The organism is Crossiella sp. SN42 (genome assembly GCF_023897065.1).
Classification (GTDB): Bacteria; Actinomycetota; Actinomycetes; order Mycobacteriales; family Pseudonocardiaceae; genus Crossiella.
In genome coordinates this window covers 113,810-169,774 of record NZ_JAMHIV010000017.1, presented here as the reverse complement: position 1 = coordinate 169,774, position 55,965 = coordinate 113,810, and the positions used below count along the sequence as shown (strand labels likewise).

Sequence of the window (55,965 nt, the reverse complement as noted above, 5' to 3'; positions counted from 1 at the left end):
AAGGCCGAGCTCAGCATCACCACCTCGGTGCCCGAGGGCTGGCACACGGTGGCCAACGGCACCAGGTCCAAGCCGGTCACCCAGAACGGCCGGACCACCACCACCTGGACCGCCGAGGCGGTGGCCCCGCACCTGATCGCGCTGGGCATCGACCGGTACACCTTCCAGGAGTCCACTGTGGACAGCACGTCGGTGCTCTCCGCGTTCGCGCCGGGCAGCAACGGGAAACCGTTGGCGGACAAGCTGCCCGAGGTACTGAAGTTCCTGAACGCCAAGCTCGGCGACTACCACTTCGGCACCGTCGGCACGATCCACCTGGCTGACAGCCAGCCCTACCAGGTCGGCGCGCAGACCCGCCCGGTGCTGGGCCGCAACGCCGACCTCAAGGCGCTGGTGCGCACCCTGGCCGCGCAGTGGTGGGGCGCGTCGATGTCGGTGGAGAACTGGTCGGACACCTGCACGCACGAGTGCTTCGCCAACTACCTGGGCTGGATGTGGGCCGAGGCCAAGGAGGGCAAGGACCTCGACGCCGAGTACCGCAAGGCCGTGGACGCGGTGCGCGGCAACGCCGCCTTCTGGGCCCGCAAGCTGGCCGATCCGGGCAAGGGCAAGGAGTTCAGCGCCATCTACGACAAGGGCGCGCTGTTCACCCATGCCCTGCGCCGCAAGATCGGCGAACGCGCGTTCAACACCGTCCTGTCGAACTTCCCGACCATAAACCAGGGCTGGAACCAGGGCTGGCACGACCTGGAGCTGTACCTGGAGGCCGAGGCGCAGATGGACCTCAAGGAGTTCCTGGACGCCTGGAGCCACAGCACCACCATCCCCGCGGACAAGCACCTCTTCCCCGCCTGATGTCCCACCATTGATCGAAAGGAACCACCATGCGCAAGACCCGTTTCGCCGCCGCACTGGCCGCGGCCGCGCTGGCCACGGCCGCCCTGGCCGGCACCGCCTCCGCCGCGCCCAGCAGCCTGGAGTCCGCCAGCGTCCGGGCGGAGGAGAACATCGTCCACGTCACCGACGCCAACTACAACCAGGTCATGGAGACCTCCAAGCAGAAGCTGGTCATCATGGACTTCGGCGCCACCTGGTGTCCGCCGTGCCAGAAGATGAAGCCGGTCATCGAGAAGATGGCCAGGGAGAGCGGTGGCAAGTGGCTGCTGGCCGAGGTCGACGCGGATGAGTCCAAGGCGATCCTGACCAAGCACAACGTCAAGTACCTGCCCACCCTGCAGGGCATCCGCAACGCCGCGGACCTGCCCGACTCCCGCAGGATCGGCTACGGCGGCGCCAACGCCGAGCGCGACCTGAAGAACTGGATCAACGCCCAGCTCGCCAAGGGCTGAGCCCAGGCCGCCCGGAGGGGAACCGTGGGTGCGATCTCCACCACCCCCTCCGGGCAAGGCCCGAGCCGCCGAGGACAAGCAGCCGCGCACCCGCTAGGCTGACGGTGCTTGTCCCGGCCTCGTAGCTCAGGGGATAGAGCACCGCTCTCCTAAAGCGGGTGTCGCAGGTTCGAATCCTGCCGGGGCCACCATCTCTCACCAGCGGAAACGCCGACCAGCAAGATCACAACCCAGTCTGCGTGACATCACTTGTGACGCGAGTCGTTCGTAGTCTGGCCTCGTGACGCGATCCGGTCGCGTTCCATCCGCAGCGCGAGGTAGCGGACGTTCCACAAGGTCCAGTGCTGACTCTGCGGGCCGCGCACGTTCCGGCAGACCGCCAGGCACTGCTCGTGCAGCCGGCCGAGCAGCCGGCCCGAGTCCGCGTGCCGGAGCAGCGCGGTCAGCTCCGCGTGTTCGGCTTCGGCCCTGACGATGTGCACCGGGTGACTCAGCTCGGGCGAGGTCCCCAGGTCGGTGGCGGCGCACAGTTGCCGGAAGTCCGCGAACGAGGTCAGCCTGGTCACCAGCTCGGCGACCGGGACGTCGTCGAGGACGGTCATGTCCCTGGTGGTGCGACCCAGGTCGCTCGCCAGCCGGAGCAGCAGGCGGCCCAGGATCGCGAAGATCAGCTGAGTGTCCTGGTGGCGGATGTCGACGGTGCCGGGATGCCGCTCGTTGGCCAGGAACACCAGCGATATTCCCCATTCACTGCCGAACAGCCATGGGCACCGGTGGGTCACCTGGTCCTCGGACATCGGTGCACCGTACTCGGCCGTCGCGCCGCCGGGCACCGGTTTCGCCCAGCCGGTCGAGGTCAAGAATGTTTGACATCGTGTCGGGTCTTCTTTACATTGGCCCATGTCAAGTTTTCTTTACATGGGGGCGGCATGGCGATTGAAGAGAAGCGGGCGTGGATCTTGCTGGTGGTCGCGATCTGCGGCTACGGCACCTATCTCGTCCTGGTGTTCGGCCTGGCGGCGTCCTATGTGCCGACGATGTTGTGGACCATCGGCGGCGGGATCGTGGCGGGGATCGTGCTGCACATCGTGGCCTCGGTCCTGACGCCGGGCGCGGACGGCCGGGTGGACCAGCGGGACCGGGAGATCGGGCGGTTCGGGGAGCACGTCGGGCAGTCGTTCGTGGTGCTCGGCGGGGTGGGCGCGCTGGGGCTGGCGCTGGCGGGGGCGGCGCACTTCTGGATCGCCAACGCGATCTACCTGGCGTTTGTGCTCTCCGCGGTGCTCGGCTCGACGGCCAAGGTGGTCGCCTACCGGCGGGGGTTCCAGCCGTGGTGAAGCCGACCAGGGTGACCAACTCGATCCGGGCGCTGCGGTTCGAGCACGGGCAGCTGACGCAGGCGGAGCTGGCCGAGCGGATCGGGGTGACGCGGCAGACGGTCATCGCCATCGAGGCCGGGCGGTACTCGCCCTCGTTGGAGATGGCGTTCCAGATCGCACGGGTGTTCAACGTGCCGCTCGAGCAGGTTTTCCAGTACCCGGGAGATGCGGAGGAGCGGCCGTGAAGGCGATCACGCAGGACCGGTACGGCTCGACGGATGTGTTGGCGTTCAAGGACATTCCCATTCCGGAGCCGGGTGCGGACGAGGTGTTGCTGCGGGTGCGCGCGGCCGGGGTGGGGCCGGATGTGTGGCACCTGATGACCGGGTTGCCGTACCTGGTGCGGCTGGCCGGGTTCGGTCTGCGCAGGCCGAAGGTGGCGGTGCGCGGGCGGGACGTGGCGGGGGTGGTGGAGTCGGTCGGGGCCGGGGTGACCGGGTTCCGGGCCGGGGACGCGGTGTTCGGGACCAGTGCTGGGTCCTTCGCCGAGTACGCGTGTGCCAGGGCGGACCAGCTGGCGGTCAAACCGGCGAACCTCAGCTTCGAGCAGGCCGCGGCCATGCCCGTCTCCGGTGGGACCGCGTTGCAGGGGTTGCGGGATCTCGGGCAGGTGCGGGCGGGGCAGCAGGTGCTGGTCACCGGGGCCGGTGGGGGTGTGGGCAGCTTCGCGGTGCAACTGGCCAAGGAGTTCGGCGCGCGGGTGACCGGGGTGTGCGGGCCGAGCCGGACGGAGCTGGTGCGCTCGCTCGGCGCGGACCGGGTGATCGACCGGAGCACGGCCGACTTCGTGGACGGCACCCGGTACGACCTGGTCCTGGACACCGCGGGTGGTCAGCCGCTGGCCCAGCTGCGGCGGGCGCTGACCCCGGGCGGCACGCTGGTGATCGTCGGCAGTGAGGGGGCCGGGCGCTGGTTCGGCGGCACCGACCGGGTGCTGCGGGCAGCGCTGCTGTCACCGCTGATCGGTCAGCGCTTGCGCGGGCTGTTCAGCAGCGAGCGCGGGGCGGACTTCGCGTTCCTGGCCGGACTGGCCGGGGAGGGCAAGCTCACACCGGTGCTCGACCGGGTGTTTCCGCTGGCCGAGGCGGCGAAGGCGATCCAGTACGTGCACGAGGGCCATCCGCTCGGCAAGGTGGTCATTTCCATCTGACTAGATCAGTGGACTCAGCTACACTGGAGACGCGGCCCGCTCAGTTCTGCCTCGGGCTGCCCTCTAGGTCGATCCACCTTTGCGCTGCGGATCATCCGCGCCGGGCAGGACGACCCCTCAGACGTTCGGAGACTGCATGGCGGCCCGCCGCCCCAACACCACGCTTTCCTTCGCCGAGCTCGGCGTTCCCCAGGCCCTCACCGCGGTGCTCGCGGACCAGGGCATCAGCACCCCGTTCCCGATCCAGACGGCGACCCTGCCGGACTCGCTGGCCGGGCGGGACGTGCTCGGCCGTGGCCGCACCGGCTCCGGCAAGACCTACGCCTTCCTGCTGCCGGTGCTGTCCAGGCTGGCCGCCAGCGGCACGCCCCGGCGGCCGGGCAGGCCGCGCGCGCTCATCCTCGCGCCGACCCGCGAGCTCGCGGGTCAGATCACCGAGTCCCTCGCCCCGCTGGCCAAGGCGTTGCGGCTGCGCACGCTGACCGTCTTCGGCGGGGTGGCCGCGCGCCCGCAGATCAACGCGCTGCGCGCCGGCGTGGACATCCTGGTGGCCTGCCCCGGCAGGCTCGCCGACCACATGGGCGAGGGCCACGCCAACCTGGACGCGGTGGAGGTCACCGTGCTGGACGAGGCCGACCACATGGCCGACCTCGGCTTCCTGCCGGTGGTGCGCAAGCTGCTGGACACCACGCCCAAGGGCGGTCAGCGGCTGCTGTTCTCCGCCACCCTGGACAGCGGGGTGGACACCCTGGTCCGCCGCTACCTCAGCAACCCGGTCACGCACAGCGTCGACTCGGCGCAGTCGCCGGTGGACGCGATGACCCACCACGTGCTGCAGGTCCGCGCCGAGCACCGGCTGCCGGTGCTGGCCGACCTGACCGCGGCTCCCGGCCGCACCGTGGTGTTCACCCGCACCAAGCGCGGGGCGACCAAGCTGACCAAGCAGCTCATCGCCTCGGGCGTGCCCGCGGTCGAGCTGCACGGCAACCTGGGCCAGTCCGCGCGCACCCGCAACCTGGGCGCCTTCGCCGAGGGCCGGGTGCGCACCCTGGTGGCCACCGACATCGCCGCCCGCGGCATCCACGTGGACGACGTCACGCTGGTCGTGCACGCCGATCCGCCCATGGAGCACAAGGCTTACCTGCACCGCTCGGGCCGCACCGCCCGCGCCGGCGCCGCGGGCACGGTGGTCACGCTGATGACCGCCGACCAGGCCGCCGACGTGCGCGACCTGACCCGCAAGGCCGGCATCAAGCCGCGGCTGACCCACGTGACGCCGGAGCATTCGCTGCTGGCTGAGCTGGCCGTCGGCGAGCGCAGCTACGTCACGCCGCCGGTGCCCTCCGCGATCACCGACACCGCGCGGAACCCCGGGCGCCGCAACGGTTCCGGCCAGCGTGCCGGTGCCGGTCGCGGTGGCTCGGGTTCGCGCGCCGGTGCCGGCGAGCGCGGGGTTTCCGGTGAGCGCGCCGGTGCCGAGCGCGGTGGTTCCCGGCGCGGTGGTTCCGGCCAGCGCTCCGGTGCGGCGGCCAAGCCGCGCACGCGGGCCGGCAAGGAAGCCGACACCGCCGCGCGGCCGCCCGCGCCCACTGGGAGCGCGGCGACGTTCTCCTCGCGCAGCAGGGCAGGCAGCCGCCGCGGCGGTCGCTGAGCCCACCGCCGTTGAGTCCTTTGTGGACAGCTAGATCCGGTTGAGGACGTCCAGGATGCCCTGGACGACCTCTTCCGGCTGGTCCATGGTCAGCCAGCTGTGGCCGGCCTCGGCCAGCACGCGGTGCTCGCCGCGCGGTGCGGCGGCGGCCAGCGCCTGGTACATCGCCAGTTTGCGCTCGCCCTGCACCCGCAGCAGCTCCTCGGACAGGAACAGCCGCTGGCCGGGGTCGATGCCGTTGGCGGTGAACAGCAGGTACGGCACGTCCGGGATCGGCCCGCCGCGGCGCAGCTCGGCGAACACCGCTACCAGGTTGGACCGCTCGGCCGCGCCGATTCGCATCCAGTCCAGGCTCAGCTGTGCTTCGATCATCGGCTCGCGGACCGCCTCGGGCCAGCCGGCCAGCTTCGCGGTGATCAGCTCGCGGAACCGTTGGACGGTCTCCGCGGGCAACTCGGGCATGGGCGCGTCCGCGGCCCCGTGCTGGACGCGCAGCTCGGGCGGCATGTAGTCGTCCCAGTCCTCGTGCGCGCCCTCCAGCGACACCAGCGCGGCCACCTGGTCCGGGTAGCGCTGGGCGAACCGGCGCGCGTAGACCCCGCCGAGGGAGTGCGCGACCAGGACGTACGGCCCGCGCACATCGGTGGCCCACAACAGCCCGCGCAGCTCGTCGGCGACCTCGGCCGCGCTGCGCGGCAACGGGATCCGCTCGCTGTAGCCGGTGCCCGCCCGGTCGTAGAGCACGCTGGTGGTGTGCTCGGCGATCCGGTCGTGGATGTTGAGGTAGTGCAGGCCGACCATGCTCGCGCCGGGCAGGAACACCACCGGCGGACCCCCGTTGCCGGACCGGTGCGTGTACAGCGTCCGCCCGCCCACCCGCACGTGCTCGCCCAGCGGCGGCGCGACTGCCTGGGTCATCTCGATTTCCCCTCTCCTGAGTGCTTGATGTGCTTGTCTCAGCTGAACTGCTCGGCCAGCGTCTCGAGGTCCAGCGGCGTCGGCTTCAGGCGATAGCGGGCCGGTGGCTGGACGCCGAGCAGGTGCCGGACGAAGTGGTCCCACAGCCGCCGGGCCAGGTAGTGCTCGTAGCCGAGGAACATGTGCTCGGCGCCCGGCACGATCACCAGCTCGAAGTCCTTGTCCTCGGCGATCAGCCGGTCGACCAGGCGCAGGGTGTGGTGCGGGTGCACGTTGTCGTCGGAGCCGCCGTGGATCAGCAGCAGCTCGCCGGTCAGCCGGTCGGCGATCTCCACGTTGGAGCTGCGGGCGTAGGTCTGCTCGTCGTAGGGCCCGTCGAAGCTCTCGCCCCAGACCTGCAGGTAGTAGCGGTTGTCCTGCATGCCGTTGATCGCCACCCCGGCGCGGTAGAACTCGGGGTACGCGCACATCGCCCGGACCGTGGCGTACCCGCCGCCGGAGATGCCGCAGACCCCGACCCGGTCCAGGTCCAGCCACGGCCGGGTCACCGCCAGCTCGCGGATCGCGGTCAGGTGGTCGGCCAGCCCGCCCGCGTCGCCGAGCCTGCCGTAGGAGTGGTCGTGGAAGGCCCTGCCCCGGCCCGGGGTGCCCCGCCCGTCCACCGCGACCACGACAAACCCGAGCGCGGTCAGCGAGGCCACGTGCGTGTCGAGGGCACCCGGACCGAAGGACGGCTCAACCCTGGTGGCCTGCGGCCCCGGGTACACGCTGTCGATCACCGGGTACCGCTTGGCCGGGTCGAAGTCGCGCGGCCGGTACAGCACGCCGTAGATCGGGGTGTGCCCGTCCGCGGCCGTGGTCCGGAACCGCTCCGGCGGCGTCCACCCGGCCGCCCAGGACGTGGGGAGGTCGCCCCGCTCCAGCTCGACGAGCACCCGCCCGGACCAGTCGCGCACGGTGGTCACCGGCGGCAGCTCCACCGTGGAGGCCGAGTCGAGGAAGTACCCGCCGTGCTCCGGCACGGTGACCACGTGGTCCAGCTCATCCTCGGTGACCAGAGCGAACCCGGTCCCGTCCAGCCCGGCCCGGCACACCGACCGCCGGTACGGATCGGCCTCGACGAGCCCCGCGGCGAGGAAGTACACCACCGCGGCGTCCTCGTCGACGTGCAGGATCCGCCGCACCTCCCAGTCCCCCGAGGTCACCCGGCCCAGCAACCGCCCGGCCCGGTCGTAGCGGTACAGGTGTCCCCTGCCGTCCCGCTCGGAGTACCAGAGCAGCTCCGCCCCGTCCCGGACCAGCCGAACCAGCGGCGGATCGAAGGGCAGCGGCGCGACCTGCACCCGGGTCTCCCCCGTCTCGCTGACCACGGTCTGCACCTCCCCGGTCGCCGGGTCGAGCCGGTGCAGGGACAAGGTCCGCAGGTCCCTCGGCTGGCTGAGGTAGTAGACCGCCCCGTCCACCGCCCACCAGGCCGCCCCGGAGGCCACCGGCGAGATCAACGGCATCGGCAGCGGCGCGCCCCGCCCTCGCACCACCGCGCCGGTGGCCACCTCCAGCACCACCAGTTCCGCCATCGGGATGTGCTCGTCCCCCGGATAGGCGGACCGCTGGCTGAACAACCGCGGCGCGCCACCGTCGGCCGGCATCGCCTGGACCAGGTGCGTCTGCCGGACCTCGCGCACGTCGACCCGGCTGGTCAGCACCCTGGTGGAGTCCGGCGACCAGGCCACCGTGGGCGGCGGCGTCACCCCGAACCTGGCCAGCAGCGTGCCGGGCCCGAATCCGGAGCCGCCGTAGTCGTGGTCGGCCGCTCCGTCGGTGGTCAGCGGCCACTCCCGGCCGTCGGTCATCGACCGCGCCCACAGGTCGTGCCCACGCCGGAAGACGGCGAGCTTGCCGTCCGGCGACGGCACTGCGGGCTCGGCGGTGGCCGCGGGGTCGGCCGCGGGCTCGGGCTCGGGCTCGGGCACCGTCCCGAGTGCCGGGGCGGGTTCGGGCAGGCAGGTGTAGTCGCCCAGGTCGCAGCGCCAGCGCTGTCCGAAGGCCACGAACGCCACCGTGCCCGCGCCCGGCTCGATCGCCCGGAACGGCAGTTCCCCGGCGTCGACCTGCTGTCCGGCCGCCTCGGCGAGTGCCGCCGCCAGCCGGGCGTGGTCGAAGGCCGGTTCCCTGGTGCCGGCCACCGGGTCGACGAGCACGAACCGCCCGTCGACCCGGTACCAGAACCGGGCCCCGTCATCGAGCCAGCGCGGCCGGACCCTGGCCTCGCCCATCAGCGCGGATCTGGTGTGCGACAACAGGTTCTCCGCCGCCGCGTACACGGTGGCAGGAAGCCGGTCAGCCATGTGCGCTCTCCCCCGTCTTGGCGTTGTACGTATGAATATACGCATAGCCCGGGACCGGGTTCAACCATGGCTGGCGGCGCTGGTGTCAGTTCCAGGTCTGGCCCGCGGGCTGGCGGATGGTGCCGTTGAGGCGGTTCCAGACGTTGATCAGGGCGATCGAGGTGATCAGGGCGGCCAGGGCGGGTTCGTCGTAGTGCTTGGCGGCCTCGTGCCAGACCTCGTCCGGGACCTGGTCGGCGCGGTCGCTGAAGCGGGTCATGCACTCGGCCAGGTCCAGGGCGGCGCGTTCGGCGTCGGTGAAGTACGGCGTGTCGCGCCAGGCGGCTACCGCGAAGAGGCGTTCGTCGGTCTCTCCTTCCTTCTTCATCATGCGGGAGTGCATGTCCACGCACACGCCGCAGCCGTTGATCTGGCTGGCGCGCAGCTGCACCAGTTGGTGGGTCTTGCTGGGCACTCCGTCGTGCTCGGTCGCCTTGCCCAGGGCCTGCAGGCTCTTCATCACCTCGGGCAGCAGGTAGACCGGGTGGGCCATGCGAGCGGACATGGTGTTCTCCTTGTTGTCACATCCAGGGGTGCTGCTCCGTCAGCGATATGACGGACCCCGGCGAAGGAATGTGACCGATGGACGAACACGATCTGCTCGCGGCCCGGTTCGAGGAGAACCGGAACCACCTGCTCGCGGTGGCCTTCCGCGTGCTCGGCTCGCGCGCCGAAGCCGAGGACGCGGTGCAGGAGACCTGGTTCCGGCTCAGCCGGGCCGATTCCGGGCAGGTGGACAACCTCACCGGCTGGCTGACCACCGTGGTGGGCCGGGTGTGCCTGGACATGCTGCGGTCCAAGCGGTCCCGGCGCGAGGAGCTGCACGGGTCGTACGCGCCCGAGCAGCCCGACGGGACCGATGGGCCGGAGCAGGAAGCGGTGCTCGCGGACTCCGTTGGTGTTGCCCTCCTTGTCGTGTTGGAGACGCTCGCGCCTGCTGAGCGGCTCGCCTTCGTGTTGCACGACCTCTTCGGTGTCGCCTTCGACGAGATCGCGCCCATCGTCGGTCGCTCGGTCACGGCCACCCGGCAGCTGGCCAGCCGCGCCCGCCGCCGGGTGCGGGGCGCGCCTGCCGAGCCGGAACCGGACCAGCACCGGCAGCGCGCCGTGGTGGAGGCGTTCCTGGCCGCCTCCCGTGGCGGTGACCTGGCGGCACTGCTCGCGGTGCTCGATCCCGACGTCGAGCTCCGCGCCGACCAGCTGGCCGTCGCCGGGGCCACGGCCAACGCGGGCATCGGCGCACCGCCACTGGCAGCCGAGCTGCGGGGCGCCGAGGTGATCGCGCGGACCTTCGCCGGACGGGCCACCGTGGTCCGGCCGGCACTGCTCGACGGCGTGGTGGGCGCGGTGCTGCCCAGGGGCGATCAGGCCCTGGTGGCGTTCGCGTTCACCGTTGTCGACGATCGGATCGTCGGCATCGACGTCGTGGCCGACCCGGAGCGACTCGGGCGGCTGGAAGTGACGCTACTCGGGTGATGGGGGTGCGGGAGGCCGCCAAGGGGGACCTGTTCGTCCCTGGGACGGGGAGGTCCTGGCTGGGGTGCGCGGGGCGGGGTTGGCGGGGCGGGGTTGGGGCCAGGGCCGGGCGAGCTGGGCCGGAGGCCGGGCCACTGTGGGGCGAGCGGGATGAGCGGGCCGGACGAGCGGGCCGGGGCGAGACTCACCGGACCGGACCGAGGCAGGGCGGAACGGGGCGGACCGGAGCGAGGCAGGGCGAGGCCAGGCGAGGCCAGGCGGAGCGGGACGAAGCGGGACCAGGCGAGGCGGGGCGGGGCGGAGCAGGGCGAGGCTCGCCGGGCCGGGTGGAGAGGGGCTGGGCGGAGCAGGGCGAGGCTCGCCGGGCCGGGTGGAGAGGGGCTGGGCGGAGCGAGCGTGGCTGGGCGGGCCGGGTGGCTGGGGTGAGCTGGGTGGGGCTGACCGGCCCCCGGGTCTCGGGGCCGAGGGAAATCGGGGGCCGGTCGCGCGCGGTCCGGGCGACTCCCTGGTGAGGGGTTCCGGGCGCCCGGGGCAGCGGCGTCAACGCTAGTTCGCGTGCCAATACCGCCACTAACGCCGATCCGGGGTCGCTACCTGCGACGACGACTCCTGTTTACCGCTGACCGGCAAGGCCGCGCCGGTGTGTCCGCGGGGCCTGGACGGCTGCCTGTGCTTGACAGCGAATAGGTCTAGACCACAAGCTCGGAGCGCTCGCCGCCATCGCACGAGCTGCTGGAGGACTTCCGGTGTCCCATCCGCGTACCCGTCTGCTGGCCATGTCGTCCGGACTGCTCATGCTCTCCGGTCTCCTGATACCTCCCTCGGCGAGTGCGGCCGCTCAGCTGTCCGCGAGCTTCGCCACGACCGGGACCTGGGACTCCGGGTTCGGCGCGCAGTACACCATCCGCAACACCGGTGACGCCGCCGCCAGTGGCTGGGAGCTGGTGTTCGACCTGCCCGCCAACGTCCGGGTGACCAGTCTGTGGAACGGGCAGCATTCGGTGTCCGGCAACCGAAACACCGTGCGGGCGTTGTCCTGGAACGGCGTCATCGGGGCGGGGCAGAGTGTGACCGTGGGCTTCAACGGCAGCTTCACCGGCGTGTTCGGCGGACCGGTCGGCTGCACGATCAACGGCGCGCCCTGTGCTGGCGGGCCAGCGGACACCCAGGCGCCGAGTGTGCCGGGTGGGGTGCGGGTGGCGGCGAGCAGTGCGAGGAGTCTGACGCTGGCGTGGGCGGCGGCCACGGACAACGTGGGGGTGACCGGGTACCGGGTGTACGAGGGCTCGGCCGTGGTCGCGACCAGCAGTGGCGCGGAGGCCGTGATTTCGGGGCTGGCGCCGGAAAGCACGCACACCTATGCGGTGACCGCGGTGGACGCGGCGGGCAATGAGTCCGCGCGCAGCCAGGCGGTCACCGGCAGCACGCAGGCCGACGGGAGTGCGCCCAAGGGCGGCATCGTCGGCGCCTACTACGCGGGCTGGACCGGGTTCCCGGTGGCGCGGATCCCGGCGCAGAAGCTGACCCACCTCTACTACGCCTTCGGGTCGGTGCAGGGCGGGCGGTGCCAGGCGCCCAGCGCGGCGGCGCTGAACCACTTCGCCGAGCTGCGTGTGTTGCGGCAGCGGCACCCGCACCTCAACGTGATCATCTCGCTGGGTGGCTGGGGCGCGGACGGGTTCTCCGACGGGGCGCTGACCGCGGTCTCCCGCGCCGCGTTCGTCAGCTCCTGCGTCGAGCTCTACGTCAAGCAGCACAAGGACGTCTTCGACGGCATCGACATCGACTGGGAGTTCCCGGTCTCCGGCGGCATCATCACCAAGCGGCCGGAGGACAAGCGCAACGCCACCCTGCTGTTCCAGGAGTTCCGCAGGCAGCTCGACGCCACCGGGACCGCGCAGGGCCGCAGGCTCGCGCTGATCGCGGCCACGCCGGTCGGGCGGTTCCAGGACGACGGGCCCTACGACGTGGCGGAGAGCTTCGAACTGGCTGAAGTGGCCTCCTCACTCGACTTCTACAACGTGATGACCTACGACATGGGCACCGGCTACTCGCCGATCTCGATGTTCAACGCGCCGATGCGGGCCGCCGCCGAGGACCCGACCGCGCAGCCGATGAAGGGCGGCAACAACGTCGTCGGCGGCATCGAGCACTACCTGCGGCACAGGGTGCCCAAGGACAAGATGGTGCTGGGCACGCCGTTCTACTCGCGCGGCTTCACCAGCAACGACCCGCAGGCCGATGCCAAGAAGGGGCTTTTTGTGCCCTACACCGGCACCATCAACGCGCCGCAGTGGAAGACGATCAAGGCCGAGTACCTGGACAACCCGGCCTGGCAACAGCTCCGGCACGCCACCGCGCAGGCGCCCTACCTGTACAACACCGCCACCAACACCTTCATCAGCTACGAGGACCCGGCCTCCATCGCGGTGAAGGCGGCCTACGCCAAGCAGGCCGGGCTGCGCGGCACGTTCATGTGGGAGCTCTCCGACGACGACGCCCAGCACAGCCTGCTCAACGCGATGGCCGGTCCCTTCCTCGGCTAGGGGCGGTCGAGCACGCGGTAGTGGTAGCTGCTGACCGTGCTGAACCCGGCGCTGGCGTACAGCCGCTGGGCGACGGTGTTGTCCACCATCACCTGGAGGAACGCGTGGGTCGCTCCCCGGTCCGCTGCCCAGCGCAGCAGGCCGGCGAGCACCGCGCGGGCCAGGCCCTTGCCGCGGGCCGCCGGATCGACCCACATGCCGAAGATGCCCACCCAGTCCCGCACCAGCGCGCCCCGGACCAGGGCCTGGCCGTCCAGTTCGGCGTACCCGCCCGGCACCGCGGCCAGGATCTGCTGGGTGATGAACCGGCTCGCCGGGTCCTTCCGGCCGTCCTGCGCCCAGTACAGGTCCAGCCAGGACTCGGTGGGCTGCTCGGTGACCACCGGGTGCCGGGTCTGCTCGCCGAGGGCGGCCAGCGCCTCGGGGATGGCCGCGGTCTGGCCGTAGACCGGGGTGACCACCCGGTAGCCGCGGGCGGCGAGCAGCTCGTCCAGGTTGGTCGGCCTGCTGTCCGGGCCGACCTGGAACACGCTGGGCTGGCCGAGGCGGGCGTAGTGCCGTTCGACCTCGGTCAGCGCGGCCTGGACATCGGCCGGTTCGCCCTCGGCCAGCACCGAGTTGGCGCGGTTGGTCACGCCGCCCGCGCTGCGCAGCAGCCAGCCGTCCACCTCACGGACGTGCAGGCCCGGCCACGCCGCCGAAGCGAGCTGCCCGAACGAGATCGACTGAGTATGCATAGTGATGTATCTTTATTCATTGGCAACTCGGATGCAACCGACTTTCCCCGGCCTTCCGTCCTTGCGGTTGGGACGAGGAGACGAGGAGTTCGGATGGGTTCGCTCTGCCGGGTCGGCGCCGGGGTGTTCGCGGTCACGGCCGCCCTGGTTCTCGGCTCATGCGGCGCGCGGCCCCAAGCCGGTTCCCCGCCCTCGGCCACGCCAAGTGGTTCGCCCAGCACGCAGGTCAGTAGCGAGTCGCCAGTGCGCAAGCTCGATGAGGCGCAACGCCAGCAGGTGGCCAAGGCCCGTCAGGAGGGCCGGAAGACCATGCTGCTCATGGTGTTCACCGAACCCGGGGCGACCGACAAGGTCACCAAGGGGCTACGCGAACTCGGAGCGACTGTGGAGGTCAGTGACGGTGCGGTCGGATATCTGCGGGTCGATGTGCCCCTCGACGCCGTGGAACGAGCCGCCGCGCTGCCCTCCGTCACCTCGGTGGAACTGGATCGGCTGATCCCGCGAGACGACCCCACACCGGGAGTGCAGCCCGGTGTGGGGCCGTCGTGATCAGCCGGTTCAGCCGCTGACGGCGCGCACCTCCACACCGCTGACCGCGGCCACGCCCTCGGCGGTGGTGCGCACCCGCAGCTCCCCGCGCAGCGTCCTGCCCTCGGTGAGGCCGGTCCGCGCGATCACCTGCCCCGGCGCCGTCCACCGGCTGCCGCTCTCCCGCAGCCGGTCCTCATCGGTCACCTCGACCACGCCCAGCGAGGGCGCGGCGTAGAAGTCCAGGTAGTCGTATTCCGTGCGGCCGCTGGGAATCGCGAAGCCGTCGACCACGGCCCGCCAGCGCCCGGCCCTGGGGTTGGCGATGGTCACCTCCTCCGCCGCGCTGGCTCCGGCGCTGACCCCGGCCTGCACGCAGTCGCCGCTGGAGCAGTCGAAGAGCACCAGGTCCAGGTCCGCGCCGGAGTCGGCCGGGTTGCCGGTGCGCACGGTCAGCGAGGTGGCGCCCTCGGGCACGGTGAGCTCGTGGCGCTGGTGGGCTCCGGTGGCGATGACAGGGCGCAGCGGGCGGGCGCTGCCCATCGGCCCGCCGGTCAGCCGCCCGGTGAACGGCGCCATCGTGCTGTGCAGCTGGTACTCCCTGGCCTGCGGTTCGCCGCGGGTCACCGAGGTCAGCACGTCCGGATCCGGCTGGACCTTGATCGCCAGCGCGGCCGCGGTCACGGTGAACGGCGCGGTCAGCGCGTCGGAGGTGCGCCGGGCTTCCACCACGATCTCCCAGACGCCGGGCATCGGCGAGAGCACGGTGCGACTGGCCGGTGAGCCGGTGGGGCAGCCGCCACCGGCGTCGGGCTGGTAGCAGAGCCCGGAGCCGGCCTCCTCGTACGGCAGACCGGACGGGGTGAACGGCCGGAAGCGCAGCTGCCCCTTGCCGGGCGCGCCGCCACCGGCCAGGTCGATCTTCAGCCCGGTGGCGCCCTCGGGCACCCTGACGAAGGTGGAGCGGGAGCCGTTGCGGCCGACCTCGCCGCTGCCGCCCGCGGTGAAACCGTTGGCAGAGCTCAGTTCCAGCGGCGCGAACACCGTGTTGAGGGTGACCAGGTCGATGCCGGGGGTGGCCGGGTTGTCGATGCGCAGCAAGGCCGAATGCGCGCCCGCGGTGCGCGGGTTGATCGTCACGTCCAGCTTCACCGGCTCGTTCAGCGGCAGCCGGATGCCACTGGCCGAGCTGAACGTGCCGTCGTCACCGACCCATTCCACCCGGTGCCAGGCGCGGTTGGCCGTGCCGGTGGTGCGGGTCAGCGTGTAGGTGCGGGTGTAGGCCGTGCCGACGGAGACGCCCTCGCGGTCGTGGATGCCAATGCCCACATGGGGTGTGGCCAGCTCGCCGGAGAGGACGGTCCGCACCGGCACCTCGGCCTTGATCGTCTCCGGGGCCGGACCTCGTTGCAGGGCAAGGAAAGCGGCCGGCACGTCCAGCAGACCGGCGCCCTGCTCGTACGCGCCGAGGTTGGGCAGGAACTTCGCGGTGGAGTAGATCGCGTTGCGCAGCGCGGCCGGATCGGGCCGGGCGCCACCGTGCAACGCCTTGTGCGCGCCGATCAGCAGGGCCGCGCCGCCGGTGGCCTGCGGGGCGGCCATCGAGGTGCCGTTGAGCATCGCGTACCCGACCGGCAGCGGATAGGTGCCAGGGACCGGCGCGGGCTGCTGCCATTGCGGCACCGTGGATATCGCCGCGCCGGGGGCGATGATGTTCGGCTTGAAGCCGCCGTTCTCGGCCGGTCCGCGCGAGGAGTAGGAGTGCAGGCCCTGCCGGACCGGGGTCACCGAACCGTAGTTGCTCAGCCAGGTCTCGGCGGTGATCGAGGAGCCGACGGTCACCGCGTCCACGGTCGCGCCCGGCTCGCCGACGGTGTTCGCGCCCGCGCCGTCGTTGCCCGCCGAGATGACGAGCTGCATCTTGTACTCGGCGATGGTGCGGTTGTAGAGCGCGGCCGTGGCGTCGTTGCCGTCGTTGAGCGCGGGCAGCCCGCCGATGGAGATGTTGACGATGTCCGCGCCGTTGCGCGCGGCGTAGAGCACCCCGTCCAGCAGGCCGCTGTTGGTGCAGGCGTTACTGGCCAGGCAGGCCTTGACCGACATCAGCTTCGCGCCTGGCGCGGCACCGGCCATCGCCCCGCCGAAGAGCTGGTTCCCGGCCGCGATGCCTGCCACGTGCGAACCGTGCAGAGCGCCTGCCACCCCGATGTTCACGAACGGCGTCACCGTGCCGTCGTAGGTGGAGCGGTCGGTCTGCACCACGAAGGCGATCCGGTCCAGCACCGGGGTGTCCGGGCGGTCCGCGCCGAAGTGGCCGACGTCGAAGCCGGTCTTGTAGTCGGTCATCGGCCGGTCGTTGGTGAAGTCGCGGTCGCCGTTGAGGTCCACCCGGACCTGTTTGCTCGTGGTGTCCTGCAGCACGCCCCAGGAGTCGGCGCGGTCGCCGTCCCGGTTGAGGTCGCCGCCGACCTCGCTCTTCGGGGCGCCGAGGTCCCCGGCGACCTCGGTGAGCAGTCCGAAGGAGAACGGGCCGCCACCGGCGGGCGCCACCCAGTCCCGGTCCTGCTCGCGGAAGGGTCCATTGTGGAACTTCGTGGTCATCTCGACCCAGCCGCCATCACCCGATCCGGGGGCGTTCGCGTTGTGCCAGTCCACGATCTTGCGCTCGCCGGTGCTGGTGGTGGCCAGCGCCGGGTGGTCCAGGTCCACGCCGGAGTCCAGGATCGCCACCAGCACGCCCCGGCCGTCGACGGGGAAGTCCGCCGCGCCGATGTCCCTGGTGGGCAGGTACGGGTTGGCGCGCGGGGTCAGCGGGCCGGGCGGCGGCTGCGGCAGCGGCTGCTCCGCGCCCTGCGGCCTCGGGTCCTCCCGGCGCACCAGGTGCTCCACGTCCACGGCCTTGACTGAGGCCAGCCGCGCGGCCCGTTCCGCCTGCTCGGCGGGCAGCTCGACCTTGAGGTAGCCCACCGCGGGCTCGGCCGCGCGCACCACCCCGCCGAGCTCGCGCAGCTCGGTCTCGGCCGCGGCCGCGTGGCCCTGCTCGGCGGCGACCACCAGGGTCACCCTGGACTGCCCGGCGCCGCGCGCCTCGGCGATCCGGCCGCGGTCGGCCTTGTCCAGCTGTTTGGCCGGGCCCGGCGGCTCGGCGGCCGCGGGCAGCGCGGTGAGTCCGGTCGCGGCCAGGACCGCGCTGACGAGCAGGAGCACCAGGCGAGGCGGTGTGATCACACCGGCACGGTATCCACAATGGACAGATCCGGCGCTCCGAGACGAACGACCCCGCCCGGGAGTGCAGCCCAGGCGGGGTCGTCCGATCATTCAGTTGGTCAGCCGGTCACGGCCTGGATGCGCACGGCGCCACGGCCGACGGTCACCTTGTCCGCGGTCTGCACCAGCAGGTCGCCCCGCAGGTGCCTGCCCTCCCCCGGCTGCCCGGCGACGGTGATGCTCGCCGGCGCGGTCCAGGTGGCCCCCGCGGCGCGGGTGGCGTCGGTGTCGGTCACCGCGATGCCGCCCAGCGCCGCCGAGACGAAGGAGTCCAGGTAGTCGTAGGCGGTGGTGCCCGCGGGCACCGAGTAGCCGTCGACCACCACGCGCCACTTGCCGGCGGCCGGGTTGGCGATGGTCACCGACTCCTCGGAGTCGCCGTCCGCGCTGGAGCCGGCGTCCACGCAGCTGCCGCTGGTGCAGTTCTGCACCACCAGGTCCAGGTCGGCCGCGGCGTCGGCGGTGCTGCCGATGGTCGCGGTGAAGCTGCTCGCACCGGCCGGCACGGTGACCTCGTACTGCTGCACGGCCCCGTTGGCGATGCTGGGCCGGTCGGTCTTGGCGCTGGACAGGGTGCCGCCGACCAGCTTGCCGGTGAACCCGGCCAGCGAGTTGGCCACCGTGTACTGGCGCTGCACCGGGGTGCCCACCGCGGCGGTCGGGATCACGTCCGGGTTCGGGGTGATCTTGGTGCCCAGCACCTCGGCGCTGACCGAGAACGGGGCGAGCTTCACGTCCGAGGTCCGGCGGGCCTCGATGATGATCTCCCACACGCCCGGCAGCGGGTTGGTGATGGTGCGGCTGGCCGGCGTGCCGCCGGAGCAGCCCGCGCCCGCGTCCGGGTTGTAGCAGTTGGTGGTCGAGGTGACGTCCTTCGGCACCCCGGTCGGGTCGAAGCGCAGGAAGCGCACCTGGCCCTTGCCAGCCGGGCCGCCCGCGTTCAGGTCGATCTTGAGCGCGCTGGCGCCCTGCGGCACCCGGACGAACACCGACTTGGCCTGGTTGCGGCCGATCTCACCGGAGGCGGTCACCTTGTAGCCGGCGGCCGCGGTGAACTCCTGGGCGGCGAAGACCGCGGCCAGGCCCTGGTGGTCGATGCCCGGCGTGGCCGGGTTGTCCAGCCGCAACAGCGCGGAGTGCGCGCCCGCGGTCTTCGGGTTGACCTTGACCTCGAACTTCACCGGCGTGTTCAGCGGCAGCTGCACCGAGCGGGCCGAGGAGAAGGTGCCGTCGTTGCCCACCCAGTCCACCGAGAACCGGCGGTCGCCCGCCGCACCGGAGGTCCGGGTCAGGGTGTAGGTGCGGGTGTAGGCCTTGCCGACGGTCACGCCCTCGCGGTCGTGGATGCCGACGCCGAAACCGGGCTTGGCCAGCTGGGCCTCCAGCGAGGTGTCCACCTCGACCTCGGTGCGCACGGTGTCGGTGGCCGGGCCGCGCTGCAGGGCGAAGAACGCGCCCCACACGTCGAACTTGCCCGCGCCCTGCTCGTAGGCGCCCAGGTTCGGCAGGAACTTGGCGCTGGAGTAGATCGCGGTGCGCAGCTGCGCCGGGGTGGGGCGCTGGCCGCCGTGGGTGGCCTTGTACGCGCTGAGCAGCAGCGCGGCCGCGCCGGTGGCCTGCGGGGCGGCCATCGAGGTGCCGTTGAACATCGAGTACCCGGCGGGCAGGGTGAAGGTGCCCGCGGTCGGGCCGGGCGGCTGCCAGAGCAGCGTGGTGGAGATCGCCGAGCCGGGGGCGATGATGTTCGGCTTGAAGCCGCCGTCCTCGGCCGGACCGCGCGAGGAGAACGGGTGCAGGCCCTCCTTGGCCGCGGCCTCCGAGCCGTAGTTGCTCAGCCAGGTCTCGGCGGTGATCGAGGAGCCCACGCTCACCGCGTCGGTGGCCACCGAGGGGTCGCCGACGGTGTTCGCGCCGGCGCCGCTGTTGCCCGCCGAGATGAAGATCTGCATCTTGTACTCGGCGATGGTGCGGTTGTAGAGCGCGGCCCGGGCGTTGTTGCCGTCGTTGAGACCGGGCAGCCCGCCGATGGAGATGTTGATGACGTCCGCGCCGTTGCGCGCGGCGTAGAGCACGCCGTCGATCAGGCCGCTGGAGGTGCAGCCGGGGCTGGACAGGCAGGCCTTGATCGAGATCAGCTTCGCGCCCGGCGCGCCACCGGCGATGTTGCCGCCGAAGAGCTTGTTACCGGCCGCGATGCCCGCCACGTGCGAGCCGTGCGAGCCCGAGGCCATGCCCAGGTTGACGTACGGGGTGCCGCCGTTGTCGTAGATGGAGCGGTCGGTCTGCACCACGAAGGCCATCCGCTCGACCACGTCCTTGGTGGCCGGTTTGTCCGCGCCGAAGTGCTGGACGTCCTGCTTGACCTTGTAGTCGATCATCGACTTGTCGTTGGTGAAGTCACCGTCGCCGTTGAGGTCGACCCGGACCTCCTTGGTGGCGATGTCCTGCAGCACGCCCCAGGAGTCGGCGCGGTCGCCGTCCCGGTTGACGTCGCCGCCGATCTCGCTGCCCGCCGCGCCCAGGTCCTGCGCGGTCTCCTTGAACAGGCCGAAGGAGTACGGGCCACCGGTGGCGGGCGCGGTCCACTCGCGGCCGCCCTCGGTGAACTTGCCGGTGCGGCCGGTCTTGGTCATCGCGACCCAGGTGCCGTCGCCGGAGGTGGGCGAGTTCGCGGTGTACCAGTCCACGATCTTGCGCTCGCCGGTGCTGGTGGTGGCCAGGGCCGGGTGGTCCAGGTCGACGCCGGAGTCCAGGATCGCCACGGTGGTGCCGCGGCCGTCCCAGAACGGCAGCGTCTGCCCGAACTGCGCGGCGCCGATGTCACCGGTCGGCAGGTACGGGTTGACCCGAGGGGTCTTGGCGTCCGGCGCCTTCTGCGGCAACGGCTGCACGGCGCCGTTGGGCTGCGGGCGCGGGTCGTCGACCGGGATGACCGCGTCGATGTCGATGGCGTCCACCGACTTCAGCTTCGCGGCCTGCTCGGCCTTCTCCCTCGGCACCGACACCTTGACGTAGTCCACCGACTTCTCGGTCGACTCCACCTCGCCGCCGAGCGAGCGGAGCTCCTCGACGGCCTTGTCGGTGCGGCCCTTGCCCGCGGCCACCAGCAGGGTCACGCGCTGCTTGCCCTCGCGCGCGGCCTCGGCCAGCAGCTCACGGTCACGCTTGTCCAGTTGCTTGTCCGCCTGGGGCGGCTGCTGCGGTGCCGCGGCGGCCGGTGCGGCCAGGCCTAACGCGGCGGTGCCCAGCGCTGCGGCCAGCACGGCCGCGGCGGGCGCACGCCAGCGGCGGGTGTTCGGGTTGGTCACGGCTGATCCCTTCCTGGGAACGATGCCCCAGAGCAGAACCCGCCGGCCAACGAAGTTCAATGCCGCAAATGGCTCAGTCAATACTGTTCAATACAATCCACTGTGGACGTTACCGGCGCCGGATAACGGTTGTGCGTCAAGACTTCCGCCGGAAACGGTTCAGAACTTGATTTCGCGCATCCGCTTGATCTCGTCGGTCTGGGTGGCGATGACGTCCTGGGCCATCTCCTCCACGAAGATGTCGTGCCCGGCGGCCAGCACGTCGTTGGCCATCTTCACCGCACCCTCGTGGTGGGCGATCATCAGCCGCACGAACATCCGGTCGAACTCCTCGCCCCTGGCGTCCTTGAGCCGCACCATGTCGGCGAAGGAGGCCATACCCGGCATGGTGCTGCTGGAGTGCCCGCCGTGCGCGCTGGGCACCGGCTTGTTGTGCCGCTTCAGGTAACCCTCCATGGCCTGGATCTCCGGGGCCTGCGCGCCCTCGATCCGGCCGGCCAGGCCGCGCACGTCCTGGTGCTTGGCGCGGTCGGCGGCCAGCGCGGTCATCTCCAGCGCCTGCCGGTGATGCGGAATCATCATCGACACGTAGGTGAAATCAGCATCACCGGGCGGCCGCTCGGCGATCGGCGGCATGCTGGGCAGGGTCTTCGCGGGCTCGCCCGGCTTGCCCGGCGCGATCACCGGCACCTGCTCGGCGACCTCCGGCGGCGCACCCTGCGTGCCGTTGCCGGTACAGGCAGTGAGCGCCAGGGCGGCGAAGGCGGCAAGGATCCCGGATTTCAGCGGCAGACGGCTCACGAGCGGCGACGCTACCTGGGATGTCCGCCTGGTGGGAACCTGGAAAAACTGTGTGCAGCCGACGGCGAAAGGCTGTTTCCTTACCCAAACCAGACAGAGATACTGCACAGATCCAGCCGTCACGCGATGGGAGCTTTGAGGGTGGCGTCTACCCAACGCACAACGCGCCGAGTTTTGATGGTGCTGTCCGGGGCCGCGCTTGTCGCCGCCTCCACGTTCGCCGCCGCGCCTGCCGTGGCCGCCGAACCGGCCGACGGCATTCCCGGCGTTGACCAGATCGTCAGCAGCAAGAACCTGCGGCAGGTCGCGAACCTGCCCAAGTCCGGCCCGTTCGCGCCGGAGAACGCGCTCGGCACCGACATGGCCTTCCAGGGCGACTACGCCTTCGTGGGCAACTACAACGGCTTCGACATCTTCGACATCCGCCATCCGGCGAAGCCGAAGCGCGTCGCCCAGGTGCTCTGCCCCGGTGGGCAGAACGACATCTCGGTGCACGGGAACCTGCTGTTCCTGTCCACCGACTCCTCCCGCAGCAACGACTCCTGCGAGAACGTGAGCCAGCCGGCCACGGTCAAGGAGTCCTGGGAGGGCGTGAAGATCTTCGACATCAGCGATGTCCGCAACCCGAAGTACGTCGCCTCGGTGGAGAACGACTGCGGGTCGCACACGCACACCCTGGTGCCCGAAAAGGGCAACAAGAACGTGTACCTGTACAGCTCCTCCTACGCCCCGTCGGCGTCCTTCCCGGACTGCCAGCCGCCGCACGACAAGATCTCCATCGTGAAGGTGCCGCTGCGCGACCCGGCCTCGGCCAAGGTCATCTCCGCGCCGGTGCTGTTCCCGGACGGCGGCAACCCCGGGCAGAACCCGAGCAACCCGGACCTGTCCGCGACCTCGGGCTGCCACGACATCACCGTCTACCCCAAGCTCGACCTGGCGGCGGGCGCGTGCATGGGTGACGGCATCCTCTTCGACATCTCCAACCGGGAGAAGCCGAAGGTGATCGAGCGGGTGCGCGATGACGTGAACTTCGCGTTCTGGCACTCCGCGACCTTCAACAACCGCGGTGACAAGGTCATCTTCACCGACGAGCTCGGCGGTGGCGGCGGCGCGACCTGCAACGCCAAGATCGGCGACAAGCGCGGCGCGAACGGCATCTACGACATCGTGGGCAAGGGCGACAAGCGCAAGCTGGTCTTCCGCAGCTACTTCAAGATCCCGCGCCCGCAGAAGGACACCGAGAACTGCGTCGCGCACAACGGCTCGCTGATCCCGGTCCCCGGCAAGGACATCATGGTCCAGGCCTGGTACCAGGGCGGCGTGTCGGTGTTCGACTTCACCGACTCCAGCAAGCCCAAGGAGATCGCTTTCTGGGAGCGCGGGCCGTTCTCGGACACCGAGCTGAAGACCGCGGGCTCCTGGTCGGCCTACTGGTACAACGGTTACATCTACTCCTCGGACATCCAGAAGGGCTTCGACGTGCTCCGGCTCGACGACCGGCGCACCGACTGGGCCAAGCTCCAGCACTTCGACGAGCTGAACGTGCAGACCCAGGGTCGTTACTTCGGCTGATGTCCTAACTCGACACACCCGGCGGGGGTGTCGCTTTCTTGCCAGTCGGCGAGGAAGCGACGCCCCCGTTTTCACGTCCGGGAACAGAAACCGATTGCCTGCAACAGCTTCTCTAAACCATCACTGTTGCCGAATGTCGTCCCAGGAGCCTGTTCGGCGTAGCGTCCGGCATCCAGGAGTTCCAGCCGCGCCGGGCTTCCGGTCGTGTGCTGCGGCCGTTCGGGTGGGGATCACCGAGACACCTGGACAGCCCACGCTCAGCTGCCGTCAAACCCCCTAGAGTGACGGCTGTACCGGAGGGGGTTCAAGGGGGTTGGAGTGGTAACTCGGCCAGAGGCCGCTGGCTGGCGGCCAGTGGCAGTTTCGCCCGGCGCGTCCTTGTCCCTCACTCGAAGTCGGCGGCGTGATCGGCCGACCTTGCGCGAGGTGGCGGCGGCGGCCGGGGTGGATGTGTCGACAGCCTCCCGGCTGTTGCGGGGTCAGGACACCGCCTATCGGGCGGAGACACGGCAGCGGGTGCTCGACGCCGCCGAAGCGCTCGGCTACCGGCCGAACGCGCAGGCGCGCGCCCTGCGCCTGCAACGACAACAGGCCATCGGGCTGCTCGTGCCGGACCTGGACAACTTCGGTTTCACGCAGATAATGCGTGGCGTCCAGGAGGTGGCGACCGAGCAGGACTACACCCTGATGGTCGTCGAGGCGGGCAGTGGCGAGGGCGCGGGCAACTCCTACGACAAGCTCGGGCTCGAAGGCAAGGTGGACGGCGTGCTGGTGGCCTTCGCCAGCGTCGACGACCCGAACATCCAGGAGTGGGCCTCCCGCGAGCACCTGCCCATGGTGCTCGTGCAGCGCGGCACCCCCGGCTATCCGGCCGCGGTGGTGATGGACGAGGTGCACAACGTCTCGATCATGGTCGATCACCTGGTGGCACTGGGGCACCGGCGGATCGGTCATGTGAGCGGACCGTTGCGCACCGACACGGGTCTGCGGCGGCGCCAGGGTTTCGCCGCGGCCATGCGGTCGCACGGGCTCACCGTGCGCCCGGAATGGATCTGCGACGGCAACTTCCACTGGCGGGGCGGCCATCAGGCGGCCTTGCACATCCTGGACGCGCCGGCCGCGCAACGGCCGACCGCGTTGGTGGTGGCGAACCTGCTGAGCGCGCTGGGCACCCTCAGCGCGGCCCGCGAGCTGGGTCTTTCGGTGCCGAACGACCTCAGCGTGATCGCCATCGACGAGCACATCGTCGCCGCGCACACCGATCCTCCGCTGACCGCGGTGAAGACACCGCAGCGCGAGCTGGGCCGAGCCTCGGCCCACATGCTGCTGCAGGTGCTCCAGGGACACCGGCCGAGCAAGCTGGTGCTCCCGACACCGCCGGAGCTGGTGGTGCGGGCCTCGACCGCACCGGCGCCCTCGGCGTAACGCAAGGCCAAGCAAGCGCGAACATTCGTGGGCGCCACCGGGTCAGGGTGGCGCCCACGTTTGTGCCTCCGGCCGCCTCAGTCCAGCGCGCCGTCGTAGTCCGGCAGCTTGAAGGTGCGCTCGGCGTGGCCGCCTGCCAGGTCCCAGGTGTTGTTGCCGACGTTGGCCACGATGGTGTGGCCGAGCTTCTCGATGGCGATCCTGGCCTCGGTCTTGACCTTCTCGGTCGGGTCGACGTTGAACCAGGGGCGCAGGTAGAGGCCGTCCACCGGGTAGCCGACCCGCTTGAGGTTGTCCTCGGTGGGCAGGCCGAGCACGTACGGGCGGTTGGTCACGAAGAAGATCGCCGCGCCCTGTTCCTTGGCCCGCTTGGCCGCCTTGAGCACCGGCGGGATCGCCGGGGTGGGCACGCCGAAGTTGTAGGCGGTCTCCAGCGTGGTGTTGTCGATGTCGAAGACCACGGCCTTCTTGCCGCCGCCGGGCAGCCTGCCGTCCAGGTAGCCGGTGAGCTGGCCGGTCACCACGGTGACATCGCGGATCCAGGTCTCGTACGGGGGCTTGGCCGCCGCTGCCTTCGCGGGGGCGGCGGGCGCGGCCAGCGCCGCGGGCGCGCCCAATCCCAGTGCCGCCACCGTCATCGCTCCGACCAGGGCACTCCGCAACCGCATGTCGCCTCCTCGGCAGTCCGCGCGCTGTCGCCACGCGCCCGAGAAGTGCAGCGAAGGCGCGTGACGACAGCGTGACCGCGAGGTTTACCGGCCGGTAGCACCGAACGGCGGAAACGCGAACAATCTTCGTGAAATTTTTCGATCAGCCATTCGGCCGAAGGCGCACGGTGTAGCCGCCGTTCCTGGCCACCGGCACGGACAGGGTGCTGTCCCGGTTCACCCGCTGGCTGGTGCGGACGATCTTGCCCTCGGGACCGTCGGCGTAGATGTCGGCGGTCCACGCACCGGCGGGCAGGAAGGACAGCGCGGCATCCAGGTTGCGCCCCTCCCCGGCCAGTGCCGCGCCCACGTACCACTCCGCGCCGCCGCGCCGGGCGATCACCGCGTGCTTGCCGGGGTCGCCGGCGAGCAGCTTGGTCTCGTCCCAGACCGCGGGCACCGCGCGCAGCAGCTCCTCGGCCAGCGGCTGCTTGGCGTAGCTCTCCGGGCTGTCCGCGAAGTGCTGCACCCCGGACTCGTAGAGCACCGACAGCGCCAGCTCACCGGCGTCGGAGTTGGGCCGCACCCCGCTGAAGGTCACCGGGGTGAAGTCCATCGAGCCGGTCAGGTTCCTGGTGAACGGCAGGGTCAGGTAGTGCTCGATCGGGAACGGCTCCCGGCCCGGCCGCGGCTTGGTGCCCTCCGCGCCCTTGACCGCCTCCACCGTCAGCACGTGCGGCCAGGTGCGTTCGGTGCCGCGCGGGATCGGCGCGCCGTGGAAGTTGAGCATCAGCTTGTACTTGGCCGCTGCCGCGAACACCAGGTCGTACCAGCGCATCCGGTCCTGGCCGTCGGACTCCACGAAGTCGATCTTCAGACCGGCCACGCCCCAGTCCTGGTACCGCTTGAACAGCCGCTCCAGCTCGCTCGGGGTGTCGATGGTCTGCCAGCGCACCCACAGCCAGGTGTCCACGTTCCGCGCCTTGGAGTACGCGACCAGCTCGGGGATCCAGGAGTCCGCCCAGCCGGAGTCGACCAGGTTGTACTCCCAGCCCTGCTTGCTCGCGTAGTCCACGTAGCGCTGCTGCAAGGCCAGGTCACCGGTGCCCAGCGCCCACCAGGACCAGGCCGCGACCCCCGGCTTGATCCACGAGGTGTCCGCGATCTTGGACGGCGGGGCCAGGTCGGTGATCAGGTCGCTCTCGGTCACCGTGGCCAGGTCGCCGATGACCATGGTGCGCCAGGGCGTGGCCAGCGGACCGGTGCTCACCTCCGCCGGATCCGGCAGCACCAGCTTGAACTTCTTCTCCGCCGGGTCCAGCCGCACCCGCGAGCCGCCGTAGCGACCGTCCACATCGGACTCGGCCAGCAGCAGCCAGCTGTCCTCGACCCGGAACAGCGCGGGATAGCCGTACTCGGCGGCCTCGGCCTGGGCCACCGTGCCGTGCTTGTGCGCCGACTCGTAGTCCCCGCGCCCGTTGTCGAAGGGCAGCAGCACCGAGTGCGCGGTGGCGGGCACGGCGAACTCCGAGGCCTCGCCGACCACGGTCACCCACTTCGGCCCGGACAGCAGGTAGCGGTAGGCCACGCCGTCCGCGGCGACCCGGACCACCAGGTCGATCCGGTGGCCGTCCTTGGTGAAGCGCAGGGTGGTCTCGGCCGCCTCGGCGCTGTGCTCGCGGCGCTTGCCCACGCTGGTGGTGTACTTCTCCTGGATCGCGCGCTGGCTGATCCCGCTGAACCGCAGGCCGCTGGTGAACTCGGCGTACGCGGTCTGCACACCCAGCGCGGACGGCTCCAGCAGGGTGGTCCCGCCCCGGCGCACGGTCAGCTTCAGCCGCCCGTCCGGACCCAGGTCCACCTCAGCCGAAGGACTCGCGCCCGCGCCCGGCACGGCGTGCGCGCCAGGGGCGGTGAGCTGCCAGTTCGTCGGGGTGCCCGCGCTGCCGACCGCTGGCAGGCAAAGCGCGACCGCGCTCGTGGCCAGCACCCAGACCAGCGCGATCCGGCCGCCGCGCGGCCGCGGCGTTCGTCGTCTCATCGTGCGTTCCTCCCGGGGATACCTGGCGGGCGGCAGGTCCGAGTCAACCGGGTCGGATCAGGTACTCCTGTATACGTTTGCAGACTTCGCATGAAAAAAGGGCGGCCGACCGTGCCGACCGCCCGTCGCGCTACCCCTGAGCTAGACCAGGTCGAAGGACCCCGCCCGCAGCGTGGACTGGAACGTGCCCCACGCGTCCGGGGTGAACACCAGGGCGGGGCCACTGGCGTTCTTGGAGTCCCGGACGCCGACGACGTCCGGGACGATGGCGACCTCCACGCACTGGCCGCCATTGCCGCTGCTGCGGCTGGACGTGCGCCAGGTGGCGTAGGAAAGGCCGGAGGACAACATATTGACCCCTATTTACTCGAATTCACTCACTGCCCGCTTCATGAGCGCGACGGACTCGGCCGGGCCGAGTGCCAACGCTTGCAAGCGGTCGAAGGCGAGTTTATACACGTCCAAATCCGCGGCTTCATCGAGATAGACGGCCGAGGTCAGGTCTTCCAGATAAACCAACGTCGGAGCGGGTTCGTCCGGAAAACGGAGCATGGTGAAGGTGAATCCGATGGCGGCGTGCGCCCCGGACCACAAAGGCAACACCTGGATGGTCACGTTCGGCCGCCGCTGCACCTCGGCCAGAAATGTGAGTTGTTCTCGCATCACCGCCGGACCGCCCACCATTCGCCGGACCGCGGCCTCGCTCATGATCAGATTCAGTCGCTGAGGGTCACCACCGAGCAGCCGCGCCTGCCGCTCGGCGCGCACCCGGACCAGCCGGGCCACCTGGTCGGCATCCAGCTCCGGACTGACCGCGGCGATCACCGCCCTGGTGTAGGCCTCGGTCTGCAGCACCCCGGTGATCAACTCGGCCTCGTAGACCCGCATCTCGCAGGCGGCCGACTCCAGCCCGACGAAGGTGCGGAACCAGTCCGGCACCGCCTTGCCGTACTTGGACCACCAGCCGCGTTTCTTCGCCTCGGCCGCTATGACCAGCAAGGATGCCGAGAGGTCGGCGGGCGCGGCGTAGAAGTCGAGCAGCTTCTCCAGCTCGGCCTTCTTCACCGCGACGTTGCCCAGCTCGATCTTGGTGATCTTGGACAGCGAGCAGTCCAGCAGCTCGGCCGCGCTCTCCCGGTCCTGCCCCGCCGCCTCGCGCAGCCTGCGCAGCTCCGCGCCGACGTGCCGCCTGCGCACCGTGGGGCTCTCGGCCACGAGGTCCTCCTAGTCAACCTCCGGCACGCACAGTTACACCATCGAGGGATGTGGAAAATGGAACATTCTGTTTTACTGTGCGACAAGTCTGGATGGCCACACGGTACAGGCCACCCCGTCTCACTCATTCGAGTGACCCCCGGCGATCCACCGCGGAAAGGACGCACCCATGGCCACGCCGGCGACCTTTCCGTCGCCCACCTCGCATTCGGCCAGCACCCTCCGGCTTCGAGCCGACGGGCTGGATCCGATTGAGGAACGCATTGCCGAATACATGCACATGTCGCTACGTGACCAGCGACTGCTGCTGGCCTCACTGCGCGAACGCAGCGTCGAATTCCGCGCCTTCGACCGCCGCTCCTCACTGCTGGTCTACACCGCGCTGGTGGGATTCACGCTGGTCGCCGTCTCGGTGACGCTGCACAGTTTTCACGTGCCGCGTTTCCTGGCCAGCGGCTGCGCGGTCGGCGCGCTGCTCATGCTGGTGATCGTGCTGGTCGGCATCACCCGCCGCCGGGAGGCGCTGCTGTGGGCCGCGGTGGCCGCGCACAGCGCGGACCTGGAGCGGGGGCCCGGCCCGCTGCCCGAGCCGCGAGCGGCCGAGCCGGACTAGTCCCAGAGCACCGGGGTTTCCGCGCAGCGCGGGGCCGGTATCGCCGTGCCCCGGTTGAACTGCGCGCACGGCGTGAACGAGAGCGCGGGCGCGGCCAGCAGCAGCAGGCTGACGAAGAACCGCTGCCCGGCCACGGTGATCACGAAGTCCACCCCGGTGCGCCGCGGCGGCGCCGGGTCCTCCGAGGCGTGCCTGCGCTCGTCCTCCTCGGCCATCAGCAGCAGGTGCCGGTAGGCGGCCTCGCCGCCGGCCGGGACCTCCGCGTCGAAGGCGGCCACGAAGGTGGTGCAGCTGGGGTCGAAGGAGCCGGCCCCGCGCACCAGTCCGGCCAGGTCGGCCCAGGTCCGCGCGGCGTCCGCGGGATCGGCGAGGGTGCCGTAGGTGCGCTGCACCAAGCGCCGGTGGGCGCGTTGAGGCGTCGTCATCTCGTCCTCCCGGAAATCAGTCCCACTCAACCGGCAGGGTCCGCACGCCGTAAACCGCCATCTCGTGCCGGAACTTCACCTGTTCGGGGGCAATAGCCAGGCGGAGACCGGTAACCGGCAACAGAGCGCGCACGGCCTCGGTCAGTTCGGTCCTGGCCAGCAGCTGGCCGAGGCACTGGTGCACCCCGTGCCCGAAGGCCAGGTGCGGCGCGCCGCGGCGGTGCGGGTCGAGCCGGTCCGGCTCGGTGTAGACCGCGTCGTCCCGGTTGGCCGAGGACAGCGAGACGATCACCCCGTCGCCGGGCGCCAGCCGGACGCCGCCGACCTCGGCCGCGCCCACCACCGCCCGCACCACGCCCTGCTGCACCACGCTGGCGTGCCGCAGCAGCTCCTCCACCGCGGCGGGCACCAGGCCGGGATCGGCCAGCAGCGCCGCCCACAGCTCAGGCTGCCGGAGCAGCAGCAACACGCCGATGCCGATCATGTTGGCGGTGGTCTCGTGCCCGGCGACCAGCAGCAGCCTGCTCATGCCGACCAGCTCGGACCGGCTCAGCTCCCCGCTGCGCACCCGCCGCCGCACCAGCCTGCCGAGCAGGTCCTCGCCGGGCTCAGCGATCTTGGCCGCGACCAGGCCGTCCAGGTAGTCCCACAGCTCGGCCATGGCCGCGGTGACCTCGGCCGCCGGCCGGGAGCGGTCCAGCTGGACCTCGCTGCGGCTGCTGAAGAACTCGCGGTCGGCCAGTGGCACGCCGAGCAGGTCGCAGATCACCAGCACCGGCAGCGGCTTGGCGAACCCAGCCACCAGGTCGGCGGGCGGCCCCTCGGCCAGCAACCCGGCCAGGCACTCCCGCGCCAGGGCCTGGATCGCCGGGCGCAGCGCGGCCATCCGGCGCACGGTGAACTCGCCGGTGAGCATCCGCCGGTACCGGCCGTGTTCCGGCGGGTCCATCGACAGGAATATGCCGGGCGCGCGCGGCCCCTCCGGCGCGGGCCGGAGCTGCGGGAAGCCGGGACTGGCCGGATCGCTGGAGAAGCGCGGATCGCCCAGCACGAACCGGGCGTCGGCGTGCCTGGTCACCAGGTAGACCGACTCGCCGTGCGGGGTGCGCACCAGCGAGACCGGCTCGCTCGCGCGCAGCTGCGCGAACCGCGGCGGCGGGTCCAGCGGGTTCACCCGGCTCGGCGGGTAGTCCGGGGGCACCGGTCCATCAAACCCGGCGCTCCCTGACTTCGAAAGGGGTGAGGGGTTGCCCCCGCCGCCAGACGGACAACCCCTCACGTTCATGGTGCGACCTGCTGTACCTGGTACGGATCGCGGGGCCGGGCCGGTTCACCCGAGTTCCGTGAGACCGCTCCCAACACCCCGAAAGACTGGTCTTCGGCCCACCTCCGGACAACCCCCGATCGTCTCTTTTGTCGGAAATCGGTCACGGTGCGACGAACCGCCCGGCGAGGATGATCAACACCTGCACCTGGATGCTGCTCGCGTAGTAGTCGCCGGTGCTCAGCGAGGCGCCGGCCAGCTTGGCCCACAACCGGTCCAGCCAGGCCTGGCTGCCCGGGTCGGTCATCGCGGCCACCGCGAACGGCGCGAAGAAGGCCGCTGAGCTGCCGCTCTCCACCACCGAGCCGTTGAGGTCGTAGCTCTTGGCGATCCGGTTCGGGTCGCCGCCGGTGGCCTGCTTGACCCAGGCGTTCAGCTTGCGCGCCTGGGCCTGCGCGGCGCTGCCACTGGCCGTGATCGCGTCCGCGCCCAGCCGCCACGGGTCCCGGCAGGCGTTCCAGCTGTACTTGCCGTCGGTGAGCTCGTTCTCCAGGAACTTGCCCTGGGCAGGCCGCACCGAGGACAGCGTGTTCACCACGAAGTCGGGCAGCAGACCGGTGTTCGGCGCGAACTGCTGCTGGAGCTTGGTGGTGGCGTTCTCGGTGGCCGTGCGCACCTGGTGCCAGAAGGAGTCGCCGGTGGCGCGGGCGAAGGCGCGGAAGTGGCCGGGCATCCAGTCCGAGGTGCGCGAGCCGTTCGGGTAGTGCCCCGAGGTGGCCCAGTCGGCCACCAGCGGCAGCTTGCTGGTCTGGTGGATCTCGCTGCGCTTGATCGCGGCGATGATCCGGAGCGCTTCCTGCCGGTAGTTGTAGGTCCCGCCGCTGCCCCACTTGCGGTCGGCGATCAGCAGCGCGTAGGCGATCTCCAGGTCGGAGTCGGTGGCCGAGTCGCTGCCGTTGACGCTGACGCAGCTCTCGTTCTGCTCGGCGGCGTGCAGGTCGCGGTCGATGACCGAGGGGTGGTTCTTGACGTAGCGCAGGATGCCGTCGAAGTAGGTGCGCGCCTGCGGGTCGGCCTCGGCCATCAGCGCGGTGATGGTCATGCCGTAGCCCTGGCCCTCGCCGACGAACGGGTGGTCGGCGTCCACCGAGTGCACCGCCCACTGGCCGCCGCCGCAGCGGTCGGTCAGGAAGTTGGCCTTCCACTGCCGGTAGTAGCGCAGCAGCACCTGGTCCTGCTCGGCCTGGGAGACCGAGGGCCGCAGGGTGCCGGGCAGATAACCGTTGGCGGGCGGCGGTTCCTGGCCGTCCGCGCCGTAGGCCTCGAACTCCCACAGCGAGTAGCCGTAGCTGGTGCCGCGCTGGGTGCCGGTCAGCTTCAGGTACCGGGCGGTGGTGCTGACGCTGATCTCGTCGATGCCGCCGTCGCCGGTGCTGGTGCTGTGCAGCGAGCGCCAGGCACTGCCGTCGTCGGAGGCCTCGATCCGGTAGGCCTTGCCGTAGGCGGTCTCCCAGTTGAGCCGGATCCGCCGGATGTCCTTGGCCGCGCGCAGGTCCAGCTTGATCCACTGTGGATCGGCGCCCTCCGCGCTGGCCCACCTGGTGGCCGCGTCGCCGTCCACCGCCTTGCCGCCGGCCAGGGTGGCGTCCTCGGCGGAGGAGGTGCTGACGGCCGCGCCGAGCGCGAGGTTGGACGCGGCGGCCGCGATGCCCGCGCCGGCGCACAGGCCCGCGGCCAGAGTGGTGATCATGACTCCGGCGAGCAGCCGAGATGAACGGGTCATTTCGCGTCCTCCGACGAGCGGGATCGGGAGAGCGACAGCAGGGGACCCGAGGGTGACCCAGGCCACGTTGAGCGTCAAGGTAGTTAGGGAACTTTCCTCTCCATTGCCGCGAAAACTGGTCCGGTCGGCACAACCGTTTGTGCCGAGCAGAGCAACCGGGAATGGAGAGGGGCGCCCATCTAGCGGGGCGCTGACGAAAGTCGATGGTTGGCTGGGCCGGTGTACCGCGACGAGGACTTCCCCGCCGACCCGTACCCGGGCGCGGTGCCGCCCACCTCCTACGTGCACGCCGACGGCCTGGCCCACCCGCTGCGCGAGACCGGGGCCGGGGCCGAGGTGGACGGCCTGGACCTGGACGAGTGGCTGGCCCGGCGCGGTGAGCCGCCGCTGGCGGCCAGGCTGCCGGTGCTGACCTACGGCTCCAACCGCAACCCGGCCAAGATCACCTGGCTGCGGCGGAACCTGGGGCTGGACGGCGCGGTGGTGGTGCTGCGGGCGCGCTGTGCGGACCTGGCCGCGGTGTGGGCCTTCGGTTTCCGGGCCCGCGACGGCGCCCGCCCGGCCACCCTGGCCGCCGCGCCGGGTGTCACCGAGACGCACGCGGTCTGGCTGGCCACGCCGGCGCAGCTGCGGGTGCTGGACGTGGTGGAGGGCCGGGGCGTGCGCTACCAGTTGGCCGGCGTGCACACCGGACGGGTGACCCTGAGCACCGGCGCGCACCTGGACGGCGTGCTCTCCTACGTGGCCCGCGCCCCGGAGCGCGAACCGCTGCTGGTGGACGGCCTGCCGGTGCGCTGCCAGGACCTGCCGCAGCACGCGGCCCGGGAGTTGCGTGGCGAACCGGGGTCCTGTGGGCTGGCCGTCACCGAGGTCACCGGCGAGCCGGACCCGGCGCGGTGGCCGGCGCGGGTGTTCGTCTACGGCACCCTGCAACCGGGCTGTTCGGCCTGGTCACTGGCTGCCCCGCTGGTCGGCGGCCGGCCGGTGCGGGCCGCGGTGCCCGGCACGCTCTACGACACCGGCGAGGGTTATCCCGGCCTGCTGCCGGGTACCGGGGAGGAGGTGCCTGGCTGGCTGCTGCCGTTGGCCGACCCGGTGGCCGCGCTGCCGGTGCTGGATGAGTACGAGGGCGAGGAGTACCGGCGGATCCGGATCGCGCTGGCCGACGGCACGGTGTGCTGGACCTACGTCTACGCCGCGGCCACCGCGGGGTTGCGCGTGGTGCCGGGCTGGCCTGCCGGGCACGTGTGAAGATCGTCGCAGCGGGAAACCCGAGGGGGCTGACTCGGGAGGAGACATGACCGTGCGTTTTCGACCTCTACTGGCGCTGTCCGCGCTGGCCCTGTTGACGGCCGCCTGCGGACAGCCCACCGCCCAGTCCCCCGGCAGCGGCACGCCCAGTGGCTTGAGCACCGCCGCCAGCACCGAGCCGACCAGTCCCGAGACCAGTCCCGCGGCCAAGGAACAGCCGCCGGAGGTCACCGCCGAGGCGCAGGTCGGGCGGTGCACCGCCGAGCACCTGCGGGGCGAGCTCAAACCGGGCGACTCCGGCGCGGGCCAGCGCTACGCCACCCTGGTGGTGACCAACACCGGCAAGACCAACTGCACGCTCTACGGCTACGGCGGCCTCGCCCTGCTGGACGGCTCGGGCAACGCGCTGCGCACCAAGCTGGAGCGCAAGGCCAACCCCGGCCCGAAGCTGGTCACGCTGCGGCCGGGCGGCAAGGCGGGCAAGGACCTGCACTGGGGCGCGGTGCCCGGTGAGGGTGAGCCGGCCACCGGCCAGTGCCAGCCCTCCCCCGCCAAGATCAGCGTGATCCCGCCGGACGAGCGCACCCCGTTCGAGCTGACCTGGTCCCTCGGCCCGGTCTGCCAGCAGGGCAAGATCGAAGGCTCGGCCTACCACCCGCTGTGACCCGTTGACCTGGTGGGCACCGGCGGGTTGGGTGGCCGGATGAAGCACAGAATCCTGCCGCTGGTGCTCGCCCTGCTGCTGGTCGGCGGCGTGTCCTCGGCCGCCCCCGCCGGGGAGGCCGGGGCCCGCAGCCGTCTGGACGTGGTGACCGCGCGCGGTGAGCTGCGGGTGTGCAGCACCGGCGACTACCGCCCGTTCACCTACCGCGCCGCCGACGGCGCCTGGACCGGCATCGACATCGACCTGGCCCGCGACCTGGCCACCAAGCTGGGGGTCCGGCTGAAGATCGTGCCGACCACCTGGAAGACCCTGCTGCCCGACTTCCACAGGCACTGCGACCTGGCCGTCGGCGGCATCTCGATCACCCTGGACCGCGCCCGGCAGGCCTTCTACAGCAAGGCCTACGTCCGCGACGGCAAGACCCCGATCACCCGCTGCGAGAACAAGGACCGCTTCCAGACGCTGGAGCAGATCGACCAGCCGGGGGTGCGCGTGGTGGTCAACCCGGGCGGCACCAACGAGCAGTTCGCCCGCGCCAGCCTCAAGCGCGCCACCATCGTGCCGCACCCGGACAACAACACGATCTTCGACGAGATCATCGCCGGGCGCGTGGACCTGATGATGACCGACGCCACCGAGACCAAGTGGCAGGCCAAGCAGCGCCCGGAGCTGTGCGCGGTGCACCCGGAGACGCCGTTCACCTTCAGCGAGAAGGCCTACCTGGTGCCGCTGGGTGACGTGGTGTTCCAGCAGTGGGTGGACCAGTGGCTCAACCTGGCCCTGCACGACGGGACCTGGGCCCGGATCAGCAAGCCCTGGCTGGGCTGAGCCACCCGAACGGCCGATCAAGGTAACGGCGGCGCGGGGACCGGCGAACTCGTTCCTGTCCCGGGTTTTCCGGGCTCTGGAACGAAAGGGGACCGGCGTGCCGGACCTGGAACCCGGGCGGATCCGGCTGTGGTGGTGGTCGGCCCCGTCGCTGGTGCGGGCCGCGCCCGCACTCGGCGGCGCGGCCCTGCTGGTGGCTTTTGCCTGGCCCCGGACCCCGCCGCCCGCGGCGGCCGCGGCCCCGCCGGTGGTCCCGCCGCCCGCCGCCGAGGCCCCGGTGCGGCCCGCGCCGCCACCGAGCTCGGCCCCGCCGGCCCGGCCCAGCGTGGCCAAGCTGGGCGAACGCTGCCCGAAGCCCGGCGAGCGGGCGGTGACCAAAGCGGGCACGGCGCTGCGGTGCGTGCGCAAGCCCGGCGAGCGGCGCGCGGTCTGGCGGGCGGTGTGACGGTGGAACTCCTCCAGGCCACCAAGGTGCTGCGGGCCTGGCAGGTGCCGACCAACCCGGTGGCCTACCGCTGTCCGGCCGGGCACGGCGTGCTCGGGCTGTACCGGGACCGCTCCGCGCGGGCCGGGATCGTGCTGGCCTGCGCCGCCTGCACGCACCGGGTCACGGTGAGCCCGGACGTGCTGGGCCCGGCCGCCTCGGCGACCCGGTTGCCCGGCACCATGGAGCCGCTGCCCGAGGACGGCGGAATCCTGTTGCTGCCCAACGGTTCTGTGCCCAGGGGCCAGCTCGCCGACGGCCTGGTGCGCACCTCCGGCTGGCTGCTGGCAGGCAACCGGGTGGTCGGCTCCGGCCTGCTGTGCGCGCTGCTCGGCGCCGGTCTGGCCGTGGCGCTGGTGCCGGCCGAACCGGCCTGGGCGGCGGCCGCGGCGGTGCTGGGCTTCGCGCTGTGGCGGGTCTCCACGCGGTGGCCGCGGCCCTGCTCGCGGGCCAGGAACCTGGACCGGATCACCGCGGCGGAGCTGGCCGAGGGGATGTTCGTGCGGCGGTACGGGCAGATCGGGCCGGTGGCGCGGGTGGAGTCGGCCACGCCGTGGACCGACGGGATGATCGCGGTGCACTTCACCGGCGGTGGGCAGGAGCGGTGGCCGCCAGCGCGGCGGGTGTGGGTGGCCGAGCTGCTGGACTAGCGTTTCCCGGGTGATGCCGGACTATGCCGCGGATATCCGGGCGAACCTGGAGTCGGTGCTCGGGGACTCTGTGCTGTCCGAGCAGCGGCTGTGGGGCGCGGTGGTGGCGGTGGCGGTCACCTCGGGGCGGGTCGCGGCGCTGGGCGAGCTGGTCGGGCGGGCCGAGCGGGTGCTCTCCGCCGAGGCGTTCGACGCGGCCAGGTCCGCCGGTGCGGTGATGGCCATGAACAACGTGTTCTACCGGGCCAAGCACCAGCTGGCGGACGAGGAGTACCGGCGGCTGCCCGCGCGGTTGCGGATGCGGGTGGTGGCGCGGCCGGGGGTGGACAAGGCCGACTTCGAGCTGTGGTGCGTGGCGGTCAGCGCGGTCAACGGCTGCCGGGTCTGCCTTGAGCTGCACGAGCGGAAGGCGCGCGAAGCGGGAGCGGAGGTGGCTGGGGTGCACGAGGTGCTGCGGGTGGCCGCGGTGGTGCACGCCGCCGGGGTGGTGCTGGCCGCGGAACGGGACCACTGCGCTCCGTGTTCACACCACTGAGGGACAATTGCGACGCGATGGTGGAAGACGAGCTGGAGCTGCTGATCACCGTGGTGGTCGCCGCCGAGAACGAGTCCCAGGCCAGGAACGCCTGTCTGGGACTGGTCGCGCTGGGCGGCGGGCGGATCGTGGAGGCCGGTGACTGCTCCGACGAGGAGCCGGGCTGCTGGTCGGTGACGATCAGCCAGCCGAGCGCCGAGCGGGCCTCGGCCAGCGACGCCGGGGCGCTGTCCAGGGCGGTGCGCACCTTCGTCCGCGGGCTGGGTCCGGACGTCGGCATGCCCAGGGTCTCCTGCGAGCCGCCCACCGCGTGGACCGTGCTGGACGAGCCCGACCTGGTCACCCAGCTGGTGCCCGGCGGCGAACGGGTGCTGGTGGAGGCCTGGCTGGGCGCGAGCCCGCTGCAACAGCCGCCACCCGCCGCCGAGGACCCGGACGAGGTCCTGCCGGAGCCCGCGCCGGTGGTGCTGCCGGCCGGGCCGGTGCAGCGGTTGCGGCTCTCCGTCGACGTGGCCGCCGACCGGCGGGCCGGGGCGGAGTGGCAGGCCAGGGCGGTGGCCAGCCGGATCACCCACCACGGTGAGTTGACCGACTTCACCCCGTGCGGGCCCGGCGTGCTCGGGGTCGAGTTCGACCTCGGGCTGGTGCCGGGGGACGCGGCCACCGCGCTCAAGGCGGCGATGGCCCAGCTGGGGCAGGACAACTGGTCGGCGCTGGAGTTCGACGGCGAGCACGCGGTCAGCTACTGGTCAGCCGATCCCGCGCCCACCGCGGGCGTGATCGCGTTGCAGCTCAGCGCGGGACCGGCGGAGCAGTGACCGGGGCCGGGCCAGCGGCCCAGCCCCGGTCAGCAGGTCACTTCACCCAGGCCGCGGTCAGCGGACCCCAGTTGCCGTCGGCGTCCTTGGCCCGCACGTAGGCCAGGCGCTCCAGGCCCCAGGCGCCGACCTTGCCGCCGACCTCGACCGTGGTCCCGTCGCCGCCGACCTTGAGCTTGCGGGCCTTGCCGCCGTCCCAGGGCGCGCGGTCCAGGTAGACCTCGGCCTCGACCACCTTCTGCGCGGCCGGGCGGCCGACGCCGACGTTGCCGTAGGCGTTGTCATCGGCCTTGGCCGCGACCTCGACGCTGAACAGGCCGCGCTTGACGCTCAGCCCGGACACGGTCGGGCCCAGCGTGGAGACGTAGGGCTGCCGCGCCGACTTGGCCGCGTACAGCAGCGCGTCCTTGTTCAGCTCCCAGAACTTGTCCTGGCAGCTGTAGGCCGGGTGGAAACCGTTGCACTCACCGCTGTTCGGGCCGATCTCGAAGGTGAAAGCGGCGATTCCCAGCTTGTCGTAGGCCCAGTCGTCGGTCGCGCCGGTGACGTTGTAGAGCACCTCGCCCGGCTGGCCGGTGGTGTAACCGTTGAAGCCGCTCATCCGGAAGGCCATCGAGCGCAGCCCGGCGTCGTTGGGGGTCTTGACCTTCGGGTCGTGGCCCCAGGGCAGCAGCACCAGGTTGCCGTAGGTGTGCAAGGTGATCATCGCGCCGCGGGTGGTCGCCGGGGCCGCGTCATTCTCACCGGGGCCGCGCTGGTCCGGGAACAGCTTCTCGAACAGCCCGGCCAGGTGGTGGGTCTCCGGCTCGCTGGCCGCCTTCGGGCCGCGGTAGGTCTGCGAGCAGGGGTTGTTCGAGGTGCCGACGCCGCCCCAGCGGGAGTCCCAGTTGCGGTTGAGGTCGATGCCCTCGTGGTTGGCGCTCCACGGGCCGGGGCAGGGCGTGACGCTGTTGCTGTCGTTGAGGTTCTTGCGCTGCCAGGCCGAGCTGTTGGCCGAGGTGCCGGCGTTGGTCAGGCCGTCCTGCACCACGCCGATGGCGTCCGGGTTGACCTGCGGCACCACCCACACCTCGGTGCCGCCGAGCAGCGCGGCCACCTCGGCGTCGCTGTGCGCGCCGTCGAGCAGCCTGGTGATGAACCGCCAGGCCATCTCGGAGGTGGTCACCTCGCGGGCGTGGATCTGGGCCATCAGCAGGAACCGCGGCTTGGCCGAGTCCGGCTTGAGCTCGCAGCCGCGCCAGGCCTGCGCGGTGATACACAGCGCCTCCAGCCGGTTGCCCTTGGCCGGGTCCTGCTGCCGCTGCCAGGACTCGCCGTAGCTCACCCGCTTGGTCAGCTCCGGGTAGCGCTTGGCCACATCGGCCACGAAGGAGTGAAAGCCCTCGACCGTGCGGTACCCGCCGTAGAAGGTCGGATACTCCTTGTCCGCCAGTCGTTTCGGCTTGGGGTAGGCCGCGGCCGCGCGCGGGGCCGCGGCGGCCGGCGCCTGCTGGACTCCGACCGTGCGGGCACCGAGCCCGGCCAGCCGGTCCTCCGCGCCGGGCTGGCCGAGCACGAGGATCGCCGAGCCCTCACGGCCGAGGACGTCGAACCCGGCCTCGACGAGCTTCTGCCCCAGCTCCGCCGGGTCGCCGGGTGCGGTGACGTGCAGGATCCGGGCCGGGTCAGCGGCCCCGGTGGCCAGTGCGGGCACCGGCAGCAGCGCGGCCGCGGCGACCGCGGTGGCGGCCAGCGCGGTGCGCAGCAAGAGGCGTTTCGCCATGTGAGCAGCCGTCCTTCCAGAGGATCAGTACGGCACGATCCTGTGATGCGTCCGTGACCTGGAACAAGCCCCCGGACGGCGGTAGGGGCACGCCGCGTAGTCCTGGCCCTCACTCCAATGGCGGTGGAATTCAGCCTGATCTTGGTTGTACTGAGGTGGGGTTTGGGTACTACCTTCAACTAAATAAGCCGTGCCATGTCCGTGGCACGGCTGGAGCCGCGTGGAGGAGTAGGGCGCAAGATGGCAAGTGTGGAGCAGGTTCGCAACGGAATCCTCCAGGCCAACGAGAAGGCGCAAGAGAGCCTCGGCGCGCTGCAGGCGGCCTCCACCGCCATCGAGCAGGCCAAGGGCGCGCTGCTCCAGGTCGTGCAGGGCAGCAACCAGCCCGAGGCCGAGCAGGCCGCGGGCATGCTGGACCAGGCGATGGCGAACCTGACCGAGACGCACCAGCAGGTGACCCAGGCGATCAACACCGCCGAGGGCTACGCGAGCAGGCTGTAGGCCCGGTGTCGTCCATCGCGGAGGTCGCGGCCGCACTGGCGTCGGTGCGCGAGCAGCTTCTCCAGGCACATCAGGTGCTGATCGAGGCCGACGAACTGATCGGGGAATCCCTGGCCGCACTGGCGAAAGCGGGCAAGCACCACTCGTCCTCGCTGGTCCCGCCGGAGCTGCTGGGCGCGGGTCAGGGGCACGGCCGCACCGTGGAGCTGGTCACCGGCGCGCTGGACCGGGTAGAAGGCCTGATGACCTCCCTGTGACACTGACGACGTGATCTTGGGCGGTGCAGCGTGAGCAAGAAGCTCGAGCGACGGGCACGGATCGGCGAGGTCTTCGGCGAGTTCCACGACGCCGTCGCGATGGCCCTCGGGGCGGCGCGGCAGGAGCACATCGTGGCCGAGGCCCAGCACCGCAGGGCCGAGTTCGAGCTGACCCTGCGCAAACGCGGAATCCGTGCCGTGCAAGCGGATCCGGCCTTCGCCGCGCAGTGGGCCGACCCGGCGCTGCGACCGCTGGCCGAACGCGCGCTGGCCGAGCACGAGCAGGTCTTCGCGCAGTGGACCGGCGACGGCCCGGCCACGCTGACCGCGCTGGTCAACGAGCACGCGCCCGGTTCGGCTGGCGAGCACTGGGAGCACTGGCTGGGCAGGCCCGGCGAGCGGGACGGCAGCACACCCGCGCCGGGGCTGTGGCGGATCGGCTCGGCCCGGCTGGAGGACGCCTCGCTGACCGAGGAGTTCCCGGCCGCGGTGCCGCTGCTGGACCACGGCCACCTGCACGTGGTCTCCGCGCACAACACCAGGATGCTGGCCGAGGCGCTGGTGGAGACGCTGGTGCTGCGCACGCTGTCCTACTTCCAGCCTGGCCTGGTGCAGGTGCACGTGTGGGACACCGGCCAGTTCACCGGTTCGCTGCCCGGCCTGTACCCGCTGGCCCGCGCCGGACTGCTCACCGTGCACGACCCGAGCCGGTTGCAGGACCTGCTCAGCGAGTTCTCCGAGCACATCCGCCGGGTGCACACCCGGATCCTGGTGGACGGCCACCACTCGCTGCGCGCGCTGACCGCGGCCACCGGCAAACGTTCGGAACCGTGGCGGATCGCGATCCTGTTCGGCAACCACGAGAACCTGGACGACCAGCTCCGCCAGCAGCTGCAACGGGTCGCGCGCAATGGTTTGGCCTGCGGCATCCAGCTGGTCATGGTGGACATGCGGCTGTCGGTGAACAGCCCGCTGGAGACCGTGGAGCTGCACGAGGACGGCCGGGTCACCTCCACCATGACCGGCGAGCACGCGGTGATCACCCTGGACGAGCCGCTGCCGAGGGACCGGGTGCCGATGGCCTGCGGGGCGATCGCGGACGCGCTGCTGGAGCGGCGCAGCCGGGTGTGCACCTTCGCCGACCTGCTGCCGGAGACCCGCTGGGCGGAGCGCTCGGCCACCGGGCTGAGCGCGCCGATCGGCCGCAGCGACGGCCAGGACGTGCTGCTGCACCTCGGCGACTCCTCGCCGCACGCGCTGATCGGCGGGCCGAGTGGCTCCGGCAAGACCAACTTCCTGTACGCGATGCTGGGCAGCCTCACCGCGCGCTACTCCCCCGACGAGCTCGAGCTCTACGTGCTCGACTTCAAGGAGGGCGTGTCCTTCGCCCAGTTCACCCCCGGCCGCAAGGACCCGAGCTGGCTGCCGCACGCGCGGCTGGTCGGGGTGAACGTCAACGCCGACCGGGAGTTCGGGCTGGCGCTGCTGAAGTACCTGGCCGATGAGATGCGGCGCAGGGCGGAGGCGGCCAAGCGGCACGAGGTGACCAAGCTGGAGGAGCTGCGCGCGGAGGACACCGGCGGGCGGTGGCCGCGGATCGTGGCGGTGATCGACGAGTTCCAGTTCCTCTTCGCCGAGCGGGACGCGGTGACCAGCCAGGCGGCCGGGCTGCTGGAGGACGTGGCAAGGCGCGGGCGCTCGCAGGGCATCCACCTGGTGCTCTCCAGCCAGGACGTCTCCGGCATCGAGGCGTTCTGGGGCAAGCCGGCCATCTTCGAGCAGTTCATCGTGCGGATCGCGCTGCCCAAGGCGCGCCGGGTGCTGGTGGAGACCAACCAGGCCGCGATCGAGATCCCGCGGCGGCACGCGGTGATCAACCACGACTCCGGGGTCCGGCACGGCAACGAGGTGGCCCGCATCCCGGACGCCACCAGCCGCGGCACCTTCGACGCGTTGCAGGTGGAGCTGTGGCAGCGCAGGCCCGCGCACCTCGGCGAGCCAAGGCTGTTCGACGGCGACCACGTGCCACCACTGTCCACAGTGGAGGATTTCCGGCAGCTGGAACCACGCCGGGGCCGTCCACCGGTGGCGCTGCTCGGCCAGGTGATCGACGTGGCGGGCAGCGCGGCCGGGGTGACCCTGGCGCGCACGCCCGGCCGCAACATCGCCACCCTCGGCTCGGTGCTGCGCGATGCCGCCAGCGTGCTCGCCGCGGCCACGCTTTCCCTTGCCCGGCAACACCTTCCAGGCGAGGCCAGGTTCACCCTGATCTGCGTGACCGAGGACGCCCGCACGGCGGCGGAGACGCTGACCTGCGCGCTCAAGGACACCGGCAACGAGGTCGAGCTGCTCGACAGCGACGGCGTGCGCGCCGCGCTGGACGCGCTGGCCGCCGACCTGGGCGCCCGCGCGGCCCGCGGCGCGGGCAACAACGAACCGGCCCGGCCGCACTACCTGGTGCTCTACGCCATCGACGCGGCCTATCCGTTGCTGGAGCAGAAGGACCCGACCACCCGGCAGTCCGGAGTGGACAGTCTCAAGCAGATCCTCAAGCACGGCCCCGAGCTGGCCACCCACACCATCGGCTGGTGGCGCAGCGTGCAGCGGCTCAAGAGCGGCTTCCTCGGCGGCGGCATCGAGGACCTGGGCGCCTGGGTGGCCCTGGACGTGCACGGCCCGGACCTGTCCAGCCTGGCCGCCGGTCAGCTGATCAGCTGGTCGCCCCGGCCCCGCCGCGGCCTGTTCTTCGACAAGTCCGAGCACGCGCGGCCCGAGGTCGTCATCCCGTTCGACACCGCAGAGGCCAGCGGGGAGGGCCAACCGTGAACGAGCCGTCCGCGAGCGAGCGCTACCGGGCGATCACCGGCCAGGTGGACGAGGCGGTGCGCCGGATGCAGAAGGTGGACGCCGAACGCGCCAAGGAGCTGACCGAGGTGGTCCGCCAGGCCAAGGAGCGGCACGCCACGGCCGAGCAGCAGCTCAGCGCGACCGAGCAGGAGCTCAGGGAGCGCTGGCGGGAGGTCGGCGACCTGTTCTACGACGAGCGCTGGTTCCAGATGAAGCCGCTGCCCAAGCCGGTCCTGCCGGCCGACGGCCTGACCATGGAGCAGCGCGCGGAGCGGATCAGGGCCGCGCAGCAGGGCCTGGAGGAGCTGCTGCGCAAGCGCGGCGGGCTGATCCGCCGCCGGGACTGACCGGCGCGCCAGTCACCAACGCTCGGTGGCGCTGGACCAGGCGGCAGGCAGGCCCGCGATGCCCAGGTCCAGGGCCTCGATGACCAGGGCGCGGAGCTCGTCGATGGTGTCGTAACCGCGCAGGCAGGCGGTCTCCATGCCGAGCCGGGCGCTGGCGCAGACCACCCGGATCAGCAGCCGGCAGCGCAGGTCGGTCTCGGCGGAGACGCCCTGGCGGGCCGCGATCACCTCGGCCAGCCGGTGCTCGACCTGGGCGGAGGTCTGCAGCCAGCGGGCGAACAGGGTCGGGGTCTGGCCGATCAGGCGGTGGGTGGCGCAGTAGCGGGCCGGGCCGCCGTCCAGTGCGGCGATGTGGTCGAACATGGCCAGGTAGGTGGCGCGGGCGGCGGTCACCGGGGGCTCGGTGTCCGGGCGGGCGGCCAGCGCGGTGATGCAGAACTCGTCGATCTCGGCGAACTGGGCCAGCGCGACGTCCTCCTTGCCGGCGAAGTACCGGAAGAAGGTGCGCGGCGAGATCTCCACCGCGGCGGCGATCTCCTCCACCGTGGTGGCCTCGAAACCCTTGCCGAAGAACAACTTCAGGGCGGCGTCGACCAGCGCGTTCTTGGTGCGCAGCTTCTTGCGCTCGCGCAGACCCAGCTCGTCCTTGACCATGCTCACATCGTCAGTCTACGTCACATGTCGCGCTCCGCCTATTGTCATGGTATGTTTTTTGTCAGTGACTGACACGTTCTTTTCTGAGGAGTCCAGCATGACCACCCCGTCCACCGGCCTGGAAATCCGTCTCGCCTCCCGTCCCGAGGGCTGGCCCACCCTGGACAACTTCGATCTGGTCCAGGCCGAGGTGCCCACCCCAGACGAGGGCGAGCTGCTGGTGCGCAACAAGGTCATGAGCGTCGACCCGTACATGCGCGGCCGGATGAACGACGTGAAGTCCTACGTGCCGCCGTTCGAGCTGGGCAAGGCGCTGCAGGGCGGCGCGGTCGGCGAGGTCGTCACCTCCAACGACCCCGGCTTCGCCGTCGGCGACCTGGTGCTGCACATGGGGGGCTGGCGCGAGTACGCCAAGGTGGAGGCCAAGCAGGCGGTCAAGGTGGACGCGAACCTGGCCCCCGCGGGCGCTTTCCTCGGCGTGCTGGGCATGCCGGGCCTGACCGCCTACGCGGGCCTGCTGGCCGCGGGCCAGTTCCGCGAGGGCGACGTCGTCTTCGTCTCCGGCGCGGCAGGCGCGGTCGGCTCGCTGGTGGGCCAGATCGCCAAGCTCAAGGGCGCCTCCAGGGTGATCGGCTCGGCCGGCAGCCAGGAGAAGGTCGACTACCTGGTCAACGAGCTGGGCTTCGACGCCGCGTTCAACTACAAGGACGGCCCGGTGGCCGAGCTGCTGGCCAAGGCCGCGCCCGAGGGCATCGACGTGTACTTCGACAACGTGGGCGGCGAGCACCTGGAGGCGGCGATCGGCGCGGCCAAGCAGGGCGGCCGGTTCGCCCTGTGCGGCGCCATCTCGCAGTACAACGAGAAGGGCGAGCGCACCGGCCCGCGCAACATGATCGAGATCGTCGGCAAGGGCCTGAACCTGCGCGGGTTCATCGTGAAGGAGTACGGGTCCATGCAGGAGCAGTTCTTCACCGAGGTCGGCGGCTGGCTGGCCGAGGGCAAGATCAGCTACCGGGAGACCACCGTCGAGGGCCTGGCCAACGCCCCGCAGGCGTTCCTTGACCTGTTGAAGGGTGCCAACACCGGCAAGATGCTCGTGACGATCTAACCGCCACTGACCACCCGGCCGTCGTGCACCACCAAGGTGCGCGGCGGCCGTTGCCGTACCGCCTCGGCCACCGAGTCCGCGGGCACGACCATCAGCTCCGCCCGGTCGCCCTCGATCACGCCGTAGCCGCGCACGCGCAGTGCCCGCGCGCCGTCGCGGGTGGCCACGTCGGCGCACAGCTCGACCTCGTCGTCGCGCTCGAAACCGTTGGCCTCGGCCAGCAGGCGGGCCTGGTCGAGCAGGTCGCCGCCGTCGTCGCCCAGGCCGACCGGCACGCCTGCCCAGCGCAACCGGCGCAGGGGCAGCGGGTTTCCCCAGGCGGTGGCCAGGGTGGTCACCGAGATGCCGTGCTCGGCCAGCAGCTCGGCCAGCAGCTCGCGCCGGTGATCCTCCACAGTGGACAGTGCGAGGCAGTGCGAGAGGGTGACCTTGCCGCGCATGTCCAGCGCGGCCACCCGTTCGCAGATCAGCTCGATCACGAAGGCGCCCAGCTCGCCGGGGTCGCGCAGCTGGAGGTCGATGCCCACGGAGTGCCGCTCGGCCAGCTCGAAGAGCAGGTCCAGGTGGCGCACCGGGTCGCGGTCGTGGCCTGCCGGGTCCAGACCGCCGAGCAGGTTCGCGCCCGCGGCCACCGCGGCGTCCAGCAACTTCTCGCCGCGTTCCTCGCGGATGAGCCCGCCGGCCACGAAGGCGACCAGCTGGATGGTGGCGCGGCCGGCGAAGACCTGCCGGGCGGCCAGCAACTCGTCCAGGTCCTCGGCCGGGCCGTGCACGCGGAGCAGGGTGGCACCGGCGGCGACCAGCCGGGCCAGGGTGGCCTCGGCCTGTCCGGCGCGCGGCCGGACGTGCGCGGCGACCAGCGCGGGCAGCAGCACGCCACCGGCGCCGTCGACCTCGGGAATCCCTGGTGGGGCGGTGAGTTCCGGCCCGAGCTCGGCGATCGCACCGGCTCGGCAGAGCACGTCGATCGCGGGGGTGTCGGGCGCGGAGGACCACGGGCGGACGGAACGGATCAGCACATCACCCATTGCCGGACCCTAGGCCCCCGGTCGCGAGCGCACCAGCCCGCGGCGTGTCACACGAGCTTTCCCGGGTTGAGAACTCCAGTCGGGTCCAGTCGGGCCTTGACCGCGCGCAGCACCTCAACGCCCAGCTCGCCGACCTCGGCGGCCAGCCAGGGCGCGTGGTCCACGCCGACCGCGTGGTGGTGGGTGATGGTGCCCGCGTGGTTGACGATGGCCTCGCAGGCCGCGGCCTTGGCCCGCTGCCACTGCTCGACCGGGGCGGTGCCCGCGCGCGGGGCGAGCACGGTGAAGTACAGCGAGGCCCCGGTCTCGTAGGCGTGCGAGACGTGGCACATCACCACCGGGCGGGCGCCGGCGGTGCTCAGCGAGTCGGTGAGCGCGCCGCGGACCGCGGTGCGCAGCGCGGCCAGCCCGGCCCAGTCGCCGGCGGTCTCCAGGGTCTCCACGCACACCCCGGCCTCCAGCAGCGCGTCCCGCTGCCTCGGCCCGCCGTAGCGGCCCTTGCGCCAGGCCTCGCCGAGCGGGCGGCCCAGCCGCACCGGGTTGAACTCCCGCAGCGCGTTGAGCGCGGCCCGCCGCCGGTTGGCCAGCTCGCGCGGGGAACCGGTCTCCCAGCCCAGGATCAGCAGGCAGGGCGCGACCACACCCCTGGTGCGCAGGTAGGCGCGCAGCGCCCGGCCCTTCCAGCCGCCCGCCAGTTCAAGGGACACCTCGGTCTCGTCCATGTCGGACAGGCGGGTGACATCGGCCAGCACCCGCTGCTGGGCCAGCGCGCGGACCGCCGCCGCGCCGCGTTCCCAGCCGTCCACCACCACGCCCTCGTAGTGGTGGAAGGTGGCCGCCGGTCGCACCCGCAGGGTCAGCTCGGTGATCACGCCGAAGACGCCCTCGCTGCCGATGACCAGCCGCTTCAGGTCAGGTCCTGCCGCCGAGGCCGGGACGCCGCCGAGGATGAGCTCGCCGGCGGGGGTGGCCAGCCGCAGCGCGTGCACCATGTCCTCGAACCGGCCGTAGCCCGCGGAAGCCTGCCCGGCCGAGCGGGTGGCGGCGAACCCGCCGAGGGTGGCCCGCTCGAAGGACTGCGGGAAGTGGCCGAGGGTGAAGCCGTGCGCGGCCAGCAGCCGTTCCGCCTCCGGCGCGCGCACCCCGGCCTGGAAGACCGCGGTGTGCGAGATCGGGTCCACCGAGACCAGCTTGTCCAGCCGGGCCAGGTCCACGGTGACCACCGAGGCCTTGGCCCCGCGCAGCGCGTTCACCCCGCCGACCACCGAGGTGCCGCCGCCGAAGGGCACCACCGCGAGGTCCTGCGCCGCGCAGACCTCCAGCACCCGTTGCACCTGCTCGGGATCGGCGGGCAGCACCACCGCGTCCGGAATGGCCAGCTCGCCGCAGCCCCTGTGCCGCATGAGGTCCACATAGGACAGTCCGCCGGAGCGGCCGAGCCGGGCCTCCCGGTCGGTCAGCACCGCCGCCGGGCCGACCACCTCGGCCAGGGCCGCCAGCGCGGCCGGTGGCAGCGCCGAGTCGGCGACCGGGTGCAGCGAGCCCGGCCCCACCGGCGTGGTCACCTCGGCCAGGCCGATGCGGGAGCGGAGCCAGCGCAGCGCGTGCGACGGCAGGTGCGCCGCCTTCGCGCCCTCGGGCGTCCAGCTGGTGCGGAGGGTGTGGTCGATGCGCTCGGTCACCGCTACAGTGTGACACATGGCGTCCGAGTGTCACACCTCCGAAGCCCCGCCGGTGGTCCGCGGCCAGCGGGTGGACGACGAGGTCCTGCTCGCCGCGGCCAAGGACTGCGTGCTCGACGTGGGCGTGCGGCGCACCACGCTGGCCGAGGTGGCGCGCCGGGCCAAGGTGAGCCGGATGACCTTGTACCGCCGCTTCCCGGACGTGACCAGCCTGGTCGCCGCGCTGCTCACCCGCGAGTTCCGCGGCCTGCTCAGCGCGGTGGCCTCGGCCTCGGCGAACCTGCCCAGCGCGCGCGAGCGGCTGGTCGCCGGTGCGGTGGCGGCCGGCCGGGAGGTCGCGCACAACCCGCTGATGCGCACCATCCTGGAGGTCGACCCCGAACTGCTGCTGCCCTACCTGGTGCAGCGGATGGGCAGCACCCAGCGGCTGGCCGAGCAGTTCCTGCGCGAGCAGGTGCTGGCCGGGCAGGCCGACGGCTCGGTGCGCGCCGGGGACGTGGCCGCGCAGTGCAGGCTGCTGTTCCTGATGGTCCAGTCGGTGGTCTTCGCGCTGCGGCTGGCGGTGGCCGAGCCGGACGAGGCCGCGCTGCTGGCCGAGCTCCGCCACGGCCTGGACGCGGTGCTGCGGCCATGACCGTCCCGATGCTGCCGGCCGGCTCGCTGCGCGCGACCTCGCTCAACGCCACCCGCAGGGCCAACGACCTGGCCCTGCTCGCCGGTGGCCACCAGCTCGACCTGCTGGTGGTCGGCGGCGGGGTGACCGGGGCCGGGGTCGCGCTGGACGCGGCCGCCCGCGGCCTGTCGGTGGCCCTGGTCGAGGCGCAGGACCTGGCCTTCGGCACCTCCCGGTTCTCCAGCAAGCTGGTGCACGGCGGCCTGCGCTACCTGGCGCACGGCGAGTTCGCGCTGGCCAGGGAGAGCGCGGTGGAGCGCGGCCTGCTGATGACCCGCACCGCCCCGCACCTGGTGCGCACCCTGCCCCAGCTCATCCCGCTGCACCGGCAGGCCCGCGGCGCCGGGGTGAGCCGGAGCCACGAGGCGGTCTTCATGGCCGGGCTGCGCGCCGGCGACCTGCTGCGCCGCACCGCGGGCACGCCCGGCGCGGTGCTGCCCGCGCCCCGCCGGGTGCCTGCCGCCGAGGCGCTGGCGCTGGCCAGTGGCCTGCGGGTGAGCGGGCTGCGCGGCGGGCTGCTCTCCTACGACGGCCAGCTGGTCGACGACGCCCGCCTGGTGGTCGCGCTGGCCCGCACCGCGGCCGGGTTCGGCGCCCGGATCATCACCAGGGCCAGGGCGGTGCACCTGGACGGCTCCGGCGGCGAGGTGGTGGACGGGCTGACCGGCGAGGCCGTCCGGATCAGGGCCAAGGCGGTGATCAACGCCACCGGGGTGTGGGCGGATCGGCTGGTGCCCGGCGTGCGGCTGCGGCCCTCCCGCGGCTCGCACCTGGTGCTCGACGGCGCCGCGCTCGGCCTGGGCGGCACCGCGCTGACCGTGCCGGTGCCCGGCGAGCGCAACCGGTTCGCGCTGCTGCTGCCGCAGCTGGACGGCCGGGTCTACCTGGGCCTGACCGACGAGCCGATGGACGGGCCGGTGCCGGAGGTGCCCGAGGTCCCGCAGGCCGATGTGGACTTCCTGCTGGACGTGGCCAACACGGTGCTGGGCAGGCGGCTCGGTCCGGCCGACGTGCTCGGCGCGTTCGCCGGTCTGCGCCCCTTGATCGACCTTCCGGGTACGAGTGGCCGCACCGCGGACCTCTCCCGCAAACACGCCGTGCTCGCCTCGCCGGACGGAGTTACCACGGTGGTGGGCGGCAAGCTCACCACCTACCGGCGGATGGCCGCCGACGCGGTGGACGCCGCGATCGCCCGCCGCGGCCTGACCGCCGGGCCCTCGCGCAGCGCGCAGGTGCCGCTGGTCGGCGCCGCGCCAGCCGAGTATCTGTCCACAATGGAGGTAGCGCCGCGGCTGGTTGCCCGCTACGGCGCGGAAGCCGTGCGACTGGCCGCGCTGGCCCAGCTCGACCCGAGGCTGGGCGCCGAGGTCGCGGACGGGCTCGGCGTCACCGCGGCCGAGGTGGTCTGGGCGGTGCGGCACGAGGGCGCGCTGGACGCCGACGACGTGCTGGACCGGCGCAGCCGGATCGGCCTGGTGCCCTCGGATCGGTTGCGGGCCTTGGACTCCGTCACCGCGCTGGTGCGCAAGGCCACCGAAGGACTCTGACGACGCAGCGTAGCCAACGTCGTCGAATTGCTTGCAGCGTCATTCAAACGGGTTGTCTTGGCGGCGTTTTCGCCGCAACCGCAAGCAATCCCAGCTTGAAACCTGTCACCTTAGGGAAACACCGCCTCGGACCATCCACAAAGGACGGCCCCCTGCGGCCCCATGTCCGCGGTGTCACGTCATCACCGGTGTTCGCAGCACCGTGACAGGGAGTGAACGCGATGAGTTACGCAAACCTGGCTTCCGAGGTGGAGCAGCAGGTGCTCGCCACGGTGACCGAGCTGATCGCGGCCGTGATCGGGCCCGAGTACGCGCAGACCGTCGAGATCGACATGGACACCTCGTTCAACGAGGACCTGGAGCTGGAGAGCATCGAGTTCGTCGCGCTCTCGGCCAAGCTGCGCGAGCACTACGGCAGCTCGGTCAACTTCGCCGCCTTCCTGGCCGACAAGGAGGTGGAGGAGGCGGTCGGCCTGACCGTCGGCCACCTGGTCCGCTACATCGCCGACTGCCTGGCCGGCGACCGCGGGACCGCCCCATGACCGAGGTCCAGGCGAACAACCTCACCTTCCACGTCCAGCCCCTGGCCACCCCCGACTCCCCGCCGGACGCGCCACTGGTGGTCTTCCTGCACGGCCTGGTGGTGGACAACCTCTCCGGCCTCTACCTCACCCTGGCCACCCCGGCCGCCACCGCCGGGGCCCGCACCCTCTGCTACGACCAGCGCGGACACGGCCGCTCCGACCGGCCGCCCACCGGCTACACCCTGGACGACTCGGTGGCCGACCTGCACGCGCTGCTGGACGCCCTCGGCGAGCACCGCCCGGTCCGGCTGGTCGGCAACAGCTACGGCGGCCTGCTCGCGCTGGCCTTCGCCGCGCACCGCCCCCAGCGGGTGGACAAGATCATGCTGATCGAGTCGCTGGTGCCCACCCCCGGCTGGGGCGAGCGGATGGCGGCCACCCTCAACGAGGCGATCGCGGGCCGGTACGACCACCACTTCACGCACATGAGCGGCCGCAAGTGGGACCGGCGGGTGCAGCAGGTGGAGGAACTGCTGATCAGGACCAGCATGGTGGCCGAGATCGGCAGGCAGGAGCCGTTCAGCCCGGACCGCTACGCCGCGGTGACCGCGCCGGTGCTGGCCGTCTACGGCTCGGAGTCCGAGCTGTTGCCCGAGGTCAGCGTGTTGCAGAAGTACCTGCCGCAACTGGAGCTGGAGATCCTGCCGGAGCAGTCGCACATGCTGCTCACCGAGGCGGCAGGCCAGGTCCGCGAAGTGCTGGCAAGGTGGTTGCGGTGAGCCGGGTCCTGTTCGTGGTGCCACCACTGGCCGGGCACACGCTGCCCACGGTGGCGCTGGGCCACGAACTGACCGGGCGCGGGCACGAGGTCGCCTGGGTCGGCCACCGCGAGGTGGTGGCCCCGCTGCTGCCGGAGCCGGAGCTGCTCATGCCGGTGCAGCGCGGCCCGGACGACTGGCTGGCCGAGGTGGTGACCCGCTCCCGCGGCTTACGCGGTCCCGCGGCCTTCCAGTTCCTCTGGCGGGACTTCCTGATCCCACTGGCGGAGTCCAGCGTGCCCGGGGTGGAGGAGGCGGTCGAGCGGTTCCGGCCGGATGTGCTGGTGGTGGACCAGCAGGCGCTGGCCGGCGGCGTGGTGGCGCGGCGGCACGGGCTGCCCTGGGCCACCTCGGCGACCACCTCGGCCGAGCTGACCGACCAGTTCGCCGCCGTGCCCAAGTTCGGCGCCTGGGTACGCGGGCAGCTGGCCGCGCTGCAACACGCGCAACAGGTTCCGGTGGCCGTGGCCGAGCGCGGCGACCTGCGCTTCTCCGAGCACCTGGTGCTCGCCTACACCACCCGCTGCCTGGTCGGCTCCAAGATCGACTACCCCGGCCACTACGCCTTCGTCGGGCCCTCGCTGGGCGTTCGAGCGTCCATTGTGGACTATCCATGGGAATGGCTGGACGGACGGCGGCAGCACCTGCTGGTCACCCTGGGCACGGTGGACCGGGAGAACGGCGCCCGCTTCCTCAACGCGGTACTGGCCGCGGTCGAGCCGCTCGGCTCCCGCCTCCAGGTCACCATCGCCGCGCCACCCAAGTTGTTTGGAGAACTTCCGGCCCATGTGCTGGTACGGGAGTTCGTGCCCCAACTGGAGGTGTTGGCGCGCACGGACGCGGTGGTATGTCATGGCGGGCACAACACGGTGTGCGAGACCCTCGCGCACGGCCTGCCGCTGGTGGTCGCCCCGATCAGGGACGACCAGCCGATCATCGCCAACCAGGTGGTCGAGGCGGGCGCGGGCCGACGTGTTCGGTTCGGCCGGGTCGGACCGGCCGAGCTGCGGGACTCGATTCTCGATGTGCTGTCCTTTCCTGGATACCGAGCGGCGGCAGAGCGTATCCGGGCGTCCTTCGCCGACGCCGGTGGTACCGCGGCGGCGGCCGACCGGGTGGAGATGCTGACATGATGTTGGGCTGGCTACCGGTGGTCACGATGATCGCCTTGGTGCTCAACGGTTTCCGGCTGCGCGGCCAGCTGGCCTGGCTGCCGGTGCTCGACGACGAGCAGGACGGTCCGCACGGCCGGTTCCGGTTCGTGGCGGCCCAGGGCGCGGAACTGCCGGAGCGGACCAGGGCCGCCGCCGAGGACTGGGCGCAGCGGCAGGGCCTGTCCGTGCTGGACCTGGTGCCCCGCCGGCTCGGCGTGGCCAGGGCGCTGGACCTGGCCCGCGCCGGGCTGGGCAAGGACTTCCTGGCCACCCGGCTGGCCAGCGCGGGCGGCGCGGGGCACGCGCTGCTGGTGGACGCCGACGTGGCCGAGCGCGAACAGCTCGGCGAGGCCGCGCCGGACACCGTGACCACCGCCGGTCTCACCACCCGGTTGAAGCGGTTGGCTTGCACCGCAACGGATTTCGCCGTCGCGCCCGGTCTCGGCGTGATCCAGGAGACCCCGGCGCAGCGGGCCGAGCGGCTGCGCGCCGAACGCGGTCTGTTCCGCGCGGTGCTGCCGCCGCTGGTCTGCTACGCCGCGCTGGTCACCTGCGTGGTGGCCCAGCCGATCCTCGGCCTCGGCGCGCTGGCGCTGTTTTGCCTTCAGCCCTACCTGGTCTTCGCCGGCAGTCCGGTCCGCCCTGCTGACCTGCATCGGCACGCCGCGCTGCGGCTGCTGCGCGATCCGGCGAACTGGGCCCGCACGCTGGCCGCGCTGTGGCGCACCCGGGTCAGGGGCGACCGGGTGGCCGAGCTGCGCGCCGCCTACGCCGCCGAGCTGGCCCAGGGCACCGAGCGCTTCTTCGAGCCGCGCCGCGCGGACTGCCCGTGGTGCGGCGGCACCGCGCTGAAGCCGCACGTGCGCTGCGTGGACCTGGTGCTGAACAAGCCGGGCCGGTTCACCCTGGAACGCTGCGCGGACTGCGGCCACGTGTTCCAGAACCCCCGGCTCAACCTGGCCGGTCTCGACTTCTACTACCGCGACTGCTACGACGGCGAGGGCGCGCGCACCGCGGAGACCGCGTTCTCCGCCGGCCCCGCGGTGTACCGGCGGCGGGCCGAGATGCTCGTCCCGTTCACCACCCCGCGCACCTGGCTGGACGTCGGCGGCGGCCACGGCCACTTCGCCAACCTGGCCCGCGAGGTCTGGCCGGAGACCGCCTTCGACGGCCTGGACCTGGGCGCGGGCATCGAGGAGGCGGCCAGGCGCGGCTGGGTGGACCGCGGCTACCGCGGCCAGTTCCCGGAGCTGGTGGCCGAGCTGGCCGGGCGCTACGACGTGATCAGCATGTTCCACTACCTGGAGCACACCAGGGAGCCGTTCGAGGAGCTGGACGCGGCGGCGAAGGTGTTGTCCGCAGGCGGTTTCCTGCTCATCGAGGTGCCCAACCCCGGCTCGCGGTACGGGCGGCTGCTGCGCACCTACTGGATGCCGTGGTTCCCGCCGCAGCACCAGCACATGATGCCCAGGGAGAACCTGGTCCGGGCGCTGACCGAGCGCGGCTTCACCGTGGTGGCCCAGGACCGCGGCCGCGCCGACCAGTCCATGGACCTCACCATGGCCGTCGGCCTCGGCCTGAACCGGCTGGCGCGCAACCCGGACCAGCCCTGGCGGCCCCGGCCGGCCACCTGGTGGCGCCGGGTCCTCTTCCGCGCGGTGCTCACCGCGGGGGTGCCGCTGCTGGTGCTGGCCTGGGTGACCGACAAGCTGGCGCACCAGGTGATCAAGCGCGGCAACGGCGGCAACGCCTACCGGCTGCTCGCTCAGCGGTCCTAGTTCGCGTTCGCGCAGTGCCGAGTGTCAGGCTGCTCACGACCGGCGGGAATGGGCTCCATAATCGCCGGGCTGGGAGATAGTGGACATGGGCACCGCGCCGGGGGACGCGAACTGGACAACCGAGAGGAAACGCCGTGGCTGAGGCAGTGCTGGAGATCGATCGGATCTCCAAGCGCTATGGCGAGGTCGTCGCCCTGCGGGAGATGACCTTCTCGATCCGGGCCGGTGAGCTGTTCGGCTTCGTCGGCAGCAACGGCGCGGGCAAGACCACCACCATGCGGATCGCGCTGGGCGTGCTGGCCGCCGACTCCGGCGAGGTGCGCTGGAACGGCCGCGCGGTGGACTTCGAGACCCGCAGGCACATCGGGTACATGCCGGAGGAACGCGGCCTGTACCCGAAGATGAAGGTGACCGAGCAGCTGGTCTACCTGGCCGAGCTGCACGGGATGTCGGCCAGGGCCGCGCGCAGGGCCGCTGACACCTGGACCGAGCGGCTGGGGCTGGGGCAGCGCAAGGACGAGGAGGTCCAGAAGCTCAGCCTGGGCAACCAGCAGCGGGTGCAGCTGGCCGCGGCGCTGGTGCACGAGCCCGAGGTGCTGGTGCTGGACGAGCCGTTCTCCGGGCTGGACCCGGTGGCGGTGGACGTGATGAGCGAGGTGCTGCGGGAGCAGGCCGACGCCGGGGTGCCGGTGATGTTCTCCAGTCACCAGCTCGACCTGGTGGAGCGGCTGTGCGACCGGGTCGGGATCATCCGAAGTGGACAGATGGTGGTCAGCGGCAAGGTCGCCGAGCTGCGCACCGGCGGCAGCGACCGCTACCTGCTCGACCTGCCCTACGCGCCCTCGGACTGGGCCAGGAACCAGGCCGGGGTCACCGAGCTGAGCGTGGACGGGTCCCGGTTCCTCATCGAGCTGGCGCCCGGCACGGACAGCCAGAGCGTGCTGGCCGCGGCCATGCGCACCGGCGAGGTGCGCGAGTTCGCGCCGCACCGCCCGACGCTGACCGAACTGTTCCGCAACGTCGTCACCGAGGGATCCCCGGCATGAGCAGCAGCCCCCTGACCCCGGCCCGCGCGGTGTGGCTGGTGGCCCGCCGCGAGCTGAACACCCGGGTGCGCTCCAAGTCCTTCGTGATCAGCACCGTGGTGATCATCGCGATCATCGCCGCCTACGTCGGGCTGATCTACTTCATCAGCCAGAGCGGCGCCAAGACCACGGTCGGGCTGACCGGGCAGGCCAGCGCGGTGGCCGAGCAGCTCAAGACCACCGCCAAGGGCTTCGGCGAGCAGGTGGAGACCACCGAGGTGCCCGACGCCGCCGACGGCGAGGCGCAGCTCAAGGACGACAAGATCGACGTGCTGGTCAGCGGCGCGCCGGGCTCGCTGCGGGTGCTGGTGAAGAAGGACCTCGACGACGCGGTGCGCGGCAGCCTGGACGAGGTGGTCCGCCAGCAGGCCCTGGAGGCCGAACTCGCCAAGGGCGGGGTGGACGACCCGGTGCAGGTGCGCCGCACGCTGGCCGAGGCCAGGGTGCACGTGGACAAGCTGGAGCCCGCGGATCCCGAGCGCGGGCAG

At 71.7% G+C, this 55,965-nt stretch carries 51 protein-coding genes and 1 tRNA gene (2 of these 52 only partly in view); 33 read left to right on the top strand and 19 right to left on the bottom strand.

Annotated features, from left to right (window positions below):
• The 3 genes from M8C13_RS21560 to M8C13_RS21550 form a co-directional block, all read left to right on the top strand.
• On the top strand, positions 1–855 hold the 3' portion of the coding sequence (locus tag M8C13_RS21560) for a M1 family metallopeptidase (protein ID WP_252482450.1). 528 nt of this gene lie to the left of the window's left edge; only the last 855 of its 1,383 coding nucleotides appear in the window; the start codon falls outside the window, past its left edge; its stop codon occupies positions 853–855.
• Positions 856–884: 29 nt separating this feature from the next.
• Positions 885–1,349, top strand: coding sequence for a co-chaperone YbbN (locus M8C13_RS21555; protein ID WP_252482449.1), 465 nt, complete (start codon positions 885–887; stop codon positions 1,347–1,349).
• Between the two features lie 115 nt (positions 1,350–1,464).
• Positions 1,465–1,540: transfer RNA gene (locus tag M8C13_RS21550), tRNA-Arg, on the top strand.
• A gap of 54 nt (positions 1,541–1,594) precedes the next feature.
• Here M8C13_RS21550 and M8C13_RS21545 read toward each other — a convergent pair.
• Positions 1,595–2,146, bottom strand: a complete 552-nt coding sequence (locus M8C13_RS21545; RefSeq protein WP_252482448.1) for a hypothetical protein — start codon at positions 2,144–2,146, stop codon at positions 1,595–1,597.
• A 132-nt stretch (positions 2,147–2,278) separates the two neighbouring features.
• Between M8C13_RS21545 and M8C13_RS21540 the strand changes: the two genes are divergently transcribed.
• The 4 genes from M8C13_RS21540 to M8C13_RS21525 all read left to right on the top strand — a co-directional run bounded on the left by M8C13_RS21540 (position 2,279) and on the right by M8C13_RS21525 (position 5,529).
• Positions 2,279–2,686, top strand: a complete 408-nt coding sequence (locus M8C13_RS21540; RefSeq protein WP_252482447.1) for a hypothetical protein — start codon at positions 2,279–2,281, stop codon at positions 2,684–2,686.
• Positions 2,680–2,913 (top strand): helix-turn-helix transcriptional regulator, encoded by a 234-nt coding sequence (locus tag M8C13_RS21535; RefSeq protein ID WP_252482446.1) that lies wholly within the window; start codon positions 2,680–2,682, stop codon positions 2,911–2,913. Before M8C13_RS21540 ends, M8C13_RS21535 begins: the two co-directional genes overlap by 7 nt.
• Entirely contained in the window at positions 2,910–3,878 is a 969-nt protein-coding gene (locus tag M8C13_RS21530; protein ID WP_252482445.1) for an NAD(P)-dependent alcohol dehydrogenase, read from the top strand. Before M8C13_RS21535 ends, M8C13_RS21530 begins: the two co-directional genes overlap by 4 nt.
• 136 nt (positions 3,879–4,014) lie before the next feature.
• The gene (locus tag M8C13_RS21525) at positions 4,015–5,529 is read left to right on the top strand and encodes a DEAD/DEAH box helicase (protein WP_252482444.1); all 1,515 of its coding nucleotides are present in this window, start codon (positions 4,015–4,017) and stop codon (positions 5,527–5,529) included.
• A 30-nt stretch (positions 5,530–5,559) separates the two neighbouring features.
• On the opposite strand, the gene M8C13_RS21520 is transcribed toward M8C13_RS21525, so the two are convergent.
• From M8C13_RS21520 to M8C13_RS21510, 3 genes are all read right to left on the bottom strand, one after another.
• Complete coding sequence (locus M8C13_RS21520; protein WP_252482443.1) at positions 5,560–6,447, bottom strand: alpha/beta fold hydrolase; 888 nt, start codon at positions 6,445–6,447, stop codon at positions 5,560–5,562.
• A 38-nt stretch (positions 6,448–6,485) separates the two neighbouring features.
• Positions 6,486–8,795: a prolyl oligopeptidase family serine peptidase gene (locus M8C13_RS21515; protein WP_252482442.1), complete on the bottom strand. Its 2,310-nt coding sequence runs from the start codon at positions 8,793–8,795 to the stop codon at positions 6,486–6,488.
• Positions 8,796–8,880: 85 nt separating this feature from the next.
• Complete coding sequence (locus M8C13_RS21510; protein WP_252482441.1) at positions 8,881–9,339, bottom strand: carboxymuconolactone decarboxylase family protein; 459 nt, start codon at positions 9,337–9,339, stop codon at positions 8,881–8,883.
• 77 nt (positions 9,340–9,416) lie between these two features.
• Here M8C13_RS21510 and M8C13_RS21505 point away from each other — a divergent pair, with 77 nt between their 5' ends.
• Complete coding sequence (locus M8C13_RS21505; RefSeq protein ID WP_252482440.1) at positions 9,417–10,310, top strand: sigma-70 family RNA polymerase sigma factor; 894 nt, start codon at positions 9,417–9,419, stop codon at positions 10,308–10,310.
• A 746-nt stretch (positions 10,311–11,056) separates the two neighbouring features.
• Positions 11,057–12,856: a glycoside hydrolase family 18 chitinase gene (locus M8C13_RS21500; RefSeq protein WP_252482439.1), complete on the top strand. Its 1,800-nt coding sequence runs from the start codon at positions 11,057–11,059 to the stop codon at positions 12,854–12,856.
• On the opposite strand, the gene M8C13_RS21495 is transcribed toward M8C13_RS21500, so the two are convergent.
• Positions 12,853–13,593 carry a GNAT family N-acetyltransferase gene (locus tag M8C13_RS21495; protein ID WP_252482438.1) on the bottom strand — a complete coding sequence of 247 codons (741 nt, stop codon included), beginning with the start codon at positions 13,591–13,593 and terminating at the stop codon, positions 12,853–12,855. The genes M8C13_RS21500 and M8C13_RS21495 overlap by 4 nt on opposite strands.
• A 243-nt stretch (positions 13,594–13,836) precedes the next feature.
• On the opposite strand from M8C13_RS21495, the gene M8C13_RS21490 reads away from it, so the two are divergent.
• Positions 13,837–14,142, top strand: a complete 306-nt coding sequence (locus M8C13_RS21490; protein ID WP_252482437.1) for a hypothetical protein — start codon at positions 13,837–13,839, stop codon at positions 14,140–14,142.
• 9 nt (positions 14,143–14,151) lie between these two features.
• On the opposite strand, the gene M8C13_RS21485 is transcribed toward M8C13_RS21490, so the two are convergent.
• The 3 genes from M8C13_RS21485 to M8C13_RS21475 form a co-directional block, all read right to left on the bottom strand.
• Positions 14,152–17,349, bottom strand: a complete 3,198-nt coding sequence (locus M8C13_RS21485; protein WP_252482436.1) for a S8 family serine peptidase — start codon at positions 17,347–17,349, stop codon at positions 14,152–14,154.
• Positions 17,350–17,447: 98 nt separating this feature from the next.
• Positions 17,448–20,696 (bottom strand): S8 family serine peptidase, encoded by a 3,249-nt coding sequence (locus M8C13_RS21480; RefSeq protein ID WP_252482435.1) that lies wholly within the window; start codon positions 20,694–20,696, stop codon positions 17,448–17,450.
• Positions 20,697–20,855: 159 nt separating this feature from the next.
• A complete protein-coding gene (locus M8C13_RS21475; RefSeq protein WP_252482434.1) occupies positions 20,856–21,497 on the bottom strand; it encodes a DUF305 domain-containing protein in 642 nt (213 codons plus the stop codon).
• A gap of 177 nt (positions 21,498–21,674) precedes the next feature.
• Here M8C13_RS21475 and M8C13_RS21470 point away from each other — a divergent pair, with 177 nt between their 5' ends.
• Positions 21,675–23,069 (top strand): LVIVD repeat-containing protein, encoded by a 1,395-nt coding sequence (locus M8C13_RS21470; RefSeq protein WP_252482433.1) that lies wholly within the window; start codon positions 21,675–21,677, stop codon positions 23,067–23,069.
• A 426-nt stretch (positions 23,070–23,495) separates the two neighbouring features.
• Positions 23,496–24,494, top strand: coding sequence for a LacI family DNA-binding transcriptional regulator (locus M8C13_RS21465; RefSeq protein ID WP_252482506.1), 999 nt, complete (start codon positions 23,496–23,498; stop codon positions 24,492–24,494).
• Between the two features lie 77 nt (positions 24,495–24,571).
• On the opposite strand, the gene M8C13_RS21460 is transcribed toward M8C13_RS21465, so the two are convergent.
• From M8C13_RS21460 to M8C13_RS21445, 4 genes are all read right to left on the bottom strand, one after another.
• Complete coding sequence (locus M8C13_RS21460; protein WP_252482432.1) at positions 24,572–25,162, bottom strand: HAD family acid phosphatase; 591 nt, start codon at positions 25,160–25,162, stop codon at positions 24,572–24,574.
• A 142-nt stretch (positions 25,163–25,304) separates the two neighbouring features.
• Positions 25,305–27,182, bottom strand: a complete 1,878-nt coding sequence (locus M8C13_RS21455) for a glycoside hydrolase family 97 protein (protein ID WP_252482431.1) — start codon at positions 27,180–27,182, stop codon at positions 25,305–25,307.
• A 141-nt stretch (positions 27,183–27,323) separates the two neighbouring features.
• On the bottom strand, positions 27,324–27,533 hold the full coding sequence (locus tag M8C13_RS21450) for a DUF397 domain-containing protein (RefSeq protein ID WP_252482430.1): 210 nt from the start codon (positions 27,531–27,533) through the stop codon (positions 27,324–27,326).
• Between the two features lie 12 nt (positions 27,534–27,545).
• Positions 27,546–28,397, bottom strand: a complete 852-nt coding sequence (locus M8C13_RS21445) for a helix-turn-helix transcriptional regulator (protein WP_252482429.1) — start codon at positions 28,395–28,397, stop codon at positions 27,546–27,548.
• Between the two features lie 169 nt (positions 28,398–28,566).
• Here M8C13_RS21445 and M8C13_RS21440 point away from each other — a divergent pair, with 169 nt between their 5' ends.
• Complete coding sequence (locus M8C13_RS21440; protein WP_252482428.1) at positions 28,567–29,010, top strand: hypothetical protein; 444 nt, start codon at positions 28,567–28,569, stop codon at positions 29,008–29,010.
• Here the strand turns inward: M8C13_RS21440 and M8C13_RS21435 are convergent.
• From M8C13_RS21435 to M8C13_RS21425, 3 genes are all read right to left on the bottom strand, one after another.
• A complete protein-coding gene (locus tag M8C13_RS21435) occupies positions 29,007–29,435 on the bottom strand; it encodes a hypothetical protein (RefSeq protein WP_252482427.1) in 429 nt (142 codons plus the stop codon). The two genes, M8C13_RS21440 and M8C13_RS21435, sit on opposite strands and share 4 nt — an antisense overlap.
• A gap of 16 nt (positions 29,436–29,451) precedes the next feature.
• Positions 29,452–30,636, bottom strand: coding sequence for a cytochrome P450 (locus M8C13_RS45495; protein WP_252482426.1), 1,185 nt, complete (start codon positions 30,634–30,636; stop codon positions 29,452–29,454).
• 226 nt (positions 30,637–30,862) lie between these two features.
• Positions 30,863–32,482 (bottom strand): glycosyl hydrolase family 8, encoded by a 1,620-nt coding sequence (locus M8C13_RS21425; protein ID WP_252482425.1) that lies wholly within the window; start codon positions 32,480–32,482, stop codon positions 30,863–30,865.
• 207 nt (positions 32,483–32,689) lie between these two features.
• On the opposite strand from M8C13_RS21425, the gene M8C13_RS21420 reads away from it, so the two are divergent.
• The 7 genes from M8C13_RS21420 (at position 32,690) to M8C13_RS21390 (ending at position 37,712) form a co-directional block, all read left to right on the top strand.
• Positions 32,690–33,733, top strand: coding sequence for a gamma-glutamylcyclotransferase (locus M8C13_RS21420; RefSeq protein ID WP_252482424.1), 1,044 nt, complete (start codon positions 32,690–32,692; stop codon positions 33,731–33,733).
• A 46-nt stretch (positions 33,734–33,779) separates the two neighbouring features.
• Positions 33,780–34,397 carry a DUF4232 domain-containing protein gene (locus M8C13_RS21415; RefSeq protein WP_252482423.1) on the top strand — a complete coding sequence of 206 codons (618 nt, stop codon included), beginning with the start codon at positions 33,780–33,782 and terminating at the stop codon, positions 34,395–34,397.
• Positions 34,398–34,436: 39 nt separating this feature from the next.
• Complete coding sequence (locus M8C13_RS21410) at positions 34,437–35,225, top strand: transporter substrate-binding domain-containing protein (protein WP_252482422.1); 789 nt, start codon at positions 34,437–34,439, stop codon at positions 35,223–35,225.
• A gap of 97 nt (positions 35,226–35,322) precedes the next feature.
• A complete protein-coding gene (locus tag M8C13_RS21405) occupies positions 35,323–35,670 on the top strand; it encodes a hypothetical protein (protein WP_252482421.1) in 348 nt (115 codons plus the stop codon).
• 2 nt (positions 35,671–35,672) lie between these two features.
• A complete protein-coding gene (locus M8C13_RS21400) occupies positions 35,673–36,359 on the top strand; it encodes a hypothetical protein (RefSeq protein WP_252482420.1) in 687 nt (228 codons plus the stop codon).
• Positions 36,360–36,372: 13 nt separating this feature from the next.
• Positions 36,373–36,894, top strand: coding sequence for a carboxymuconolactone decarboxylase family protein (locus M8C13_RS21395; RefSeq protein ID WP_252482505.1), 522 nt, complete (start codon positions 36,373–36,375; stop codon positions 36,892–36,894).
• 17 nt (positions 36,895–36,911) lie between these two features.
• Positions 36,912–37,712 (top strand): hypothetical protein, encoded by an 801-nt coding sequence (locus M8C13_RS21390; protein ID WP_252482419.1) that lies wholly within the window; start codon positions 36,912–36,914, stop codon positions 37,710–37,712.
• A 37-nt stretch (positions 37,713–37,749) separates the two neighbouring features.
• Here M8C13_RS21390 and M8C13_RS21385 read toward each other — a convergent pair whose 3' ends face one another.
• Positions 37,750–39,474 carry a M14 family zinc carboxypeptidase gene (locus tag M8C13_RS21385; RefSeq protein WP_252482418.1) on the bottom strand — a complete coding sequence of 575 codons (1,725 nt, stop codon included), beginning with the start codon at positions 39,472–39,474 and terminating at the stop codon, positions 37,750–37,752.
• A 240-nt stretch (positions 39,475–39,714) separates the two neighbouring features.
• Between M8C13_RS21385 and M8C13_RS21380 the strand changes: the two genes are divergently transcribed.
• Genes M8C13_RS21380 through M8C13_RS21365 form a run of 4 tightly spaced genes read left to right on the top strand, consistent with a single transcriptional unit; the run spans position 39,715 to position 43,426 of the window.
• The gene (locus M8C13_RS21380) at positions 39,715–39,975 is read left to right on the top strand and encodes a hypothetical protein (RefSeq protein ID WP_252482417.1); all 261 of its coding nucleotides are present in this window, start codon (positions 39,715–39,717) and stop codon (positions 39,973–39,975) included.
• A 5-nt stretch (positions 39,976–39,980) separates the two neighbouring features.
• Positions 39,981–40,232 (top strand): hypothetical protein, encoded by a 252-nt coding sequence (locus tag M8C13_RS21375; protein WP_252482416.1) that lies wholly within the window; start codon positions 39,981–39,983, stop codon positions 40,230–40,232.
• 30 nt (positions 40,233–40,262) lie between these two features.
• Positions 40,263–43,058, top strand: coding sequence for an FtsK/SpoIIIE domain-containing protein (locus M8C13_RS45490; RefSeq protein ID WP_252482415.1), 2,796 nt, complete (start codon positions 40,263–40,265; stop codon positions 43,056–43,058).
• Positions 43,055–43,426, top strand: coding sequence for a hypothetical protein (locus M8C13_RS21365; RefSeq protein WP_252482414.1), 372 nt, complete (start codon positions 43,055–43,057; stop codon positions 43,424–43,426). Before M8C13_RS45490 ends, M8C13_RS21365 begins: the two co-directional genes overlap by 4 nt.
• A 12-nt stretch (positions 43,427–43,438) precedes the next feature.
• Here the strand turns inward: M8C13_RS21365 and M8C13_RS21360 are convergent, their stop codons facing one another.
• Entirely contained in the window at positions 43,439–44,080 is a 642-nt protein-coding gene (locus M8C13_RS21360) for a TetR family transcriptional regulator (protein WP_252482504.1), read from the bottom strand.
• Positions 44,081–44,177: 97 nt separating this feature from the next.
• On the opposite strand from M8C13_RS21360, the gene M8C13_RS21355 reads away from it, so the two are divergent.
• A complete protein-coding gene (locus M8C13_RS21355; protein ID WP_252482413.1) occupies positions 44,178–45,188 on the top strand; it encodes an NADP-dependent oxidoreductase in 1,011 nt (336 codons plus the stop codon).
• Here M8C13_RS21355 and M8C13_RS21350 read toward each other — a convergent pair.
• Positions 45,185–46,216, bottom strand: coding sequence for an N-isopropylammelide isopropylaminohydrolase (locus M8C13_RS21350; RefSeq protein ID WP_252482412.1), 1,032 nt, complete (start codon positions 46,214–46,216; stop codon positions 45,185–45,187). The two genes, M8C13_RS21355 and M8C13_RS21350, sit on opposite strands and share 4 nt — an antisense overlap.
• A gap of 47 nt (positions 46,217–46,263) precedes the next feature.
• A complete protein-coding gene (locus tag M8C13_RS21345) occupies positions 46,264–47,898 on the bottom strand; it encodes an FAD-binding oxidoreductase (protein ID WP_252482411.1) in 1,635 nt (544 codons plus the stop codon).
• Between the two features lie 16 nt (positions 47,899–47,914).
• On the opposite strand from M8C13_RS21345, the gene M8C13_RS21340 reads away from it, so the two are divergent.
• From M8C13_RS21340 to M8C13_RS21305, 8 genes are all read left to right on the top strand, one after another.
• Positions 47,915–48,532: a TetR/AcrR family transcriptional regulator gene (locus tag M8C13_RS21340; protein WP_252482410.1), complete on the top strand. Its 618-nt coding sequence runs from the start codon at positions 47,915–47,917 to the stop codon at positions 48,530–48,532.
• A 26-nt stretch (positions 48,533–48,558) separates the two neighbouring features.
• Positions 48,559–50,118 carry a glycerol-3-phosphate dehydrogenase/oxidase gene (locus M8C13_RS21335; protein ID WP_252482503.1) on the top strand — a complete coding sequence of 520 codons (1,560 nt, stop codon included), beginning with the start codon at positions 48,559–48,561 and terminating at the stop codon, positions 50,116–50,118.
• 221 nt (positions 50,119–50,339) lie between these two features.
• Complete coding sequence (locus M8C13_RS21330) at positions 50,340–50,660, top strand: acyl carrier protein (RefSeq protein ID WP_252482409.1); 321 nt, start codon at positions 50,340–50,342, stop codon at positions 50,658–50,660.
• Entirely contained in the window at positions 50,657–51,421 is a 765-nt protein-coding gene (locus M8C13_RS21325) for an alpha/beta fold hydrolase (RefSeq protein WP_252482408.1), read from the top strand. Before M8C13_RS21330 ends, M8C13_RS21325 begins: the two co-directional genes overlap by 4 nt.
• Positions 51,418–52,593, top strand: coding sequence for a glycosyltransferase (locus M8C13_RS21320; protein ID WP_252482407.1), 1,176 nt, complete (start codon positions 51,418–51,420; stop codon positions 52,591–52,593). Before M8C13_RS21325 ends, M8C13_RS21320 begins: the two co-directional genes overlap by 4 nt.
• The gene (locus tag M8C13_RS21315) at positions 52,590–54,392 is read left to right on the top strand and encodes a class I SAM-dependent methyltransferase (protein WP_252482406.1); all 1,803 of its coding nucleotides are present in this window, start codon (positions 52,590–52,592) and stop codon (positions 54,390–54,392) included. The genes M8C13_RS21320 and M8C13_RS21315 overlap by 4 nt, the downstream gene beginning before the upstream one ends.
• 134 nt (positions 54,393–54,526) lie before the next feature.
• Positions 54,527–55,438 (top strand): ABC transporter ATP-binding protein, encoded by a 912-nt coding sequence (locus M8C13_RS21310; RefSeq protein ID WP_252482405.1) that lies wholly within the window; start codon positions 54,527–54,529, stop codon positions 55,436–55,438.
• Positions 55,435–55,965 carry the 5' end (the start) of an ABC transporter permease gene (locus tag M8C13_RS21305; RefSeq protein WP_252482404.1) on the top strand. 675 nt of this gene lie beyond the right edge of the window, so only the first 531 of its 1,206 coding nucleotides appear in the window; its start codon is at positions 55,435–55,437; the stop codon falls past the right edge of the window. The genes M8C13_RS21310 and M8C13_RS21305 overlap by 4 nt, the downstream gene beginning before the upstream one ends.

What these genes read in the sequence shown, in the direction of transcription:
- M8C13_RS21410 (WP_252482422.1), top strand. Translation starts at nt 34,437, where the DNA reads ATGAAGCACAGAATCCTGCCGCTGGTGCTCGCCCTGCTGCTGGTCGGC.
- M8C13_RS21325 (WP_252482408.1), top strand. Translation starts at nt 50,657, where the DNA reads ATGACCGAGGTCCAGGCGAACAACCTCACCTTCCACGTCCAGCCCCTG.
- M8C13_RS21435 (WP_252482427.1), bottom strand. Translation starts at nt 29,435, where the DNA reads ATGACGACGCCTCAACGCGCCCACCGGCGCTTGGTGCAGCGCACCTAC.
- M8C13_RS21450 (WP_252482430.1), bottom strand. Translation starts at nt 27,533, where the DNA reads ATGTTGTCCTCCGGCCTTTCCTACGCCACCTGGCGCACGTCCAGCCGC.
- M8C13_RS21505 (WP_252482440.1), top strand. Translation starts at nt 9,417, where the DNA reads ATGGACGAACACGATCTGCTCGCGGCCCGGTTCGAGGAGAACCGGAAC.
- M8C13_RS21540 (WP_252482447.1), top strand. Translation starts at nt 2,279, where the DNA reads ATGGCGATTGAAGAGAAGCGGGCGTGGATCTTGCTGGTGGTCGCGATC.
- M8C13_RS21455 (WP_252482431.1), bottom strand. Translation starts at nt 27,182, where the DNA reads ATGAGACGACGAACGCCGCGGCCGCGCGGCGGCCGGATCGCGCTGGTC.
- M8C13_RS21360 (WP_252482504.1), bottom strand. Translation starts at nt 44,080, where the DNA reads ATGGTCAAGGACGAGCTGGGTCTGCGCGAGCGCAAGAAGCTGCGCACC.
- M8C13_RS21390 (WP_252482419.1), top strand. Translation starts at nt 36,912, where the DNA reads ATGGTGGAAGACGAGCTGGAGCTGCTGATCACCGTGGTGGTCGCCGCC.
- M8C13_RS21425 (WP_252482425.1), bottom strand. Translation starts at nt 32,482, where the DNA reads ATGACCCGTTCATCTCGGCTGCTCGCCGGAGTCATGATCACCACTCTG.
- M8C13_RS21355 (WP_252482413.1), top strand. Translation starts at nt 44,178, where the DNA reads ATGACCACCCCGTCCACCGGCCTGGAAATCCGTCTCGCCTCCCGTCCC.
- M8C13_RS21440 (WP_252482428.1), top strand. Translation starts at nt 28,567, where the DNA reads ATGGCCACGCCGGCGACCTTTCCGTCGCCCACCTCGCATTCGGCCAGC.
- M8C13_RS21545 (WP_252482448.1), bottom strand. Translation starts at nt 2,146, where the DNA reads ATGTCCGAGGACCAGGTGACCCACCGGTGCCCATGGCTGTTCGGCAGT.
- M8C13_RS21385 (WP_252482418.1), bottom strand. Translation starts at nt 39,474, where the DNA reads ATGGCGAAACGCCTCTTGCTGCGCACCGCGCTGGCCGCCACCGCGGTC.
- M8C13_RS21340 (WP_252482410.1), top strand. Translation starts at nt 47,915, where the DNA reads ATGGCGTCCGAGTGTCACACCTCCGAAGCCCCGCCGGTGGTCCGCGGC.
- M8C13_RS21460 (WP_252482432.1), bottom strand. Translation starts at nt 25,162, where the DNA reads ATGCGGTTGCGGAGTGCCCTGGTCGGAGCGATGACGGTGGCGGCACTG.
- M8C13_RS21495 (WP_252482438.1), bottom strand. Translation starts at nt 13,593, where the DNA reads ATGCATACTCAGTCGATCTCGTTCGGGCAGCTCGCTTCGGCGGCGTGG.
- M8C13_RS21315 (WP_252482406.1), top strand. Translation starts at nt 52,590, where the DNA reads ATGATGTTGGGCTGGCTACCGGTGGTCACGATGATCGCCTTGGTGCTC.
- M8C13_RS21415 (WP_252482423.1), top strand. Translation starts at nt 33,780, where the DNA reads ATGACCGTGCGTTTTCGACCTCTACTGGCGCTGTCCGCGCTGGCCCTG.
- M8C13_RS21395 (WP_252482505.1), top strand. Translation starts at nt 36,373, where the DNA reads ATGCCGGACTATGCCGCGGATATCCGGGCGAACCTGGAGTCGGTGCTC.
- M8C13_RS21350 (WP_252482412.1), bottom strand. Translation starts at nt 46,216, where the DNA reads ATGGGTGATGTGCTGATCCGTTCCGTCCGCCCGTGGTCCTCCGCGCCC.
- M8C13_RS21380 (WP_252482417.1), top strand. Translation starts at nt 39,715, where the DNA reads ATGGCAAGTGTGGAGCAGGTTCGCAACGGAATCCTCCAGGCCAACGAG.
- M8C13_RS21330 (WP_252482409.1), top strand. Translation starts at nt 50,340, where the DNA reads ATGAGTTACGCAAACCTGGCTTCCGAGGTGGAGCAGCAGGTGCTCGCC.
- M8C13_RS21555 (WP_252482449.1), top strand. Translation starts at nt 885, where the DNA reads ATGCGCAAGACCCGTTTCGCCGCCGCACTGGCCGCGGCCGCGCTGGCC.
- M8C13_RS21470 (WP_252482433.1), top strand. Translation starts at nt 21,675, where the DNA reads ATGGTGCTGTCCGGGGCCGCGCTTGTCGCCGCCTCCACGTTCGCCGCC.
- M8C13_RS21525 (WP_252482444.1), top strand. Translation starts at nt 4,015, where the DNA reads ATGGCGGCCCGCCGCCCCAACACCACGCTTTCCTTCGCCGAGCTCGGC.
- M8C13_RS21520 (WP_252482443.1), bottom strand. Translation starts at nt 6,447, where the DNA reads ATGACCCAGGCAGTCGCGCCGCCGCTGGGCGAGCACGTGCGGGTGGGC.
- M8C13_RS21515 (WP_252482442.1), bottom strand. Translation starts at nt 8,795, where the DNA reads ATGGCTGACCGGCTTCCTGCCACCGTGTACGCGGCGGCGGAGAACCTG.
- M8C13_RS21510 (WP_252482441.1), bottom strand. Translation starts at nt 9,339, where the DNA reads ATGTCCGCTCGCATGGCCCACCCGGTCTACCTGCTGCCCGAGGTGATG.